Raw genomic sequence first — 57,671 nt, forward strand, 5'->3', positions numbered from 1 at the left:
AAATCCCCACTAACTTTGTTAGTGGGGATTATCATACGTCCCGAGGATCATTCAAGTCTCTAAACCGATCGGCATTAATGCCTTGACATGGGGTTTTTGTTAGGATTCTTGAGACTCTTCTAAATCTGAACTTTCAGCCGCTGATTCTATATCTATGCGCGTCACTCGCTGCAAGCCTCTTGGCAACAGACCGCCACGACGGCCACGCTCGCCACGGAAGTTCTCTAGATCGGACGCTTTCAGCCCTAACTTACGCTTACCAGCATACAAGGTCACCGAACTTCCCTGCGGCAAAGAGATTAAGTGAGAGACATACTCTTCACGCTCTTTCGCCTTCGCAGCCGGAATGTTGATGATCTTATTACCCTTACCTTTACCAAGCTGAGGCAAATCCTTAATTGGGAACAGCAGCATTCGGCCTTGGTTAGTAATCGTCAGGATTTCATCGGTATCTAAATTACTGATGGTTTGCGGAGAAATCACTTCAGAATTAGCAGGCAGTGTCACCAATGCCTTACCACTCTTGTTCTTAGACAGTAAGTCACTGCCCTTACAAACAAAGCCATAACCTGCATCAGAACCGATCAACCATAGCTGCTCTTCTTCACCCATCACAACATGGCGAATGCTGGTGCCTGCATTGATGTTAAGACGACCCGTAATTGGCTCACCTTGGCTACGTGCAGATGGCAAAGAATGAGATTCTAGCGAGTAGCTTCGGCCATCATTGCCAAGGAATACCGCTTGCTGGCTACTCTTACCGCGCGCATGAGCAAGGTAGTTATCACCAGACTTGTAGTTTAACCCTTCAGCATCAACATCATGCCCTTTCGCGTGGCGAATCCAGCCTTTCTCTGATAGAACAACTGTGATTGGTTCACTTGGAACTAGATCGCGTTCAGTCAGTGCCTTCGCTTCAGCACGCTCAACCAGAGGAGAACGACGATCATCACCGTACTTATCTGCGTCAGCTTGAATCTCTTTCTTCAGTAAGGTATTCATCCGACGCTCAGAGCCAAGTAGTTTCTCTAGCTTCTCACGCTCTTTTTCAAGCTCATCTTGCTCGCCACGGATTTTCATCTCTTCTAGCTTAGCTAGGTGACGAAGTTTGGTATCTAGAATCGCGTCCGCTTGAATTTCGGTAATGCCAAAGCGTGCCATTAATACCGCTTTAGGATCATCTTCAGTGCGGATGATCTCGATCACTTCATCAAGGTTTAGATACGCAATCAACAAACCTTCAAGGATGTGCAAACGCGCCATCACTTTATCAAGACGGTACTGTAAACGACGACGAACGGTAGTGCGACGGAACTCAATCCACTCAGAAAGAATCTGTACTAGACCTTTCACCTGTGGACGGTTGTCGAGACCAATCATGTTCAGGTTTACACGGAAATTTTTCTCTAAATCCGTTGACGCAAACAGGTGGTTCATCAACTGGTCACAGTCGATTCGGTTTGAACGAGGCACAACAACAATACGCGTTGGGTTCTCATGATCCGATTCATCACGCAGATCATCCACCATTGGCAGCTTTTTCGCGCGCATTTGGTTAGCAATCTGTTCAAGCAGCTTCGCGCCCGATACCTGGTGTGGCAAAGCAGTGATAACAATATCAGAGCCTTCTTTATGCCAGACCGCACGCATCTTGATACTGCCGCGACCAGTGCGGTAGATCTTCTCAAGATCCGCTCTAGGTGAAATGATCTCTGCTTCGGTCGGGTAATCAGGACCTTGAACAAAGTTCATCACGTCCGGCAGTTCTGCTTTAGGATGATCGATCAAGTGAATCGCTGCATCAGCCACTTCACGCACATTGTGAGGCGGAATATCAGTAGCCATACCTACGGCGATACCGGTCACACCATTCAATAGAATGTGCGGTAGACGCGCAGGTAGCATTTGCGGCTCTTTCATCGTGCCGTCAAAGTTAGGCTGCCACTCGACCGTACCTTGGCCAAGTTCACCTAGCAGTACTTCAGCAAACTTAGACAGTTTCGCTTCGGTATAACGCATCGCGGCGAACGACTTAGGGTCGTCTGGAGCACCCCAGTTACCTTGACCGTCGACTAGTGGGTAACGGTAAGAGAATGGTTGTGCCATTAATACCATCGCTTCATAACACGCAGAGTCGCCGTGTGGATGGTATTTACCTAACACGTCACCAACGGTACGTGCTGATTTTTTATATTTTGCTGCTGCCGAGAGACCAAGCTCCGACATTGCATAAATAATACGTCGTTGAACCGGTTTCAAACCATCGCCAATGTATGGCAATGCGCGGTCCATAATTACGTACATTGAGTAATTCAGATAAGCGTCTTCGGTGAACTTGCGCATCGGCAACTGTTCAACGCCATCGTATGTAATCTCACTAGACATTCATTAAACCTCTGCCATATCACCGTTAGATTGCAGCCAGTGTCGACGGTCATCCGCACGCTTCTTACCTAGCAACATATCCATCATTTCCATGGTCTGCTCATTGTCATCAATGGTTAACTGAACCAGACGGCGAGTATTTGGATCCATGGTTGTTTCACGCAGCTGAAGTGGGTTCATCTCACCCAGACCTTTGAATCGCTGCACGTTGATTTTGGCTTTTTTCTTCGATAGGCGCTCTAAGATGCCCTCTTTCTCATCATCATCTAGGGCATAGAACACTTCTTTGCCGCAGTCGATACGATACAGAGGAGGCATCGCAACATAGATATGACCCGCTTCCACTAGCGCGCGGAAGTGACGAGTAAACAGAGCACATAATAACGTCGCGATGTGTAGACCATCCGAGTCCGCATCGGCAAGGATACAGACTTTGCCGTAACGTAGGCCATCGAGATTATCGTTATCAGGGTCGATGCCCAGCGCCACCGAAATGTCATGCACTTCTTGAGACGCGAGTACCTGGTCTGCAGAGACTTCCCATGTATTCAAGATCTTACCACGCAGTGGCATCACAGCTTGGAACTCACGATCACGGGCTTGTTTCGCTGAGCCGCCTGCCGAGTCACCCTCGACAAAGAAGATTTCAGTGCGATTTAAATCTTGCACAGAACAGTCTGTCAGCTTGCCTGGCAGTGCAGGGCCTGATGCCACCTTCTTACGCACAACTTTCTTGCTTGCGCGCATACGGCGGTGAGCATTAGCAATACACACTTCTGCCAGTTGTTCAGCAAGTTGCGGTTTTTCGTTTAACCACAAGCTGAAGGCATCTTTTACGACGCCAGAAACAAACGCTGCTGTTTGACGCGATGAGAGACGCTCTTTAGTTTGACCGGCAAACTGAGGATCTTGCATCTTCACCGATAAAACGTAAGAACAGCGGTCAAAGATATCGTCACCAGTTAGCTTAACCCCGCGAGGAAGCAAGTTACGGAACTCACAGAACTCACGCATCGCATCAAGTAGACCTTGGCGTAGACCGTTAACGTGCGTACCACCTTGCTTGGTTGGGACCAAGTTAACGTAACTTTCTGTGATCATCTCGCCGCCTTCTGGCTGCCAGATCACCGCCCACGTGGCCATCTCCGTATCAGCAGTAAACTCGCCGATATACGGTTCCGCAGGAAGAACTTCATAGCCTTTAACACCTTCAGAAAGGTAGTCTTTTAGGCCATCTTCATAGAACCACTTATGTTCTTCGTTGTTCACTTTGTCGCTGAAAGTAATCTCTAATCCAGGGCAAAGAACCGCTTTCGCACGCAGGTTGTTCACCAAGCGTAACGCGGAGAATTTGTAGCTATCGAAGTATTTTGCGTCTGGCCAGAAATGTACTGAAGTACCGGTATTACGGTGACCACAAGTGCCTGTCACAGTAAGTTCAGTGACTGCGTTACCGCCTTCAAAAGCAATTTCATGTATTTCACCACCACGTCGCACAGTCACTTCAACGCGCTTAGAGAGCGCATTTACTACTGAGATACCAACGCCGTGTAGACCGCCAGAAAACTTATAGTTGTCGTTAGAGAACTTACCACCAGCATGTAGCTTGGTCATAATAAGTTCGACACCTGAGATACCTTTCTCAGGGTGAATATCAACCGGCATGCCTCGACCATCATCGATCACTTCTAGTGATTGGTCAGCATGGAGAATGACTTTGATCTTTTTTGCATGCCCAGCAAGTGCTTCATCGACCGAGTTATCAATAACCTCTTGTGCAAGATGGTTTGGACGCTCTGTCTCGGTATACATGCCAGGACGATGTCGTACTGGGTCAAGACCTTCAAGAACCGAAAGGTCTTTCGCATTATATTGTTCAGTCATAATACGGAATATCTTTATAAAGAATAAATGGAGTAGCTAAACAGGCAGGTAAATATATGCTCAATGATTTTTACTCATTGAGAGTGCGAACAAATTCGAATCGCTTTAAATCCTGCTTAGCACAGGAGAAACATAGTCTGGAACAGACCTAATTATGTCAAGAGAGATAAGTAAGTAACAAGTAAAATTATGACTCTTCCCTCAATGAGAGTCAGAGTTGTAAGAATTCGATGATTTGTGCAGGGTAACGTTCGAAGTCAACAAAGCTATGATCCCCCCCTTCTTCTACCGTTTGTCTAGCACCGGAAAAATGTGTCACGGCTTGGCGATAATCAAGAACTTCATCTTCCACTTGCTGCAATAGCCAAAAGTCAGACGGGGATGCAATCGATGGTGTATCTAACGCTTTGAGCTCATCAATATGCACAGCTTCCAGAAAGTACTTTTCGTTGGTATATGGGTTTTCTTGCTCACCAAGAAAGTCGACCAGTAACTCGTAAGGTTTTACCGCAGGGTTGACCACCACCGCCTTAAAGCCAAACTGAGCATTAAGCCACATTGACATATAGCCACCAAGAGAGCTGCCCACCAATCCGATACGATAATCGTCTTTATATTGATTAACGATATCCAACAGCAGTGCAGAAGCCGACTGCGGGAAGCACGGTAAACGCGGGATGACTACTTTGATATCTGGCCTCTGCTCTTCGCAGTACGCTTTCATTACGTTCGCTTTGTGCGATAAAGGTGAGCTGTTAAAGCCATGGATATAAAGTAGCAATGACGGTTTCATTAGTAGCCTGCAGAATTAAAATCGGGTTGGAAGCTGCCTGGTTTTAAACGTTTCACTTCAGTAGAGACTGAGCCATCGTTGTGCAGCTCTAGTTCACGCCAGCCTGGTGATAAAGTATCGAGAGAAAAGTCATCACAGTTAGGTTTAAACTGCACGCAGGTTGATGGAGTCGACATTACTTGGACGCCTTTATGCATCACGTTCATATCTTGATGAACATGGCCACACACTACCGCCTTAACGTTGTTATGCTTTTCTACCACATTCCAAAAGCTGTCCGCTTCTTTAAGCGTATGCTGATCGAGCCAGCGACTCCCGACCAAGATCGGATGATGGTGCAGCAACACCAACGTATTACGCTCAGGGTACTCAGTCAGCTTTTCATCGAGCATGGTTAACTGCTGCTCAGTTAAGAAGCCGTGTGGTACACCCACTACCTGTGAGTCAAGCAGCACCATTTGCCAGTGTTCACCAAGCAACACGTGTTCAACTTGCTGAATCTGGCTAGAAGGCAGCACCGAGTTCATGCTCGGCTTAAAATCGTGGTTCCCCGGCAACCAGAAACATGGCAGTTCAAGCTTTTCGATGCCTTGTTCAAAGTGCTGATAAGAGACCGCACTATGGTCTTGGGAGATATCACCAGTTGAGAGCATCGCATCGAAGCTTGCTCCACAATCAACAATTGCATCGACAACTGCATGAAAGCTGTCGAGAGTTTTGACACTTAACAAGCTACCGTCCAACGGCTCAAACAGATGAGTGTCGGTGACTTGTAGCAGCTTGATGCTGTTTTGATCTGATGAAATAGACGTAACTTTCAAAACAAACCCTAAATATTCAATGGGGTGCGACTAATACCCTGTCTTAAACAAAATGAAAGCCAATCACCCAAAAAACGGTTGAGCTGAACCTTTTCATCTTGTTGGAGCATTTTCTCATTTGGATAATCGTATCGGGCATTCACACGTTTCAGATGGTCACAAGCGCATACTTCTGCTACGCGAGCATCGTGGTAGAGCCTGACAGACATCGTAGGTAATGGAAATACTGGAACGTCATCACTTTGACAAATATCGACCAAAGTTGTGTACTTTGTGACTTCTACCACTTGAATTTGGTAGGTCATATTGGCCGCTTGGTAGCAACGTACGTCATCGACACTCGGCTGATTAGGCAGCAAAGCATTCAATTTGGCGTAGTTTGTTTCATATGTCCGCATCAAATCAGATAAATCAACATGATACGGTTTCTTAATTGCTACTTGTTCCATTCTTCTTTCAAACGTTGATGATTGAGCTCTAGCCACTGCAAAGCAATGATAGAGGCGCCATTTTCAAATTTCCCATCGATAACCCACTGGTAAGCTTGTTGACGAGACATAACGTGAACACGAATATCCTCCCCTTCATAGTCTAAACCATGAACGCCATACGCTGTGCTCGCATCGACTTGGCCAACAAACACATCCAGCATCTCAGAACAGCCGCCTGAAGAAGGGTAGTAAGAGGTCACTTTTTCCAATAACCCGACTTCAATTCCTGCTTCTTCAACTGCTTCGCGGCGCACGACGTCTTCCGCAACTTCACCTTGGTCAATCATCCCGGCGACAATCTCAAGCTGCCAAGGGCTTTGGTGTTCCATTGCTCCGACGCGAATTTGTTCAATAATCACGACCTGATCACGAATAGGATCATAAGGAAGCATTGCAGCAGCATGACCACGTTCAAACATTTCGCGCTCGATCGGCTCACTCCAGCCACCTTCAAACAATCTATGTTTGAAGCGATATTTCACCATTCTAAAAAAACCCTGAAACAGTGTTTCTTTTGAGATTATTTCCACATCTTGGCGAGTAAACTGTTCATCTTGATTGTCAGACTGTTGCATTTGGCACCTCTCTGAGTGAATCTTATAGTTTACTCAGACAAAAGCTTAACTTCCAAGGGCATGGTTCAACTTTTTATACAATTTTTATAGATTCAGTTAAATTGATGAATTAAATTTATTGTACAAGTGGATAGTTAAGTGTAAAACTTTGCAAAGTATAGAGTGATTTACCATCAATTGAGTTAAACTCCCGATGAGACACCTTTTTCATATTTTGGCAGGAATAGGACTAATGAAGAAACTGCTTCCACTATTTATCAGTGCAGCACTAGGCGGACTAAGCACTAACGCTTTCGCTGACACACTGGCAGACATTTATAATCAAGCGAAAGAAAACGACCCTACGCTACTTAGCGCAGCTGCTCAGCGTGATGCCGCATTTGAGTCAGTGACTTCTAGTCGTTCATCTTTGCTACCGCAGATTAACTTAACTGCGGGTTACAACATCAACCGAAGTGATGTTGATCAAAGAGAAAGTGATAAGCTCACAGCAGGAATTAACTTCTCTCAAGAACTTTACCAACGTTCAAGCTGGCTGACTTTGGATATCTCTGAAAAGAGTGCTCGCCAAGCAGACGCTTCTTACGCTGCAAGCCAACAAGCATTGATTCTACGAGTTTCAACGGCATACTTCGATGTACTGCGTGCTCAAGACAACCTTGAATTTGTTCAAGCAGAAAAAGCGGCAGTTGGCCGTCAGCTAGAACAAACTAAGCAACGTTTTGAAGTGGGTCTATCGGCAATCACCGACGTACATGATGCGCAAGCACAATACGATGCAGTACTCGCTGATGAAGTATTAGCGCAAAATGACCTAGTGAACAGCTATGAAGGTCTACGTGAGATTACTGGTCAAGAACACTCGAACTTAGATGTGCTTGATACTAAACGTTTCTCTGCAAGCAAAACTTCGACAGCAATCGACGCGCTAGTCGATGAAGCTCAGCAGAAAAACCTAAGCCTACTGTCTGCGCGTATCGCTCAAGACGTAGCGAAAGATAACATTTCACTGGCAAGTTCAGGCCACTTACCATCTCTAACCTTAGATGGTGGCTACAATTACGGCGATGAAAGCAATGATAACGCAGGCTTTGTTGGTGACTACAACGACTTCAACGTTGGCGTGAACCTAGTGGTTCCACTATACACTGGTGGTAACATTAGCTCACAAACCAAACAAGCTGAATTCAGCTATGTTGCAGCAAGCCAAGATCTAGAAGCAACATACCGCAGTGTAGTTAAAGATGTTCGTGCATTTAATAACAACATCAACGCCTCAATCGGTGCACTACGTGCGTATGAGCAAACGGTAGTTTCAGCTCAATCAGCACTAGAAGCGACAGAAGCAGGCTTCGATGTAGGTACACGTACTATCGTTGACGTACTGGATTCGACTCGTCGCCTTTACGATGCGAACAAGAGCCTATCAAACGCGCGTTACGACTACATCCTAAGTGTCCTTCAGCTACGTCAAGCAGTAGGTACACTAAGCGAGCAAGATATCCTAGATATCAACGCTGGTCTTAAGAAAAGCTAATCAGTAATTCTATTGGCTTTACGTGAAAAAGGCTGACTCCGTATGGGGTCAGCCTTTTTTAACATCGAAGAGTTTTATCAACGATCAGTAAACAGTATCAATCTGAACGTTGTTCTCAACTAGCCACTCAACTTTGTCATTGTTATTAAGCAGCAAAGCAACGTTAACAGGTTGATTAGGGTCGACTGGGAATTGCCAAACAAACACCACTTCCCACTGGTTCGGGCTATGGGTGCGCATCTCAAGCAAATCGCCATCAATTACCCAAGTCTCATCACCTTGCTGAATCGAAATATTCTCGACATCTAACTCAGCAGGTAACGTTGCGTCTGACTCTAAATAGAGTGCGCCATGCAAGGTACTATCTTGCACTTCACCGATGGTCGGCATTTTGTTCAACCAAAGGTTACTCTTAAGCGTTACTGTTGACTCCGCAATCACTGCTTGATTATCTTGCTCCCAGCCCACTTGCTGAGTCGCACAACCGGCCAACAAAGCGACACCGAGCGAAACTAATGCTACTTTTTTCATTTTATTTACCTGTGTTGTTATTGAGCCATTCTTTGAGTATTTGAATATCATTTTCATACTCATTCTTCATTTCTTCAACCCAATCATCGATATTTTCCCACCAAGCAGGTAAATCCGGCGATTGCGCTTTCTGGGCCACTCTTTGAATATGTTTCAAACCAATAGAACCCGCTGCACCTTTAATTTTATGCGCTTCAGAGACAATCCCTTCTTGGTGTCTTGCGACCATATTAGAATCAAGCACTTGTAGATAGTCAGGCATCATATCTTCAAACATTTGAATACTATCTAGCACTGGTTGCGAACCAACAATACTGACGTAAGATTCAAGCATTTCTAGATCGAGTAATTGAGCGTATATCGAGCCGCCTTCAGGGACAGTTTCAGCCACCTCAGCCTGCGCTATGACCGCTTCTGTTTCACCCTGAGTAAACTTGGCTAATACATCCTGCACTGCTGTCACTGAGAGCGGCTTACTGATGGCGTCATCCATACCTCTTTCAAGATATTCTTGCTTATTCTTCAATACATTTGCCGTCAGTGCCACCAGCGGCGGAAGATCTGAGTAAGTGCGGCGGAAGTACTCGGCAATATCAAAACCCGTCATATCAGGCAATTGGATATCAAGGAACACCAAATCGTAGATTTCAGGATCAAACATCTCCATTGCTTCAGCGCCATTCATCGCGACTGACACTTCATGACCCATGCTCTCCAGTAACGAACGAGCCACAGTGATGTTGAGTTCAATATCTTCAACCATAAAGATGTTCAGTTCTTGCGACTGCAGTGAAGCCACCGATTGAGGCAATTCAACTTCAGCCAATGGCACACAAATAGTCACGGTAAAGGTACTACCAAAACCTTCTTCGCTCGAAACGGTAATATCACCATCCATCATGTTGATCAGTTGCTTAGATACCGCTAAGCCAATGCCGGTACCCACTGCATGCAAGTTGTCTTTGCCAGATTTCACTTGGTAGTACATTGCGAAGATCTTATCCAGCTCAGATTCTGGAATACCAATACCGCTGTCTTCGATTTCCATAATGATATGAGCATGTTCATCGATCACTTCAGAGCTCACGGTCATTACCACCCCGCCCTCTTTGGTGAACTTCATCGCATTGCTGATAAGGTTCCAAAGCACCTGACGTAGGCGTGTCGCATCGACCTCAATTCCGCTTGGCAGTTCGCTCAACCTTTCGAGATCAAAACGCAATCCCTTCTGTGACGCCATCAGTGCCGAAATGCTCTCCATCTCCGCGACAAACTCTTCAAAGTTGAGCGCTGACGGGAAAAGCTCCAGTTTACGGCGGTCAAATTTATCCATATCGATGATATCGTTAAAGATATTGCCAAGCGTAATCGCACTGACGTTGATGGTTTGCATGTGGCTACGCTGCTCTTGGGTCATTTGCGTATCCAGCAGCATACGACTTAAACCAACGATACCATTTAGCGGTGTTCGCAGTTCATGGCTAATGGTCGAAATGAAGGTGGTTTTATCGCGACTGGCTTTTTCTAGTGACTCTTCATGGCGCTTACGCTCGGTAATATCACGACCAAAGCCGACTAAGCCCAGGTGGCGGCCATCTTTGCTGTAGAAAGGCACCTTACGCAGTTCAAAGTAATTGCGGCGTCCATCAGGGTACTCCAACCATTGCTCATAAGTTAACGCTTGGTTGTCTGAGAATACTTTTTGGTCAGTATCAACAATTTGCTGAGCGACTTCTTTGCTATAGACATCCCAAGGCGTTAGACCAACCAATTGGCTTTCTTTCTTACCCGTCAGTTCTTCCATCGCTCTGTTACAGCCAGAGAAGACACCTTCTGCATTGCGGTAATAGATCAAATCCGGTGAAGCATCGATAAAAGAACGCAGCAAGGCGGTGCGCTCCGCGAGTTCTACCTGGGTTTTTTCGCGCTGATAGACCTCATTTTCCAAATCTTTCATCGCTTCTTCGCGCGCTTCTTCAGCCTTGATACGCTCTTCAATCTCTTGATTGAGCTTGGCAATGTTCTGCTGCAATTGGTTATTCAGTTCTTGGTCGCGAGAACGCATATCCTTGAGTTTTGAAACCAATTTAGAAAGACGCTGACGGGACTCTTCCAACTGATCGACAACCACCGAAAGAAAATAGACCGCCCAAGGAGTGATAAGTAGGCCAAAGAAGACAGAGCGGACAATATCGATATCATCCACATGACCATTGAGAACAAGCGTGATACCCACTTGAACAACGACCGCAAGCGCAACCAAAGCTAAAGCAAGTAAGATGGAGAAACGCAGAATACCCAATTTAACCAGAAGGTCGACATAATACTGGGCGAGATTTTTTATCGGTTTCATTGAAAGCTCCGCGAAAAAACGATAGATAAATTCTACCTGTTTTACCTAGCGACAGCTAAAAGAATCCTTAACGAACAAAACGTTAATTCTCTGATGTGTGATGCACACAGGTTTGGTTACGCCCATTCGCTTTGGCCTGATAGAGGGCACTGTCTGCCAAGGCAACGATGGACTCACTATTATCGAGAGGCTGTGGAACAATAGAAACAAGACCAATACTGGCCGTGACGATGTCGGAGACTTTAGAAGTATTATGTGCCAACGCTAACTCAGCGACACCTTGATGAATACGCTCAGCCACTTTCTTCGCCCCTTCAGAGGTAGTGTTAGGCAAAATAAAAGCAAACTCCTCACCACCATAACGAGCAACACTGTCGCTTGAGCGAGGTAGTACTTTTTTGAACACCTCAGCGACTTTGATCAACGCTTCATCACCGCGTTGGTGACCATAATAGTCATTGAAACCTTTGAAGTAATCGATATCGCACAGCATCACCGTCATCGGTTTCTGCTCGCGAATATGGATATGCCACAGTGTATCGAGCTGCTCATCAAAACGGCGGCGATTGGCAATTTGTGTCAGGCTATCGATGAAACTGAGTCTTTCTAGCTCTTGGTTGGCTTCTTCAAGTTTCTGCTCCGCTAGGTATCGCTCCGATACATCACGGGCCATCACCAGCACCCCATTTGTCCCCGATGCAGGATCTCTGAACGGAGATTTAACTACATCGTACCAAATGAACTGACCATTGCTGTTCACTACACGGTCGATATAACGCAACGACTTGCCTTCATGCAGGACCTTGTTATCGGTTTCGGATAAGCGACTGTATGACTCATTAGGAATCACGTCTTGCAAACGCTTACCAATAAGATCATCCACTTCAGCAATACCAAGCGCTTTAACAAACGGCAGATTACACGCTTGATAAACCATGTTCTCATTAAAAATACCAATAGAATCAGGGCTAGATTCTAATATGTTCTGCAAAATGGTATCGCGCTGCGCCAATGCGACTTCGGTATCTTTACGCTTTTCCATCTCATCACGCAGACTCTTTTGCATATCATGCCAATCCGTCACATCATGGCTAATACCCAGCGTACCGATTTTCTCACCGCTCTCCGAAATCAGTGCGCTTTGGTAACTCTCAAGCAGACAACTTCGGCCATCTGGCGTGACAGTCCAACGTCTTTTACTGGCACGCCCCTTAATCACCCCTTCAATATCGGCAACGCCCTCATCCTCTCGGTTGTGCCAAAAGCGTTGGAAGGCTCGATTACTTGAAATAATCTGACCATCTTTATCTTTAATAAAAATCAGTTCAGATAAATTGTCGAACGCACTCTTTACTATCGATAAAGAGTTCACTTGATTCTTTAACTCTGCATCCGTTTTTTGGTGGGTAGAAAAGTAGAGCAACCAAGCACTTCGACGGCGGAAAATGGTCTTACGCCCAACCACATCTAACTCAATTTTACGACTTTTTGATAGCGGCCAACTGATGGTGTGAGCTGAGAAAAACCGTCCAGTGAACGGTGATACAGAAGTCAGTAAAAACTGCGGGGTAACAAGATCAGGTAACATGAAATTATTGCCAACCCGACGAACGCCGAGTACTTGGCTCGCAACCGAATTGGCCAGCAGCAATTCACCGCTCTTGCTATCGATAAGAAGTAAAGCATTGGGAGTGGTGACCAAAAGCTCAACTAAATGAGCTTGGTTACGAGCGTAGATCGCTGCGGTAGTAATAATAGCGAGTAAGATGATAACAAGATCAAAACCATGCCCGTGGGTCGTATCCCACAACCAAACTAATACTTGCTCCATCCCAATACTCAAACTCTATGACATACCCATTGTAAGGGTACAAAAGATATCAGCTTATTGCTTACTATTCAGCCTTTAATATTGGTTTTGTATATATAAACGCTTGATTGATTAGTGTCCCCTGAGCCCCATCACGGTTCAAAGCGCGGCCAATCTCCGTCATAGCTAGCCAGCGATTTTCACACCATAATGGCGCAAGTAACGTTGGCCTTCTCGCCGCTGAGGAGACACGGTGATAAACCACCTCTGGTGGCGTCATGCGGATCATTTCACTGGCAATAGATACATACTCGTCAAACTCAGGAGCTTCCAGTCGTCCTGCTTTCCAAGCCTTGGCCATGGTACTGCCTTCAACAATATGTAAGCCATGCAACTTAATACCGTCGGTCCCTACCGCCAGTACTTGCTCCATCGTAGCGACGTTATCTTCTCGCGTCTCTTTGGGTAAACCAACTATTAAATGTGTACAAACCTTGATCCCTAACGCACGAGCTCGCTTGGTAATCTCGGCATAGCATTCAAAGTCATGGCCACGGTTAATACGTTTAAGCGTCTGATTATTTGCAGTCTGCAGCCCTAACTCCAACCAAATCTCGTATCCCTGCTCGACATAGCCAGATAATAGATCCAGCACCGCATCAGGCACGCAATCGGGACGAGTACCGACACATAAACCAACGATGTCGGCCGCTTTTAATGCTTCCTCATACATGTTCTTCAGAACTTGAACTTCTGCATATGTGCTGGTGTAGGCTTGAAAGTAAGCGAGATATTTCTTCGCTCGATCAATCTCACCTGCGCGATCAATCAACTGATCATGAATGCTTTTTACTTGAGCCTCTTCGTCCGCAAATGACGCTACATTGCAAAACGTACAACCGCCGCGACCTATGGTGCCATCGCGATTGGGACAGCTAAAACCGCCGTGCAAAGTCAGCTTGTGGACCTTTTCTCCGTAACGACGTTGTAAGTCTTGCCCAATAGTGTTGACCAGCTCATGAAGTTGCATATTAACTCTTACCTGTAGATCGAAATGAATATCATTAAGATTAGTGTAATTTAATTACAGTTTTGAAAAATAATCGAGCGTAGAATGTAACGATTTCAAACAGGCGATAAGTTAAGCAAAGTCAATAAACATGCAGAAATAACGTGCCTCAGGCTAATTGTTACGCAAAAGTTAAACATATTATTCATTTAAACGACGAAAAAGTGGGCAACAGAGTCGAGTTTTGATTGCATTTCCGCCTAACTAAATTGTAGGATACTTACAGATTTTGCTGTTTTATGTATTTTAAATTACATAGAAAGTCGGCGAAACATCGGTGTTTTCCAACTCCTACCTATATAAATCACTAGATTGTGATACAAAAAAAATGGATTACACCAAGGATTGTTTTTCTCGCAATATTTTTCCTGCGAGATACGGAATGGAATCAAAGTCACCAACCTAGGCGACTTCGAATCATAAAAATAAAGGACAGGACGTAGAACTAGTTTCGACTAGCCCAATTGCGCCTATTTGAACTGGAAGGATGTATCCATGGTAGATAGAGAGCAAAGTTCACAAGGTCTATATACTCCAGAACTGGAGCATGACGCTTGTGGTATCGGTTTTGTTGCTCACCTTAAAAACCGCAAATCGCACGAAGTAGTGACGCAAGCATTGGATATGCTTGCACGTATGGAACACCGTGGCGGTCAAGGGTGTGACCCTTGCTCTGGTGACGGTGCCGGTATCTTGCTACAAAAACCTCACGAATTTCTTTTAGAAGAAGCCGTTAAGCTTGGTATTAAGCTGCCTTCATTTGAGAAATACGGTGTAGGTGTCGTACTTTTCCCTAAAGACGAACACAAACGCGCACAATGTCGCGACATTCTAGAGCGTAATGCTAAACGCCTTGAACTAGACGTTATTGGTTACCGTGTTCTACCAACTGACAACTCAATGATTGGTGCTGACCCACTAAGCACTGAGCCTCAGTTTGAGCATGTGTTTATCTCTGGTGGTCCTAGCATCACTCCTGAAGAGTTAGAACGTAAACTATACGTACTACGTAACTACACTGTACGTGTATGTTTAGAAAGCGTGTCGAACATTGGTGACGACTTCTACATCAACTCAATGTCTTACAAGACAGTGGTGTACAAAGGTCAGCTAACCACAGAACAAGTACCTCAGTACTTCTTAGATCTACAGAATCCAACGATGGTGAGTGCACTAGCACTGGTTCACTCTCGTTTTTCTACCAATACATTCCCACGCTGGCGTCTTGCTCAGCCTTTCCGTTACATTGCTCACAATGGTGAAATCAACACAGTTCGCGGTAACCTGAACTGGATGAAAGCCCGTGAAGCAATCATCGAATCTGACTTGTTTACTCAAGCAGAGATCGACATGCTACTGCCTATCTGTCAGGAAGGCAGCTCAGATTCATCAAACTTCGATATGGCGCTAGAGCTCCTAGTTCTATCTGGTCGTAGCCTGCCACATGCGCTAATGATGATGATCCCTGAAGCATGGCAAGAAAACAAAAACATGGATCCAACTCGCCGTGCGTTCTACCAGTACCACGCGAATGTTATGGAACCATGGGATGGCCCAGCATCGGTGTGTTTCACTGACGGTGTTCAAGTAGGTGCAACCCTTGACCGTAACGGTCTACGCCCTTCTCGCTACACAGTGACGAAAGATGACTTCCTAGTGATGGCTTCTGAGTCTGGCGTTGTTGAAATTGAACCAGAGAACGTTGAGTTCCGCGGTCGTCTACAACCAGGTCGTATTTTCGTTGCTGACCTAGAGCAAGGTCGCATCATTTCTGACGAAGAAGTGAAAGATGACATTGCCTCAGCGCAACCATACGAAAAGTGGGTTGAAGAAAACCTACTCAGCCTGAAGAAACTGCCAGATGCGAGCAACGAATTCAGCCAGCCTTCACCTGAGAAGCTACTGCACAAGCAGCAAGCGTTCGGTGTCAGCTCTGAAGAAGTGAACGAAATCATCGTACCTATGGCGAAAGATGGCAAAGAGCCGCTTTCTGCAATGGGTGCCGACTGGCCACTCGCGATTCTTTCGCACCAGTCACAACATCTATCAAACTACTTTAAACAGCTGTTTGCTCAGGTAACTAACCCGCCAATCGACCCGATTCGTGAGCGCATGGTTATGTCTCTGAACACTTACCTAGGTAAAGATCAGAACCTACTTGCAGAGTCTCCGGAACACTGTCAAAAAGTAGAGCTTGAGTCGCCAGTTCTGTCTAACTCTGAGCTAGAGAAGCTACGTGCTATCGATAACGAACACCTTCAAGCGAAGACACTAGACATCGTATTCCAAGCAAGTGAAGACGAAGGCAAATTAGAGCGTGCGCTGAAGCGTATCTGTCAGTATGCCGAAGACGCAGTCATCGATGGTTACTCCATCATCCTACTGACTGACCGCGCTGTTAACTCTAACCACGCAGCTATCCCAGCAATGCTGGCGGTTGGCGCGGTTCACCACCACCTAATCCGCAAGGGTCTGCGTGCTAAGTGTGACATCGTGGTTGAGACAGGTGATGCGCGTGAAACGCACCACTTTGCAACCCTAATCGGCTACGGTGCAAACGCAGTGAACCCATACCTAGTTATCGAAACTATGGTTGAACTGCAGCGCACTAAGAAGCTTGACCCTGAAACCAATATTCGTGACCTATTTGAGAACTACCGTAAGTCAATCAACGGCGGTCTGCTGAAGATTTTCTCGAAGATGGGTATCTCTACGCTACAGTCTTACCACGGTGCACAGATCTTTGAAGCGCTTGGTATCAGCAAGTCTGTCGTTGATAAATACTTCACTGGTACCGTTTCACGTATCCAAGGTCTAACGATTGATGACATCGCCAAGGAAGTCCTAGTACGTCACCGTATCGGTTACCCAACTCGTGAAATTCCAGTACAAGTTCTTGATGTTGGTGGTGTTTACCAGTGGAAACAGCGTGGTGAAAAGCACCTGTTTAACCCTGAAACTATCTCTCTGCTCCAAGAGTCAACTCGTAACAAAGACTATGCTCAGTTCAAGAAATACGCGAAAGCGGTAGATGACCAAGGCGATAACGCAGCAACGCTACGTAGCCAGCTAGACTTTGTTAAGAACCCAGCAGGTTCAATCCCGCTAGAAGAAGTAGAACCAATCGAAAACATCCTTAAGCGTTTCGCGACAGGTGCAATGTCATTCGGTTCTATCTCTTACGAAGCGCACTCAACACTGGCTGTTGCGATGAACCGCATCGGTGCGAAGTCTAACTCTGGTGAAGGTGGTGAAGACCCAACGCGTTTCGAACGTAAAGAAAACGGGGATTGGGAACGCTCTGCTATCAAACAGGTTGCTTCAGGCCGCTTTGGTGTGACTTCTTACTACCTAACTAACGCCGATGAGCTACAGATCAAGATGGCTCAAGGCGCGAAGCCGGGGGAAGGTGGTCAGCTACCAGGTGATAAGGTTGATGATTGGATCGGTGCAACACGTCACTCGACTCCAGGCGTAGGTCTAATCTCACCACCGCCACACCACGATATATACTCAATCGAAGATTTGGCTCAGCTAATCTACGACTTGAAAAACGCTAACCGCGCAGGCCGTGTCAACGTGAAGCTAGTATCGGAAGCCGGTGTAGGTACTATCGCATCAGGTGTAGCGAAAGCGAAAGCTGACGTTGTTCTTATCGCAGGTTTTGATGGCGGTACAGGTGCATCACCTATGTCATCTATCCGTCATACAGGTCTACCTTGGGAACTTGGTCTAGCGGAAACGCACCAGACTCTACTGAAGAACGGCCTACGTAACCGTATCGTCGTACAGTCTGATGGTCAGATGAAAACACCTCGTGATCTAGCAGTAGCAACGCTACTTGGCGCTGAAGAATGGGGCGTGGCAACAGCCGCATTGGTTGTTGAAGGTTGTATCATGATGCGTAAGTGTCATAAGAACACCTGTCCTGTTGGTATCGCAACGCAGAACAAGACACTACGTGAACGCTTCGATGGCCGCGTAGAAGACGTTGTTACCTTCTTCCAATACATGGCTGAAGGCCTGCGTGAAGTAATGGCTGAGCTTGGCTACCGCACTATCGATGAGATGGTGGGTCAATCACACAAACTGAAAGTTCGTGATGATATCGGCCACTGGAAGTACAAAAACCTAGATCTAACGCCTGTTCTACATATCGAGCAAGCGCGTGAAGACGATGGCGTTTACAACCAAACGCAGCAAAACCACAACCTAGAAGAAGTTCTCGACCGTAAGTTGATTCAAGCGGCTATCCCTGCGCTTGAGAAAGGTGAAGCAGTCAATGCTGAATTCCCTATCATCAACACGGACCGCTCTGCAGGTACCATGCTGTCGAACGAAATCTCTAAGGTGTACAAGGACCAAGGTCTACCTCAACCAATGAACGTTAAGTTCAATGGCTCTGCTGGTCAGTCATTCGGTGCTTTCCTTGCTAAGGGCGTTAAGTTCGAAGTTGAAGGCGATGCAAATGACTACTGGGGTAAAGGTCTATCTGGCGGTACGCTAGTGCTTTACCCAGACGCGAAATCAACCATTGTCGCTGAAGACAACATCGTCGTTGGTAACGTATGTTTCTACGGCGCAACTTCGGGGGAATCTTACATTCGCGGTATGGCTGGTGAGCGTTTCTGTGTTCGTAACTCAGGTGCGAAAGTCGTTGTTGAAGGCATCGGTGACCATGGTTGTGAATACATGACTGGCGGTGTTGCTGTAATCCTTGGCTCAACAGGCCGCAACTTTGCGGCAGGTATGAGTGGCGGTGTGGCTTATGTTTGGGACAAGTCTGGTGACTTTGAAACTAAGCTAAACTCTGAACTGGTCGACCTAGACCCAATCGAAGCAGAAGACCGCGAACTACTGAAAGAGATGCTAACCAAGCAAGTTCAATTCACAGGAAGTGAAGTTGCTCAGTCTTTCCTTGATAACTTTGAAGCTAGCCTAGCCTCTATGGTTAAGGTTATGCCGCGTGACTACAAAGCGGTACTTCAAAAGCGTAAGGCTGAAGCAGAGCAAGCACAAACGGAACAAGTGGAGGCAGTATAATGGGTAAGCCTACTGGATTTTTAGAACATGGTCGTGAGCTTCCTCAGAAGATTGACCCATCGGTTCGTATTGAAGACAACAAGGAATTCGTTCTGAACGAAGAGTTTGGTGACAAGATCAATACTCAGGCTTCTCGTTGTATGGACTGTGGCGTTCCTTTCTGTCACAACGGTTGTCCGATTGGTAACATCATCCCTGAGTTCAACGATGCGGTTTACCGTGATAGCTGGGAAGAAGCGTGGAACATTCTAAGTTCAACCAACAACTTCCCTGAGTTCACTGGTCGAGTATGTCCTGCTCCGTGTGAAAGTGCTTGTGTATTAGGTATCAACCAAGATCCAATCACTATCTGTAATATCGAGAAAACCATTGTAGAAACTGCGTACCGTGAAGGGTACGCAAAACCTAAAACACCTCGATCACGCACAGGTAAAACGATCGCAATCATCGGTTCAGGCCCAGCGGGCCTTGCCGCAGCTGAGCAGCTAAACAGTGCTGGTCATTCAGTCACTGTGTTTGAGCGCGATGAAAAAGTCGGTGGTCTACTGCGTTTCGGCATTCCAGACTTCAAACTAGGCATGGATGTGATCGATCGCAAGGTCAATCTTATGGCTGAAGCTGGCGTTGAGTTCAAAGTCAATCAGCACATTGGCGTTGATGTGAATGCACAGCAACTACGCCAAGAGTTTGATGTGGTACTGCTAACGGGGGGGTCAACGGTTCCTCGTAACCTTCCAGTACCAGGACGTGAACTTAAAGGTGTTCACTTTGCGATGGAATTCCTAGGCCAGAACAACCGCCGTGCAAACGGCATGGATCTGAAAACTGAAGAAATTCACGCCAAAGGTAAGCATGTTGTTGTTATCGGTGGTGGTGATACCGGCTCTGACTGTGTTGGTACGTCTAACCGTCATAAAGCAGCAAGCGTCACTCAAGTTGAAATCATGCCGATTCCACCAGAGAAGCGCCCAGCGAATATGCCTTGGCCTCAGTACCCAATGATTCTTCGCACATCCACTTCACATGAAGAAGGTGTCGATCGTCATTGGAACATTCTGACTAAAGAGTTTGTCGGAAACGATAAAGGTGAAGTAACCGGTCTACGCCTTGCTGACATCGTATGGCAAGATGCAAAACCAGGTGAGCGTCCAAGCTTCAAAGAAGTAGAAGGTAGTGAACGTGTGATTCCGTGTGATATGGCGTTCCTAGCAATGGGCTTTTTGCACCCAGAACCAACTGGTGTGTTAGCGCAGCTAGACATCAAGCTTGATGAGCGCGGTAACGTCGCTACTGAAGGTTTTGCGACTAACCAAAAAGGTGTCTTTGCCGCAGGTGATATGCGTACTGGCCAGTCTCTGGTTGTACGTTGTATCAACGAAGGCCGTGAATGTGCTATCGCCGTTGATGATTACCTAATGGGTAACTCAAACCTAGAGGCAAAAGCAGACTCATTGATGCTATCTGCATAATCTCTAGCCACCCAAGCTACTTCCTTTAGTAGATTCTGGGTGGCGAAGATTAAATAAACAATCCTTCCAAACTTTATGATTTGACCAGTACATTGTGCTGGTCTTTTTTCTTTTCCCGAAACGGATAATGTTGCAAAATTGTAACATTAAAAACCTTAAGCGTCTGAATTATATAGACTATTACAGCGTATTAAGTGGTAAATCGCACATTGGCATGATTTTCCACCAAGAACTTGACCTTTTTCATAATAACCTATACGTTGTGAAGTCGATGAAAATTATTTCCTCAATATTTGTTAATAGTTCTAACGGAATTTAGTGCATATTTATACGAATAATAACAATTAGAACGAATAGTTAGTCATATATACCAACCCTTTTAATGTTGGTAGTTCTGTCGGGAGACAGGTGAAGCAAAGGGAGAATTGCAATGGCTCTATATGATCCTAATCTTGAAAAAGATAACTGTGGATTTGGCTTGATTGCACACATGGAAGGTGAACCAAGCCATAAATTGGTACGTACCGCTATTTCAGCACTTGATCGCATGACTCACCGCGGCGGTATCGCAGCAGATGGAAAAACCGGTGATGGTTGTGGCCTATTGCTACAAAAACCGGACTCTTACCTACGTTTAATCGCTGAAGAAAATGGTTTTAATCTTGGCAAGCAATATGCTGTCGGTATGATTTTCTTCAACCAAGACCCAGCCAAAGCACAGTCAGCTAAAGACGTTATAAACCAAGAGCTTGCGCAAGAGACCTTGACCGTTTCGGGTTGGCGTGAAGTCCCTACTAACTCAGCTGTGCTTGGCCCAATTGCAGCAGATTCGCTGCCAAATATTCAGCAAGTTTTCATTTCTGCACCGGCTGGATGGCGCGAACGTGACATCGAACGCCGCCTGTATATCGCTCGCCGACGTATTGAAAAACAGATCACTGATGATAGTGACTTCTATATCTGTAGTTTGTCGACTCAAGTTATGGTCTACAAAGGGCTATGTATGCCTGCGGATCTGCCACGCTTCTACTTAGATCTTGCTGATCTTCGTATGGAGTCAGCGATCTGTCTGTTCCACCAACGCTTCTCAACCAACACTCAACCACGCTGGCCACTTGCTCAGCCATTCCGCTACTTAGCGCACAATGGCGAAATCAATACTATTGAAGGCAACCGCCAGTGGGCGCGTGCTCGTGCCTACAAATTTTCGTCGCCACTACTGCCGGATCTCAAGACCGCTGCGCCATTCGTGAATGAAACCGGTTCAGACTCTTCAAGTCTCGATAACATGCTGGATCTATTCTTAGCTGGCGGTATGGATATCTTCCGTGCGATGCGAATGCTGGTTCCGCCAGCATGGCAAAATCACCCAGACATGGACCCTGATCTGCGCGCCTTCTACGACTTTAACTCCAAACATATGGAACCATGGGATGGTCCTGCCGGTATCGTTCTATCTGATGGCCGCTACGCTGCGTGTAACTTAGACCGTAACGGCCTGCGCCCTGCTCGCTATGTGATTACTAAAGACAAGCTCATCACACTCGCCTCTGAAGTCGGCATTTGGGATTACGCGCCAGATGAAGTTGCAGAGAAAGGCCGTGTCGGGCCGGGTGAACTTCTGGTCGTCGATACTCGCCGCGGCAAACTATGGCAATCGAGCGAAATTGATAATGACCTTAAAGGTCGCCACCCTTATCGCGAATGGATGGACAACAACGTCCATAAACTGACTCCTTTCTCCGCATTGCCGGATGATAAAGTAGGTGAACGCAGCTTCGCTGATGACCAGCTTAAGACTTACCAGAAACAGTTTGCGATGAGTAACGAGGAAGTCGATCAAGTATTGCGAGTACTTGGTGATATGGGCCAGGAAGCTGTCGGTTCAATGGGTGATGATACCCCTATGGCGGTGCTTTCTTCTAAAGAACGTTTAGTCACTGACTATTTCCGCCAGAAGTTTGCTCAGGTCACTAACCCGCCAATCGACCCGCTACGTGAAAAGCATGTTATGTCTCTGGCAACCAGTATTGGCCAAGAGATGAATGTCTTCTGTGAAACGGATGGGCACGCCCACCGCGTGACATTTGGTTCGCCTGTTCTGCTTTACTCAGATATGCAGCAACTGCTCGAACTTAATGACGAGTATTACCGCAGTACAATCATAGATATTAATTACGATCCTGAAGAGAAGGATCTAGAGAAAGCGATTCAGGACTTGTGTGACCAAGCGGTCGAAGTGGTCCAAGATGGCACCGTTTTAGTTGTGTTATCAGACCGAAACCTGAAAAAAGGCTTACTACCTATCCCGGCAGCAATGGCGGTCGGTGCTGTGCAAAGCCGCCTTATCGATGCCAACCTCCGCTGTGATGCCAACATAATTGCAGAAACAGGTACAGTCCGTGATCCTCACCAATTTGCCGTTCTACTTGGCTTTGGTGCCACAGCGGTCTATCCATACCTAGCCTACGAGGCGCTGGGTAAAGTGATCGACGACGGCGGTATTGATAAGAGCTACCGTGAAGTGATGCAGAACTACCAATACGGTATCAACAAAGGTCTGTATAAAATCATGTCGAAGATGGGTATCTCGACTGTTGCTTCTTACCGCTGCTCACAACTGTTTGAAGCGGTTGGTCTAAGCCAAGATGTGGTTAACTTGTGCTTTAAAGGTGTTACGACTCGTATTCAAGGTGCCAACTTCGAAGATTTCGAGCAAGACATTTACAACTTGTCTCGCAAGGCATGGGCAAAACGTAAACCGATTGAACATGGCGGGTTGCTCAAATATGTTCACGGCGGCGAGTACCACGCATACAACCCAGATGTGGTTGGCACACTGCAACAAGCGGTCAAATCCGGCGAGTCATCAGACTATAAGAGCTTTGCTAAGCAAGTAAATGAACGCCCTACTGCGATGTTGCGTGACTTAATGAAGCTGAAAAAGTCAGACGCCCCTCTTCCACTAGAGAAGATTGAACCGAGTACTGACCTATTTAAACGCTTTGACTCCGCAGCCATGTCGATTGGTGCATTAAGCCCTGAAGCCCACGAAGCACTCGCGACTGCAATGAACCGTTTAGGTGGCTACTCTAACTCAGGTGAAGGTGGCGAAGACCCACGTCGTTTCGGCACTGAACGTAACTCGCGCATTAAGCAAATTGCTTCTGGCCGCTTTGGTGTTACACCGCACTACCTAACCAATGCCGATGTGCTGCAAATTAAAGTGGCGCAAGGTGCAAAACCTGGTGAAGGTGGTCAGCTACCGGGTCATAAAGTGACAGCTGAGATCGCCAAACTTCGTTACTCAGTACAGGGCGTGACACTAATTTCACCGCCACCACACCACGACATTTACTCAATTGAAGATTTGGCCCAGTTGATCTTCGATCTTAAGCAAGTCAACCCGAAAGCTCTGGTTTCAGTAAAACTGGTCTCTGAGCCGGGTGTTGGCACTATCGCCACTGGTGTAGCCAAGGCTTATGCCGACCTTATCACCATCTCCGGCTATGATGGAGGTACAGCTGCTAGCCCACTGACCTCGGTAAAATACGCGGGTAGCCCGTGGGAACTAGGCCTAGCAGAAACCCAACAAGCCCTAGTCGCAAATGGTCTACGCCATAAGATTCGCCTGCAAGTCGATGGTGGTCTTAAAACAGGTCTTGATGTCGTAAAAGCCGCTATTTTAGGCGCTGAAAGCTTTGGCTTTGGTACGGCTCCTATGGTGGCAATGGGCTGTAAGTTCTTACGTATCTGTCACCTAAATAACTGTGCAACTGGTGTTGCTACCCAAGATGACACCCTACGTAGAGAATATTTCAAAGGCCTGCCTGAAATGGTAATGAACTACTTTGTCGGCCTAGCTGATGAAGTACGTGAACTGCTGGCTGAACTTGGTGTTGAGAAACTGACTGACTTAATTGGTCGTACCGACCTACTGGAAGCAGTAGAAGGGATGACAGCGAAGCAGAGCAAACTCGACCTTTCAAATATCTTGGAAGCGCCAGTGTCACCGCAAGGACACCCCGTTTACTGGACGGAGCCTAATGCGCCGTTCGATAAAGCAGAGCTCAACCAACAGATTATTGAAGATGCTTTAGCGGCTGTAGAAGCAAAACAATCCGCAGACTTCTTCTATAGCGTCATCAATACCGACCGTTCCATTGGTGCTCGCCTATCCGGTGAAATCGCCAAGCGTTATGGCAACCAAGGTATGGCGGCTAAGCCAATTAAGCTCCACCTTGATGGCACTGCCGGACAGTCTTTCGGTGTATGGAATGCTGGCGGCGTAGAGCTTTATCTAACCGGTGATGCCAACGACTACGTTGGTAAAGGTATGGCAGGCGGCAAGATAGTCATCAAACCACACCAAGGTACGGCGTTTAAGTGTAATGAAGCGACCATCATTGGTAATACCTGCCTATACGGTGCAACCGGAGGCAAGTTATTTGCCGCTGGTACCGCTGGTGAACGTTTCGGCGTACGTAACTCAGGCACGATTGCTGTGATTGAGGGTGCTGGCGACAACGCGTGTGAATACATGACAGGTGGTATTGTCGCGATACTTGGCGCTACAGGTGTTAACTTCGGCGCAGGTATGACAGGTGGTTTTGCTTACGTCTTGGATAAGAATGAGGATTTCCAAGGTCGCGTAAATGAAGAGTCCGTTGAGGCAGTTGCCCTATCTGACTTACACATTCACCAAGAACATCTACGTGGTCTAATCGCGGAGCACCTAGAAGAAACCGGCTCAGTGCATGCTGAAGATATTTTGGCGAACTTTGATGAATGGATTCCAAAGTTCTACTTGGTGAAACCAAAAGCGGCAGATCTCAGCACACTGCTTGGTCACCAAAGTCGCAGCGCTGCAGAACTGCGCGTTCAAGCCCAGTAAGTCATGGAGGATGTATAGAACATGAGCCAGAACGTATACCAATTTATCGACGTACAACGTGTAGATCCTGCGAAAAAGCCAATTAAAATTCGTAAGATTGAATTCGTCGAAATCTACGAACCTTTTACTAAGCAGCAAGCGACAGCTCAAGCCGATCGCTGTTTAGATTGTGGTAACCCTTACTGTGAATGGAAATGTCCGGTTCACAACTATATCCCTCAGTGGCTAAAGCTGGCCAATGAGGGACGTATTATCGAAGCTGTCGAATTGTCTCACCAAACCAATAGCCTACCTGAGGTGTGTGGCCGAGTATGTCCACAAGACCGACTGTGTGAAGGTTCTTGTACGCTTAATGATGATTTTGGTGCCGTCACGATCGGTAATATTGAAAAGTACATTACTGATAAAGCTTTTGAGATGGGTTGGAAACCAGACATGTCGAAAGTCGAATGGACTGATAAGAAAGTCGCAATTATTGGCGCCGGCCCTGCTGGTCTCGCTGCGGCTGACATTCTAGTTCGTAATGGTGTTAAGCCTATCGTGTTTGACCGTTACCCAGAGGTTGGCGGGCTACTCACTTTCGGTATCCCATCATTTAAGCTCGAAAAAGGGGTGATGGAAAATCGTCGTAAAGTCTTTAGCGAAATGGGCGTTGAGTTCCGCCTTAATACTGAAGTGGGTCAAGACATCCAAATGCAGCAGCTGATTGATGACTACGATGCAGTCTTCCTTGGCGTGGGTACTTACAAGAATATGCGTGCAGGTCTGGAGAACGAAGATGCACCCGGCGTTTACGACGCTCTGCCTTTCCTGATTTCTAATACCTATAAAGTAATGGATTTAGAGGACGACAAGCCATTCATTGATATGAAAGGTAAGAAAGTCGTGGTGCTTGGTGGTGGTGATACCGCTATGGACTGTGTTCGTACTTCTATTCGCCAAAATGCAGACCATGTCATCTGTGCTTACCGCCGAGATGAAGCCAATATGCCAGGCTCACGCCGTGAGGTGAAAAATGCCAAGGAAGAGGGGGTTAACTTTATGTTCAACCTGCAACCTCTTGGCCTTGAGCTAGACAGCTCAGGTAAAGTCTCTGGTGTTAAGGTGGTAAAAACTGCACTTGGTGAGCCAGATGAAGCTGGACGTCGTCGTCCAGAGCCCGTTGAAGGCAGTGAACATATACTTGAAGCCGATGCAGTCATTATGGCATTCGGTTTCCAGCCACATCAAATGGCTTGGCTTGAACCTTATGGCGTTGAACTCGATCAATGGGGACGAATCCAAGCTCCAGCGGAACAAGAGTTTATGTTCCAAACCAGCAACAAAAAGATCTTTGCTGGTGGCGACGCCGTTCGCGGCTCGGATCTGGTCGTAACCGCAATTGATGAAGGGCGAAAAGCAGCCGAAGGTATTCTCGACTACCTAGATGTCTAATTCCATTTTTAGCTCTATCAACATCACAAAAGGATCCTACAATTGGATCCTTTTTTCTTGCGCTACATATAATTAAGCCCAAAATAACCAACAGGAATTCAACATGAAGAAAGCAGCTCTCCTTTCCATCGCTATGTTGGGTTTAACCGCTTGCAGCCAAGGAGTTCAAACCATGACGGATCGTACTGCTTCACCATGTGGTGACAAACCTAACTGTGTCTCGACCCAAGACAATCGCGAGAAATATCAGCTCGCTCCCTTTACCCTGACAGCCAATGCGAGTCTCGACAACATCGAGGAAGTAGCCCTTAAACTACCTGGGGCGAAAACCGCGGTCAAAGAAGGGGGGTACTTACGTATCGAGTGCACCTCAAAGATCATGCGCTTTGTTGATGACCTAGAATTAAAAATAGACGGTGACACACTGGTGGTACGCTCAGAATCACGCGTTGGCTATTCGGATTTTGGCGTAAATCGTAAACGCGCCGAGCAGCTGCGCGATCAACTAAAACAAAACGGCCTTATCGAGTAGATACCTAGCGCCTAGATACAAAAAACCGAAGCATTAAGCTTCGGTTTTTTATTCGCAGGAAAGCAAATTACTGCTCAGCTTCATCACGAAAAACAACAAGGCGCTTAGGCGCAACCTTACCTTCACCATTGACTTCTGCCACACCAATAAACAGTTTCTCTTCACCAGAAGTCATACGCAGAGGCGTTCCTTCTGGCGCGCCTAATACTTGCACTGGCATACCATGTTGCACTAGGTTGGTTAACTCAGCATTCAAATTCACCTCTGGCAAATCTTCTACTGCGGTATCCATTGGCAATAGCAGCGGATCAAGCAGCTCTTTTGGCGCGACTTCATCACGGTGTGCTTGCTCAAGCAGTTCATTGAGCTGCTCAAGCGTTACCATCTTCTCATACGGGTATTTAGCAACTCCAGTACGACGAAGCATAGTCACATGAGCGCCACAACCAAGCATTTCACCTAGGTCATCAACGATAGTACGGATGTAAGTGCCTTTCGAGCAGTGAACTTCCATCTCGACTTCATCACCTTCAAAGCGATGCAGTACAATTTCATAAACCGTAATCTTGCGAGATTCGCGCGGAACTTCAATGCCTTTACGAGCATATTCGTACAGTGGCTTACCTTGATACTTCAATGCCGAAAACATTGAAGGTACTTGGTCAGACTCACCACGGAACTTATCGATGCATGCTTCTAGCTTTTCTAGAGACACATCGATTGGACGAGTCTCGACAATCTCACCATCAGAGTCTGAGGTATCAGTGCGCTCACCTAGCTTAGCAATCACTCGGTAACGCTTATCTGAATCGAGCAAGAATTGAGAAAACTTGGTTGCTTCACCAAGGCAAATTGGCAGCATACCTGTCGCTAGGGGATCCAGAGCACCGGTATGACCTGCTTTTTCTGCAAAGTAAACACGCTTTACTTTTTGCAGTGCATCATTAGATGAAATGCCTGTGGGTTTATCCAGAAGGATAACGCCATTAATTGGACGACCTTTACGACGACGAGCCATTACTCTTCACCTGCCTGATCTTCTTCACGACCTGAATCTTTCTGCTTGCGCTTATCTTCGCTTACCACTTCAGACACAAGGTTCGACATACGCATACCCTCAACAAGAGTATTGTCGTAGTAGAAACGAACTTCAGGTGTTAGACGTAGGCGAATGCGCTTACCTAGCATCATACGAATGTGCACTTCGTGCTCGCGCAGTGCTTCTAGACAAGATTCTGGCGTTTGCTCGCCAACGCATAGGAAAGTAACGAATACTTTTGCGTAAGCTAGGTCACGTGACACTTCTACATCAGAGATGGTCACCATACCTAGGCGAGAATCACGAACTTCGCGCTGAAGGATCATCGCAAGTTCTTTTTGCAGCTGCTGTGCAACACGCTGCGTGCGGCTAAATTCTTTTGACATATCTTTTCTCTTATTAGAAAGAATGGGGGGATGGATAAATTCCAGCCCCCCATGGCGTATTCAACAACCAATTACTGCTTATTCATCAAAGAGTAAGCCAGTAATTATAGTCAATTAGTCTAGAGTACGTTTAACTTCAACGATTTCGAATACTTCGATTTGGTCGCCAACGCGAACATCGTTGTAGTTCTTAACGCCGATACCACATTCGTAGCCGTTCTTAACTTCTTGAACGTCGTCTTTGAAGCGGCGTAGTGACTCTAGTTCACCTTCGTAGATAACAACGTTTTCACGTAGTACACGGATTGGGTTGCTACGCTTGATGGTGCCTTCTGTAACCATACAACCAGCGATTGCGCCCAGCTTAGGTGACTTAAATACGTCACGAACTTCAGCAAGACCAATGATCTCTTGCTTGAATTCTGGAGCTAGCATACCGCCCATTGCTTGTTTAACTTCATCAATCAATTGATAAATGATTGAGTAGTAACGTAGATCAACGTTAGCTGATTCGATTGCACGACGCGCTGAAGCATCTGCACGAACGTTAAAGCCAAGGATGATAGCGTTTGAAGCTTCAGCAAGAACTGCATCAGTTTCAGTAATACCACCAACACCAGAACCTACGATGTTCACTTTAACTTCATCAGTTGACAGTTTCAGTAGCGAGTCTGCGATTGCTTCAACAGAACCTTGAACGTCAGCTTTAAGAACAACGTTCAGCTCAGCAACTTCACCAGCGGTCATGTTAGAGAACATGTTCTCTAGTTTAGATTTCTGCTGACGAGCAAGTTTCACGTCACGGAATTTACCTTGACGGTAGTTTGCAACTTCACGAGCTTTACGCTCATCACGAACTACAGTTGCTTCGTCACCTGAAGATGGCACACCAGATAGACCGATGATTTCGACAGGGATAGAAGGACCAGCTGAAGTGATTTCTTTACCATTTTCATCGCGCATTGCACGAACACGGCCATATTCTTGACCACAAAGTAAGATATCACCTTTGTTTAGAGTACCAGACTGGACAAGTACAGTTGCAACTGGACCACGACCTTTATCTAGGCGAGATTCAACAACAACACCAGATGCCATGCCTTCTTCAACCGCTGTCAGTTCAAGAACTTCAGATTGTAGAAGGATAGTTTCTAGAAGACCTTCGATGTTTGTACCCTGTTTCGCAGAGATGTGAACGAACATGTTCTCACCGCCCCACTCTTCAGGAATAACGTCGTATTGAGCTAGCTCGTTCTTAACGTTATCTGGATTCGCGTCTTCTTTATCGATCTTGTTCACAGCAACAATCAGAGGAACACCTGCCGCTTTCGCGTGCTGGATTGCTTCGATTGTTTGTGGCATTACGCCATCATCGGCTGCTACTACTAGAACAACGATATCTGTCGCTTGAGCACCACGAGCACGCATTGCTGTAAACGCAGCGTGTCCAGGAGTATCAAGGAAAGTAATCATTCCGTTATCAGTTTCAACGTGGTATGCACCGATGTGCTGTGTGATACCGCCCGCTTCACCTGAAGCAACGTGTGCTTTACGGATATAGTCAAGTGTAGAAGTCTTACCATGGTCTACGTGACCCATGATAGTTACTACTGGAGCACGAGGCACTGATTCTGCGCTGTTATCACGATCTGATAGTACCGCTTCTTCTAGCTCGTTCTCTTTACGTAGGATTACCTTGTGACCCATTTCCTCAGCAACAAGCGCTGCAGTTTCTTGGTCGATCACTTGGTTGATAGTCGCCATTGCGCCCATCTTCATCATTACTTTGATAACTTCTGTGCCTTTAACAGACATCTTGTTAGCAAGTTCTGAAACAACGATCGTTTCGCCGATAGCAACGTCAGCTTTCGCTACTGTTGCGGTCTTATCGAAGCCTTGTTGCATTGAAGTTGGTTTAGCTAGCTTACCTTTGTTGCGGTTTCTGCCGCCACGCTGGTTACGGCCACCACGACCTTGGTCATCGTTGTTAGAAGCTTTTTTCTTCTTCTTACGACGGCCGCCTTCTTCTTTACGGTCAGCTGCATCTTCAGCTTCACGAGCGTAAGTAGAAGTCGTTACGTGGTAGTCAGAGTTCTCTAACTCTTTCTTCTTCTTCTCTTCTTCAGTCCAGCGCGCTTCGTTTTCTTCAGCTAGCTTACGAGCTTCTTCAACAAGCTTCGCAGCTTCTTGCTCTGCTTTGCGCTGTGCTTCTTCTTCCTGACGACGCTTAAGTTCGTCAGCTTCTTTCTTCGCTTGAGTATTCACTTCTGCATTTTTTGCATTCATGTCTTTCTTAGCCTTATCAGCTTGTACGCGTTGTGCCTTCTCTTCAGCGTCACGTTTTGCATCCGCTTCTCGTTTCGCTTTCTCTTCGGCTTCGCGTTGTGCTTTCTCTGCAGCGTCACGTTTTGCAAGCTCTTCAGCTTCACGTTTCGCAAGCTCTTCGGCTTCACGCTTCGCTGCATCCTCAGCTTCACGTTTTGCTTCGTCTTCGATAGTGCTGCGCTTCACGTAAGTGCGCTTCTTACGTACTTCTACTTGAACATCCTTACTCTTGCCGCCACCTGCATTTACGCTCAGTGTGCTGCGAGTTTTACGCTGTAGAGTTAAGCGAGTAGGCTCAGTTTCACCTGAAGTGTCACCGTGCTCTTTCTTAAGGTGAGTCAAAAGCTTCTGCTTCTCGTCGTCAGAAACTTGATCACTACTCGCTTTCTTCATACCAGCGTCAGCAAGTTGTTCTAATAAGCGGTCCACTGGAGTTCCAATTTCTTCACTCAGTGCTTTAACAGTAATTTGTGTCATGCCGCTTCCTCCTTGCTGAAAATTATGCGTCTTCGCCGAACCAACAAATGTTACGAGCTGCCATGATTAGCTCACCCGCACGTTCTTCGGTTAGACCTTCGATACCTTCAATATCGTCGATACCCTGATCAGCAAGGTCTTCTAGTGTTGCTACACCTTTTGCTGCCAGTTTGAATGCCATCTCACGCTCTAGACCTTCTAGGCCTAGTAGGTCTTCTGCAGGTTCAACACCTTCGAAAGACTCTTCTTGTGCAAGCGCAAGAGTTGTTAGTGCATTCTTAGCACGACTACGTAGTTCTTCTACTAGGTCTTCATCTAGACCATCAACTTCAAGAAGCTCGTTTACAGGAACGTAAGCAACTTCTTCTAGCGTTGAGAAACCTTCTTCAACAAGTAGCTGAGCGAAGTCTTCTTCGATGTCTAAGTGCTTCATGAAGTTTTCGATTGCAGCTTGAGATTCTTCAGCGTGTTTCTTGTGAAGATCTTCAACTGTCATTACGTTTAGTTCCCAACCAGTTAGTTGAGACGCTAGGCGTACGTTTTGACCGTTACGGCCGATAGCTTGCGCTAGGTTGTCCGCTTCAACAGCGATGTCCATTGCGTTTGCATCTTCATCAACAATGATAGAAGCAACGTCAGCAGGAGCCATTGCGTTGATAACAAACTGAGCTGGGTTATCGTCCCAAAGTACGATATCGATACGCTCACCACCAAGCTCACCAGATACTGCTTGTACACGTGCACCACGCATACCAACACACGCACCTACAGGGTCGATACGTTTGTCATTTGTTTTAACTGCGATTTTAGCGCGAGAACCTGGATCACGAGCTGCACCTTTCAGTTCGATGATCTCTTCAGCGATTTCTGGCACTTCAACACGGAATAGCTCAGCTAGCATTTCTGACTTAGAGCGTGTGATGAATAGCTGGAAGCCACGCGCTTCTGGAGCAACTTTGTACAGAAGACCACGAACACGGTCGCCTGGACGGAAGTTTTCACGAGGAAGTTGGTCATCACGTAGGATAACCGCTTCAGCGTTGTTACCTAGATCAAGAACAACCGTTTCACGGTTTACTTTCTTAACAACACCTGTAACTAGCTCACCTTCGTTGTCGATGAACTGCTCTACGATTTGTGCACGCTCAGCTTCACGTACTTTCTGTACGATAACTTGCTTAGCCGTTTGCGTTGTGATGCGGTCAAACGTTACTGACTCAATATCATCTTCAACAAAGTCACCAACGTTTAGTTCTGGGTCTTCGTATTGAGCCGCTTCTAAAGAGATCTCTTTAGTTGGGCTTTCTACGACTTCTACTACTTCCCAGCGACGGAAAGTTTCGAATTCACCAGTTTTACGATCGATCTCAACACGAACGTCAATTTCCATTTCGTGTTTTTTCTTAGTTGATGTTGCTAGAGCAATTTCAAGGGCTTCAAAGATGCGTTCACGAGGTACCGCTTTTTCGTTCGATACCGCTTCTACTACCGCTAAAATTTCTTTACTCATTTTAAATAGCCTCTAAGACTCAAATTAAAATTTAGGGATCAGGTTAGCTTTTGAGATGTTGCTTAGAGCAAACTCTTCTTCGTTACCTTCAACAGTAACAGAGATTGTCTCACCATCGACGGCGTGGATTACACCTTTCCACTTACGACGGTTACCAACAGCCATCTTCAAAACGATGCTTACCTCGTGACCAATAAATTGTTCATAGTGTGCAGCTTTGAAAAGTGGTCTTTCTAAACCTGGTGAAGACACTTCAAGGTTGTAAGCCACAGTGATTGGATCTTCAACGTCCATAACCGCACTTACTTGGCGGCTAACTTCTGCACAATCTTCGACATTAATGCCGTTCTCGTGATCGATGAAAATACGTAACGTTGAATGCTCGCCTGCGCGAATAAATTCTAATCCAACTAACTCGTAACCTGATGCCGCTACAGGAGCTTCAAGCATTTCAGTAAGTTGTCTTTCTAAACCAGTCATTTTAACCACTCCAGAAACAAAAAAAGGGCTCAGAGCCCAATTTAAATTCCAAGCAAAGCTCCAAACATCCAATTAAGGAAATTTAGATAACAAAAAACCCCGAAAAGTCGGGGTTTTTGTTGCTGGACCCTGATACGTTAAACGATATCTATGCCGTTTAACTCGTAGTATTGCTACTACGCAAACTTGTCCTAATCCACTATCTATAAAAGAAAAAGGATTTGGTTGCGGGGGCCGGATTTGAACCGACGACCTTCGGGTTATGAGCCCGACGAGCTACCAAACTGCTCCACCCCGCGTCCGACTTGTCGAGCATTATACGCTCTCCAAGGTGTTTTACAAGTTTGTAAATCAATGGTGCCGAGAGAGGGACTCGAACCCTCACACCTAAGGCACCAGCACCTCATGCTGGCGTGTCTACCAATTTCACCATCTCGGCAGCTAAATCTATCTAAAAGCTAGAATAGCTTATTGAGGAATTTCGTCGCCTTGAGGGGCTGGAATTTCACTCGCATCATCAGCTTGTTGGATAACCTGACCTTGAGTCGGGTCTACCCACTGTGACTCAGTCTTATGTGTAGACATATTACCAAGTACTAAGCTAAGGATAAAAAATACTGTTGCAAAAATTGCAGTCATTCGGGTTAGGAAGTTACCTGAGCCGCTTGCGCCAAACACTGTGTTTGATGCGCCTGCACCGAATGAGGCTCCCATATCTGCGCCTTTACCTTGTTGAATCAACACTAGGCCGATTACACCAACCGCTGCCAACAGGTAAATCACAAGTAGAACTGTAAACATGATTTCCACCTATGTTCCAAATTGTTGAGCCAGCGCCGCTCGAAAACGCTTTTTATCGTGTTTTTGAACAAGGCTAGCGACCTCCTTATCGAAGGCCGAGCAATACTAGCGAAACACGATTACGCTGACAAGTAGATTTTTTCAAAAAAGTACGCACTTAGACTTAAGCGGTCAAAAAAAGGACAAAAGTATAACTTTTCCTTCATCCCTCTTTTATTGCGTTCTAAATTTCTGAAAATTCAGGGCTGTACTCGATTAGTCCAGAATGGCCATCCAGTTCACCATCAGCTAATGCCACAACTTGGAAAGCACCTTCCGGCACATCCCATTGGCAACGCATATTGAACTTAGCGCTATTTTCAAAACCAAAACGGCCGTAATAAGCAGGATCGCCAAGTACAACACAAGCTGGGTAACCAAACTCTAGTAAAGAAGAGAAACCCTCTGTTACAAGTTCGGCAGCAATGCCTTGGTTACGATAATCTTGATGTACCGCCAAAGGTGCTAACCCTTGCCAATTAAGATCAGTGCCATCAATTGTTACTGGGCTAAACAGCACATAACCAACAACTTCGCCTTCATCGTTACAAGCAACAAGGGAAAGTGTACGGCGACCGTTTTCTCTTAGCTTCATCACTAAGTTGGCTTCGGCCTCTGTCTCAAACGTAGACTTTAGTAATCTATCGATAGCCAGTATGTCTGCTGGCGCTTCAGTTCGAATAAGCATTTACAACCTCTTTTTGTGTTGTTGGCGATTGTAAGCCTTTTTGCACAAAATCGGCTAGTTGATTTAGAAGAGTTTGTAATGCTTTTGGTAAAGATTCGAGGTCAACACTGTCCATGAGGTTTTTAACTTCAAGCCCTAGCTCAGTGTCACCTTCAATTTTTAAGCGGCGTTGGAAGAACAAAGTATCTGGGTCTTCTTTACGTCCGGCAATCAAAACAAGGTCATTGAGGTTGCCGCTAAAAAGCACATCTTCTTTGACTTCGTGATCTGCCACGATAATTTGTTCATTTTCATAGCTAATCAACCAACTTAGCTGCATATCTTTTACTTCGACTTTTAGCCACTTACCTTCAAGAAACTCAAAGTCACCATCTTCTAACGCTTCTTTAAACACAGTTTTAAGCCCTTCAAGCAAGGCTTTTTTTTGTACAGTTTGAGGCAATAAGTGGACTGGAGATCGCAAAATTGATGCGGCATTTTGAACTAGTTGGGTGCGAATCTTGTTAATCACGCGAATTATCCGTTACTTTGTTAGCTAAGTCCCCCATCATAGAGTATGTTTTACTGCCAATTCCTGTTATTTATCAAAAAATAGGTGCTCTGGTTTAACTCTTTAAACTAGGCGCTAGGACAGTTATAGTAATTACATCACTCAGATTCACTTATACTGTGAATATATAGCTCGTCGGAGAGTCGGAACAAACTTGATGCTATCGCAACAATTACAGCACTGGTTTACAAAAATAACGGCCAATAGTCCGTTTTTTTTCGCCATTCTGGATAACCAGCATAATTATGCCATGGTTAACGGGCGCTATTGTGATATTGCAGGTTTAACCTCAACCGAATTAGTCGGTATGAATGACAGACAGATCATGGGGCAGCAGTTCTATGATCACCTCAAGCCTTACTACGCGAGAGCCTTCAAAGGCGAATCTATTGAAGCAGAAATGACCATTGGCGATCTCGGCCTTGAGACTAGCCTTCATTTCAACCTTTCTCCAATCGATAATGATGGCAAAATTGAGCATGTCATTTTTCACGCGCTCGATACTTCAGAAAAGCAAATTTTAGTTCGCTCGCTCGAAGAGTCGGAAGGTAAGTTTTCTACCCTAACCTCCTTATTGCCTGAAGGTATTTTTCTTCTCGAAGATGATTGCATTATTTCTGCCAACCCAGCGGCTCTGCGCTTACTCGGCTTTGAATCAATGCAAGACATCCTTGGCGAGAACCTCTCACGCTTGTTTGTCGATGAGAAAACGAAAACGGTCTTTTCAGACACTTTCGTCGATCAGTTAAGTGAAACACCGCTAACGTGTTTAACAGGACCTCGCTGCGGTTTTGAGCGTAAAGTACAATTGCTTGCTGACTCAACCATGGTCTTGGGCAGTGACTCGCAACTGGTGCTGATTCAAGACGCGGAGTCCGGCCAAGTTTCTTTCTCAAGCACACAACATGAAGATGCCCACTTAGACTCTCTAACCGGGCTATACAATCGTTTCGGCTTTACTAAACGACTTGAGCAGCTGATTCATAATGAAACGCCGCTGATCATGCTCTATCTCGATATCGATAACTTCAAAAACATTAATGATTCTTTGGGCCACCATATTGGTGACAAAGTGATTAAAGAAGTCTCTTCTCGTCTTAAGCGTCTTTTACCGCAACACGCGGTATTAGGGCATTTAGGAGGGGATGAGTTTGGCATCATTCTGCCTGAGCCTGACAATAACCGCATGGTTGAAATGTTGTCAGAACGCATTATCTCACTGATTAATCAGCCTTTTGATCTGCACCACTTCAGTAAGCGACTGGCTTGTTCAATTGGTAGTGTCGCCTACCCTGGCGATGGCAACGACGCGCGAATTCTGCTGCAAAATGCTGACACTGCGATGTATGAAGCAAAAGATCGCGGCCGTAACCGTCTAATTAAGTTCAATGATCAAATGAACAAAGAAGCGCGTATGCGTCTTTGGCTTGAGATTGAACTGCAAAAAGCGCTACAGCAAAACGGCTTAGAAGTTTGGTATCAACCTAAAGTAAACGCGCGTGACTTTAGTATTAACGGCGCCGAAGCGTTGATCCGCTGGAAACACCCTGTTGAAGGCTATATCAGTCCGGGCGCGTTCATTCCTGTCGCGGAGCGTGCAGGTCTTATCGAGCACCTAGGTCGCGTAGTGATGCGCGATGTATTTTCAACGGTTAAACGCTGGAAACTGCAAGGTATCTTACCTGGCCGCGTGGCGATCAACTTGTCACCAGAACAGTTTGGTAACCCTAAGCTAATTGATTATATGGAGAAGCTGCTGCGCACGACGGAACTTGATCCTAGCTGCATCACCTTTGAGCTTACTGAAAGTGCCGTGATGAGCGACAGTGAACACACTCTGCAAATGCTCAATGCGATTAAGAGACTTGGGTTTGCGCTATCAATTGACGACTTTGGTACTGGTTACTCGTCGTTATCATACTTAGCACGCTTCCCGATTGATGAGCTTAAAATTGACCGCGCCTTTATCTCAGATATCGATACCCTACCGAAGCAAATCACCGTGATTGAAAACATCATCAACCTCGGTAAATCACTCAACTTAACGGTGGTAGCGGAAGGGGTTGAAACCCAGCAACAGGCAACCCTATTGTCTAACCTCAACTGTAACTCTATTCAGGGCTTCCACTTCTATCGCCCGCAGCCACGACAAGAGGTTGAAGAGCTGTTTGCGCAAAATCGTCGCCACAAAAACTAACTCCAAGTGAGTATTTAACTTAGAAACTCACTCAAACCTGCCTTACATCAAATTTGCCATTCACAATTCTTCATAAAATGCTCAGCAATTTCAGAAGAACACAGTCTTGGTAGAGCAATGGAACTCCTATGCCCAGCAGGTAACCTACCTGCATTAAAAACTGCAATTGATTGTGGCGCAGATGCGGTCTATATCGGTTTTAAAGATGACACCAATGCGCGACATTTTGCGGGTTTGAATTTCACCGGTAAAAAACTCGAAAAAGCGGTGCAGTATGTTCATGACAACAACAAAAAGATTCATGTTGCGTTGAACACCTTTGCTCACCCGAATGGATTTGAGCGTTGGACAGAAGCGGTTGACCGCGCAGCCCATAGTGGGGTTGATGCGCTAATTGTCGCAGACATTGCCGTTCTGGAGTATGCCGCGCGTAAATACCCTGAACTTGAACTTCACCTCTCTGTTCAAGCATCAGCGACCAACGTTGCTGCTATCGATTTTTATAAGAACAACTTCAATGTTAAGCGTGTTGTCTTACCGCGCGTATTGTCTATCCATCAGGTCAAACAGCTGTCACGCAATATCACCAGTGATGTTGAGCTCGAAGTGTTTGCCTTTGGCAGCCTATGTATTATGTCAGAAGGTCGCTGCTACCTTTCTTCATACATGACTGGGGAATCACCAAATACGGTCGGCGCTTGCTCACCAGCAAAATATGTTCGTTGGCAAGAGACAGATAACGGTTTGGAGTCACGCCTCAATGATATTCTTATCGACCGTTACAGTGATGGCGAAAATGCTGGCTACCCAACGTTATGTAAGGGTCGCTTCACCGCGGATCTTGAAAATCAAACTAAGGCTTACCACGCATTGGAAGAGCCAACCAGTTTGAATACCTTATCTATGCTACCGGACTTGTTTGCTGCCAACGTTGCTTCCGTTAAGATTGAAGGTCGTCAGCGTAGTCCGGCTTATGTTGAGCAAGTGACTCGTACATGGCGTGCGGCTATCGACCGTTACCTAGCGAATCCAGATAGCTACCATGTTGAACCAGCTTGGGATGCCGCACTGGCTAATGTATCGGAAGGTACCCAGACCACGCTTGGTGCTTATCATCGTAAATGGCAGTAAAGCTTTACTTGTAGAGAGAACAATGGAAAACAACATGAAATATGCATTAGGCCCATTGCTTTACTTCTGGCCAAAGCAAGACGTCGAAGACTTTTACAATCAGGCGAAAAGTAGTTCTGCGGATATTATTTATCTGGGCGAAAGCGTTTGTTCTAAGCGTCGAGAGATGAAGCCTGCCCACTGGTTCGATATTGCCAAAGAGCTCAGCAGCGCTGGTAAACAAGTTGTACTGTCTACCATGGCATTGCTTGAGGCTCCAAGTGAAGTCAACGTGATGAAGAAATACATCAACAATGGTGACTTCGCAATTGAAGCCAATGATGTATCAGCAATTCAGTTGGCTCACGAACACAAGGTTCCTTTCGTCGTTGGCCCTGCCGTCAATACTTACAACGCACACACCTTGAACCTGTTTTTGAAACAAGGTATGACGCGCTGGTGTATGCCGGTTGAACTGTCACGTGAATGGCTAGGCAATGTGCTGACTCAATGTGATGAATTAGGCATCAAAGGCAAGTTTGAAGTCGAAGTGTTTAGCCATGGTTATCTACCACTGGCGTACTCTGCTCGCTGCTTTACTGCTCGCGCTGAAAATAAGGCTAAAGATGACTGTGAGACGTGCTGTATTAAATACCCTACTGGTATCCAAGTAAGCAGTCAGGAAGGCCAAGAAGTGTTTAATCTGAACGGCATTCAGACTCAGTCAGGTTATTGCTATAACCTTATCAATGATCTGCCAAGCATGAATGGTTTGGTTGATGTAGTCCGACTTAGCCCGCTTGGTATCGATACTTTTTCACAAGTGGATAAGTTCCGCGCCAATGAAGATGGCAACAGTCCTTCGACCATCGAAAGTCGCCAGTGCAATGGCTATTGGCATCAACTTGCAGGCCTAGAAGTGAAAAATATCTAATCTCATTTCAGCGAGACAACACCAAAAAAAGGGGCTCTATGAGCCCCTTTGTTCTATGCAATAGCCTGCTCTGTTTGCGGCGTTTGGTAACGACGAATATCTTTGAGTAGCATAAAGATCACAACCACACTCAAGGCAATGTTCGACAGCGGATACGCAATCCAGATCCCTGCGACACCAAATAGCTTGGGCATAATGTACAAGAAAGGTAACTGAACCAGCATATTACCCACAGTAACAAACATCGCTTTGCTGCCTTTATTGATAGCCTGATAATACGCACCTGCGACCACTAAGAAGCCGTCTAAGAACAATGCAAACAAATGTAGGCGAATACCAAGCACAGTGTTTTCAATCAACTGGTTATCTGACGAGTTAAATACTGAGACAAATTCACGTGGGAACAAGTTGAGTAGTACAACGAAACCGACTCCAATCAAGATCGATGTCGTCATCGCCACTTTTAATAGTTTACGGATATTGTCTTGATTACGAGCACCATGGTTGAAGCTCACTAGTGGCTGCATACCATTGGCGACACCTTCAACGGTCAGGTAGTAAACCGTGACGATATAGCCCAAAATCGCATACGCGCCAATAATCAACACATCGCCGTATTGCGTAAATAGGCTGTTGTGTAGTGCGACCATCATTGAACCATAGGCATACATAAAGAAGCTTGAAGTACCAATAGCAAAGATCTGCGGCACAGCAGCAAGCTTCAGTTTGAACTCGCTGATCTTAAGTCGTAAGTTAGCCCTCGAGGAGAAGAAATACGCTAAACCTAACGCAGTCACCACTGCCTGCGCTATCGCGGTTGCAATCGCCGCACCGGTAAGCTCCCAGCCCCATAGTGCAATCATGATGTAATCCATCACAATATTCACCACAGCACCAACTACCATCAGCATAGTCGCTAGATTCGGACTATCATCATTACGCAGTAAGAACGGCATCGCGATGGAACCAAGAGTAAAGACACAAGCACCGATCAAGATATGCAGATACTGTAGCCCCAGCTCGTAGACACGCCCTTCAGCACCTTGCCAACGTAAAAAGTCATCGGCAAATAGGAACAATCCACCAGCCACAATCGGCATCAATACGAGTAGTAGTAACAGACCGGTAGTGAGGATTTGTTTCGCGCCTGCATTATCCCCCTCCCCCTGACGGATAGAGACAAGCGCTCCGGTGCCGACACCGACCAACATACCTATGCCTAAGATCGAACCAATCACTGGCCAAGCGACATTAATTCCCGCTAGACCATCGGCGCCGACATAGCGGCCAATAAAGATTCCATCAACAACTTGGTATAAACCATTGACCAACATCGCTGCGACGGTGGGGATGGTGTATTTCCAGAACTGTTTATAGATTGAAGTTTGCATTCTCATCACCATTAGTTAGCGAGGCTAACTAAATAATTAAATTTAAGCTTTTAATGATTTCTCTAACAGCGATACCAATTGTTCGGCTTCTTTAGCCGATAGTTTGGCATTCATCGCTTGGGCAATTTCCTTATAAACAACTTGCTCTAGTGATAAATCCTGAATCACTTTTTCCGTCAAAGTTACTCGCTTAGAACGTGCGTCTTCATTACAGGCGACTCTACGTACTAAGCCTTTCTTTTCTAGGCGCGCCACCATATTTGATGTCGATGGTTTGGTCACCTTCATCTCTTCCGCTAAGTCAGTAATCCTCATCCCTTCAGATGAAGTTTGGATCACTCTAAGGTAATCAAACTCATTAAAACTCAGCAGTGATAACGGATCTTCTTTGGCATAGACTCGCCAAGCTTTAGAACAGAATCGTTCTAACTCAATCAAGTTCTTTTCTAAAGTCATGGATGTTACTTTTAGTTAGCAAGGCTAACTATTTTAGCCATAATCAAATTTTAGGCAATAAAAAAAACCGCTGAGAGCAGCGGTTTTCTTTTCGTTCGTTTTAGTTACTGAGTGTTGTTAGCTTGCGCTTGTTTTGCTTTAGCTAAGTGCTCCGCTTTAACTTGATTGTAGATACGGCTCAATTCAAGGAAGGAATAACGGTGCTCAACATATTCGAATACGTTAAATGAGATCGCCAATTTATACAAAGAGATCGCGCTAGCGAAGTCTCCTTCAGCTTGGTAACGCTTACCTAAGTAGAAATACGCTTCTGTTAGGCGTTGAGCTAAAACCGTGTTGTCTCTTGTACCAGCAAGAATCGCTTTGAAGGCTTGCTCTTCAGTCACGTCACCTAAAGTAATCGCCACTAATACCCACCCCCATTGCTCATCGCGGTTCTGGTAGCTTTGCTCCAACTCTTGGCGTGCCAACTCAGGGGATTTTTCATGCTTAACGATATACAGCCACAGTGCTCTAAATGGATCGCTTGGATCTTGATCGTAATGTTTTTGGATATCTTCTAACGCAAGATCGATGCGATCGCCGTAATACAAAGCAATGGCTCGATTACGAGCAGCATAAGTATTACCTGGGGCTAATTCGAGAGTTGAATCAAATGCGTCATACGCAGCATCAAACTCACCCACTTGGGTAAAGTAGACACCAAGTAAATTGAACAGATCCGGCTGTGCAGGATTCAATGCCAGTGACTGGTTGTAGTCCAATCGAGCCAAATCACGCAAACCAACGCTGTCATAATAGTTACCGCGCTCATAAAGCATTTTTGCTCTAACATCATTCGATAAATCAGGGCGCGTTAGCAGCTGAGATAAACGAGCAATCTGAACTTCTTGCTGCACACTAGCCTGCAAAGGAACAGCCATTGGTGGGTATAGCCATTGAGCATTGTCATTGGAGGTTGAAGCACAACCGGCGGTGACTAATAGTGCAAGACTAATCGATGCTGTTCGAAACCATTTCACGTATAGGTACTCCTGTCACTGAGCAAAGTCTCAGTCTATCCACATTAAAAAAGGGAGCGTAATGCTCCCTTTATAACATGCTTTTAGCAAAATAGGCTAATTCACTCATTAGCCTAAAATGGCTAAATTATGCGTCAGTTGCTGGCTTTTCTTCAGCAGCTGCTTCTTCTGTCTTTTCTACCGCTTCTTTCATGCTTAGACGAACGCGGCCCTGACGGTCGATTTCAAGTACTTTAACTTGAACTTCTTGACCTTCAGCAAGGTAGTCAGACACTTTCTCAACGCGCTTGTCAGCGATTTGAGAGATGTGTACTAGACCATCTTTACCAGGAAGAATAGTAACGAACGCACCGAAGTCAGCTAGACGAGCAACTTTACCTGTGTAGATACGGCCCACTTCAACTTCTGCAGTGATCTCTTCGATACGACGGATTGCTTCTTTCGCAGCTGTACCTTCAGTTGCAGCAATCTTGATTGTACCGTCGTCTTCGATTTCGATAGTTGTACCTGTCTCTTCAGTTAGAGCACGGATAACTGCACCACCTTTACCGATTACGTCTTTGATCTTCTCAGCGCTGATCTTCATTGTGTGAATACGCGGGGCGAACTCAGAGATATCGTCACGAGCACCAGAAATCGCTTCATCCATTACAGATAGGATGTGCTTACGTGCACCTTGCGCTTGGTTAAGAGCAATTTGCATGATCTCTTTAGTGATACCTTCGATCTTGATATCCATCTGAAGTGCAGTGATACCGTCGTTAGTACCTGCTACTTTAAAGTCCATGTCACCTAGGTGGTCTTCATCACCAAGGATGTCAGAAAGAACAACGAAGTCGTCGCCTTCTTTAACTAGACCCATTGCGATACCCGCAACAGAAGCTTTGATTGGAACACCAGCATCCATAAGCGCTAGAGAAGTACCACATACAGAAGCCATTGAAGAAGAACCGTTAGATTCAGTGATTTCTGATACTACACGTACTGTGTATGGGAACTCATCTACAGATGGCATTACCGCAGCAATACCACGCTTAGCCAGTTTACCGTGGCCGATTTCACGACGCTTAGGAGAACCTACAAAACCAGTTTCGCCTACACAGTATGGAGGGAAGTTGTAGTGTAGTAGGAAGTGATCTTTACGCTCACCTGTTAGCTCGTCGATGATCTGAGCGTCGCGCTGCGTACCTAGAGTCGCAGTTACGATTGCCTGAGTTTCACCACGAGTGAATAGTGAAGAACCGTGAGTACGTGGAAGAACGCCAGTACGTACGTCAAGCGCACGAACCATGTCTTTTTCACGGCCATCGATACGTGGGTTACCCGCGATGATGCTACGACGAACAACTGTCTTCTCTAGATCGTGGAAGATAGTGTGGATTTCTTTCGTGTTTGCTTCTGGATCTTCAGCAAGTAGCACTTCGTTTACTTCTGCAGCAATCGTGTGAATACGGTCGTAACGAGCCATCTTCTCAGTGATTTGGTAAGCTTCTACAAGCTTAGCTTCTGCTAGTTCAGCAATCTTAGTTACAAGTGGAGTGTTCTCTTCAGGAGCAACCCAATTCCAAGCTGGAGTTGCTACTTCAGCTGCAAATTCGTTGATTGCAGAGATAACCGCTTGCTGTTGATCGTGACCGAATACAACTGCAGAAAGCATTTCTTCTTCTGTTAGGTTGTCTGCTTCAGACTCAACCATAAGAACAGCGCCTTCAGTACCAGCAACAACTAGGTCAAGCTTAGACGTTGCTAGCTCAGTGTTGCTTGGGTTCAGTACTAGTTGACCATCAACGTGACCAACACGTGCTGCACCGATAGGACCGTTGAACGGGATACCAGAGATAGCAAGAGCAGCAGAAGTACCGATCATTGTTACGATGTCTGGTTGAACGTCAGGGTTTACAGACATTACTGTCGCGATAACCTGAACTTCGTTTTTAAATGCATCCGGGAATAGTGGGCGAATTGGACGGTCGATTAGACGAGCAGTCAGTGTTTCACCTTCAGAAGGACGACCTTCACGCTTGAAGAAGCCACCAGGGATTTTACCTGCAGCGTAAGTACGCTCTTGGTAGTTAACTGTTAGAGGGAAGAAGTCTTGACCTTCTACCGCTTCTTTCTTACCAACTACAGATACGAATACTGATGTATCGTCCATAGTAACCATAACTGCTGCAGTAGCTTGACGTGCAATAACGCCAGTTTCTAGAGTAACTGTGTGGTTACCGTACTGGAACGTTTTAACAACTGGTTTTTCGAACATGGAAATTCCTTGTTTCTCAGCCATCTATCATTCGATAGTGCTCAGATGATATTGATTGAAGCTCAAGGCATTACAAATCGCGACTAGTGAAAATGAACTGTTACTTGAGGAGTTCACTTTGAATAGTCGCGACCTTTTGGTCGACGTGGTTGACTGTAATGCTATGAGTAATTACGTAGAAAATCCCAATTAGGGATTTTTACCGTGCGTAGTATAACGGTATAAAAGTGATTTGGCTAAGCTATAGCAATGAAAATAAGTAACGGGCAACAAAAAAGGGGCTTAAAGCCCCTTTCTAACAAACTGCTATGCAGTCGCTAATTAGCGACGTAGACCTAGACGTTTGATTAGCTCTTGGTAACGACCAAGATCTTTACCTTTAAGGTAGTCTAGAAGCTTACGACGGCTAGAAACCATACGTAGAAGACCACGACGGCTGTGGTGATCGCCTTTGTGTGCTTTGAAGTGACCTTGTAGGTGGTTGATAGAAGCTGTAAGTAGAGCTACTTGAACTTCTGGTGAACCAGTATCGCCTTCAGCACGTGCGTATTCTGCAACGATTGCTGCTTTAGTTTCTGCGTTCAGAGACATAATTCTCTCCTAAATAAGAGTAAGTTAAACATTGTGCCAGCCAATCTCTGATTCAGCCGACACGAGGAGCGCGAATTATATGGGATGTATAAAGGTTAAGCAATAGCTATTTTCACGCTTCGCGCGGGAGGATATGGATGTGGAATGCGAGAACGGACTTCGCCAGTCTAGGGAATGACAAAGGTAGGCTCGAAGGGCGCTGCCCGTTCCTATCTTTGCCTTTTCTGTTACACTTAGGCCAACAAAACCTACCTATTTGAATAAACAGGATTCTCTATGAAAATCGGCATCATTGGTGCAATGGAGCAAGAAGTTTCAATTCTTAAACAAGCAATTGAAAACCGTACAGAAGTTAGCAAAGCAGGTTGTACTTACTTCTCAGGTCAGATCAACGGTGTTGAGGTTGTTTTGCTTCAATCAGGTATTGGTAAAGTCGCAGCAGCTGTTGGTACAACAATCCTACTTGATGAATACCAGCCAGACGTAGTCATCAACACGGGTTCAGCAGGCGGCTTTGATTCAAGTCTAAACGTTGGTGATGTGGTTATCTCAACCGAAGTTCGTCACCACGATGCTGACGTAACCGCTTTTGGTTATGAGATTGGTCAGATGGCACAGCAGCCAGCCGCGTTCATTGCTGACGAGAAACTAATGGATGTCGCTGAAAAAGCCCTAGCGAAAATGGAAGATACTCATGCAGTGCGTGGCCTAATTTGTACAGGCGATGCCTTCATTGCAAGCGCAGAACGCCAAGCATTCATTCGCCAGAACTTCCCTTCTGTCGTTGCTGTCGAGATGGAAGCCTCAGCCATTGCTCAAACATGTCATCAATTCAAAGTCCCATTTGTCGTTGTACGCGCTATCTCAGACGTTGCTGACAAAGAAGCAAGCATGACCTTCGATGAATTCCTACCGCTAGCGGCTAAGAGCTCATCAGAAATGGTGATTAAAATGGTTGAGCTGCTGAAATAAGCCTTTGTAAGGAAAACAAGCGATATCATGGAAGATATATTCAATCACTTTTACGCAAATGGAGCGCTCCTAGTATTATGGGGCGCCCTGTTGTTTCATCTCATTCTTCCTTTCCCACGCGAAGCTCACCCCGCGATTCTTTGGCATAAATTTGCCGAGCAGTTGGCAGATAAAGTTAATAACAATAGCAATTACTCGCAAAGCATCATTTCAGGCACTTTAGCTTGGCTATTGATGCTACTGCCGATGCTAATAGTGTTGATCGCACTCAAGCCACTGGTGTGGCAACCTCAACTGTTCGAGCTGGCTTTTTTATTACTCGCAATTGACTGGCGTAATACCGATAAATTCACTGCACAATTTGTCTCGGCATTGGCTCGTGAAGATAAAGAGCACGCCAAAATGTTGATCAAGCCCATCGTCAATCGCTCAACCTGCTCTCTTTCATTATTAGGACTGGGTAAAGCGGGCTCAGAAACGCTGATCATGTCTTACGGTCGTAATGTGGTTGGAGTGCTGTTTTGGTACGCCATTGGTGGCGGCATCGGCGCTTTCCTATATCGAATGAGTGTTGAACTGGCACGAGCTTGGTCCCCATCAAGACAACAGTTTTCCCCATTTGGTATTCCTGCCGTTCGCGCAGTAGCTGTATTAGATTTTATCCCGATGCGTCTGTTTGCCATCATGATTACCTTTGGCCACCGAGCGAAACAAACCGCGCAGCTTATCTCACAACAAGCGAAATCTTGGCCATTACCAGGTCCAGCATGGCTACTGGTTTCCGTTGGCGCGAAGTTGGAACTCTCTTTAGGTGGCCCTGCTATCTATAACAAGCACAAAGCGGTCAGAGCAAAACTGGGCGGACGCATTGCGCCATCTGCCATTCATGTTGCCCAAGTGCAGAAATTGCTCGCCTGGCGTATGTTCGCTTGGATTGTAATTCAAAGCCTTATTATGGGCCTCATCTACCAAGGATTTTAAATGCGACGCTACCTTTTCGCCCTAACGACCATCGCTATTTCAACCGCCCATGCAACCACGGTTGAAAAGGTAGTGAGTCTTGCGCCACACGCAACAGAAATCGCCTTTGCCGCAGGGCTAGGCGATAAGCTGGTCGCGGTCAGCGAGCGTAGTGATTATCCTGAACAAGCCAAAAGCATTGAGAAGGTATCTAACTATCAAGGTATCAAGATTGAGCGCATCATTGCTCTGCAACCTGACTTAATCATTGCTTGGCCAGCGGGTAATCCAATCGGCGAACTCAAGAAACTCGAGCAGTTCAGCATTGAGATCTATTACTCGCAGACCAACTCACTTGCAGATATCGCGAATAATATTGAACAGCTCAGCCAATACTCTGACGACCCTAATGTTGGTAAACAAGCTGCAAACGACTTCAGACAGAGCTTAAAAGAGTTAAAAGCTAAGTATCAAACTGATATCCCGGTACGCTACTTCTATCAACTTAGCGAGCAGCCGATTATCACCCTAGCCAAAGGAAAGTGGCCAAGCGAAGTGTTTAGCTTCTGTGGCGGCGAAAACATTTTTGAGCATAGTGCAGCGCCTTACCCGCAAGTCGGCATGGAGCAAGTAATCATCCAAAACCCTGATGTTATCTTCACCTCTGAGCATGCCATCGAAAATGGCAATATGTGGCAAAAATGGCATGAACAGCTATCAGCAGTGCAGAATAACCATATCTGGTCACTCAATTCAGACTGGATTAACCGCCCTACTCCGCGAACACTTAACGCGATTGAGCAAGTTTGTGAGCATTTCGAGACCACAAGGGAAAAACGCTAACGTTTAACTACAAGATCTCGTACAATTCCTCCTCACTTCTTGTTCCCATATTTAGTAAGAGATTTTAGTAACATGGATTCCATGCTGCTTTACGTTATCGACTTGTTCGGTACAGCAATTTTTGCCATTTCAGGTGTCCTGCTTGCAGGCCGATTAAAAATGGACCCGTTTGGAGTTGCCGTACTGGGCAGTGTGACTGCCATTGGTGGCGGCACCATTCGCGATATGGCGTTAGGGGCCACCCCCGTCTTTTGGATCACCGACACCAATTACCTGTGGACGATTCTCATCACTTGCCTGCTGACAATGATTATTGTTAGACGACCAAAGCGTCTCGCTTGGTGGATCCTGCCTGTCTGCGATGCGATTGGCTTAGCGGTATTTGTTGGTATCGGTGTAGAGAAAACCATGGCTTACCAAGACTCTGCTTTAGTCGCAATCATTATGGGTGTGATTACTGGCTGTGGTGGCGGCATTATTCGTGATGTTCTCGCTCGAGAAGTGCCGATGGTGCTGAGAAGTGAAGTCTACGCGACCGCCTGTATCATTGGTGGTGTCTTTCATACCACAGCCCTGGCGATGGGCTGCAACAGTGATACCGCCTTCTTAGCTGGCGTATTTTCGACTCTGTTGATTCGCTTGGGTGCGATACGTTGGCACTTATCACTGCCTACTTTTGCACTCAATCGTTAAACAAAAATTGTTGGAGGGTTGGCACAATGCCAACCCTTTATTTTTAGCGTCATCCTCAAGAGTGAGGTACGAACGAATTGGGGATCTCTTAAAGCAAGTCGAATGCATTTGGAGATTCCCTACTCGCTCCTTCGTCACTCTATGGAATGACAATTAGGTAACTAGCCGCAGAAACAAAAAAGGTCACCGAAGTGACCTTTTTAATATTCAGTCTACACAGATTATTTCTGCACTCGACGTAAAACTTCTTTTAGTAAGTCAAAGTCATTAGCTAGCTCTTCAGAAAGAAGCTCCATCGCGGCATGCTTAGCAAGCGGTGCTGGTAAATCGATATCTGAGCCTAGAATCTCATCAACCACTTCTTTGAACTTCGCTGGGTGCGCGGTACATAAGAACAGACCTGTTTCACCTTCTTGAAGCTGCTCATCAAGCAAGCGGTATGCAATCGCACCATGCGGCTCACATAGGTAACCTTGCGCTTTTAGGTCACGTACCGACTCAGCACTTTGCTCGTCAGACACTTTACCTTTACCTAGCGTATCTAAGCCCCAACCTTTCAACTGGCATAGTTCTTCAATACGCGGCCAGTTATTTGGCTGACTGACATCCATCGCATTCGATGTTGTTGCAACCGTTGGTTTTGGATCCCACTTACCTGTTTCTAGGTAGCGAGGTACCGTGTCATTTTCATTAGTCGCGGCAATAAAGCGTTTAATTGGTAAACCTAGTGCTTTTGCTAGCAAGCCTGCTGTTAGGTTACCGAAGTTACCACTTGGTACTGATACAACTAGGTTTTCACGCTCTTCTTTGCTTAGCTGAGACGCAGCCTCAAAGTAGTAACAGATCTGCGCCATGAGACGTGAAATATTGATTGAGTTTGCTGAGTTCAGACCGATTTCTTCACGTAGCGCGGCATCATCAAATGCTTGCTTCACTAGCGCCTGACACGCGTCAAAGTCGCCATCAATCGCAACCGTGTGGATGTTATTGCCTAGGGTACAGAATAGCTTTTCTTGCAACGGGCTGATTTTGCCTTTCGGGTAGAGGATAACAACATTGATATCTTCCATACCGTAGAAAGCATGCGCAACTGCTGCACCCGTATCACCTGAGGTTGCCGTCAGAATAGTGATTTTTCCGCCATTAGAAACCGCCGCTAAAGACTGAGCCATAAAACGGCCACCAAAGTCTTTAAACGCCAACGTAGGACCATGGAATAGCTCTAACGCGTAAACGCCATCTTTAACCTTGTTAATTGGTGCAGGGAATTGGAACGCTGCATCAACCATTGAATTTACTTTCTCTTCCGCCAACTCATCGCCGATCAGTGCTGATAAGATTTTGGTACTACGTGAAACAAAATCTTCTGCAAGTAGTGTATCAATATCATCAAACTTAGGCAGTTCTTGCGGGAAAAATAGACCTTGATTGCGGCCTAGACCTTGGCGCACGGCTTGGCCAAAGGAAACTTGTTCGTCATTTTCTTTTATGTTGTACAGCTTCATAGCTCACTTCCTGTTACGTTCGAACCTTGTTTGTTCAGGCGACAAACATGGACGAATCCTTCTTCATTTTGTACGTAGTTTTGTTCGAGCCAACGAGCGACACGCTCAGCGACATCTTTATCTTTACAAATACTAAATAGTGTTGGGCCACTACCAGAAATGCCGGTAGCTAAAGCGCCTGCGGTCGCCGCATACTGACGAGCACCGGCGAACCCAGGTAGCAGTTTCGCACGATATGGTTCAGCGATCACGTCTTTGATCATTTTTGCTGCTAGCTCTGGCTGATTCGAATGACACGCATGAATAAAGCCCGCTAAATGACGACCATGAGCAATAATATCCTGACGGCGGTACTGAGATGGTAAGATCTCTCTTGCTTCAGCCGTCGAGACTTTGATGCCTGGATAAGCCATTACCCAATACCAATCATCAAAGCACGGCACTTCTTGGCTAATGATGCCTAGCTCTTCCAACATCAATTGCACGCCACCTAAGTAACACGGTGCAACGTTGTCGTAATGCACACCACCTGATATCTGCCCTTCCATTTCACCCATAAGGGCCAAAAGCTCAGTCTCATCCAGTGGTTCACCGTGGAAGCGGTTTAACGCATCTAATGCTGCCACTATCGAGCAAGCACTTGAACCTAGACCAGAGCCGATAGGCATGTTTTTCTCAAGCGTCATTTCCAGAGGAAGCAGTGCTTCCCCTTTCTTTTCTAATTCACGAGCAAAAACACGCCAACAGTCATAAACAATGTTCTCTTTTGGGTTTTCTGGCAGCTTTGTAACAAAACTACCAGCAGTCTTTAGCGAAAAAGGCTCATTGCCTGCTTTCACTTGAACTCGGTCACCGAGTAAGGTGCCATCAACTGGAGACACTGCCGCCCCCAGCACATCAAAACCCACACTGACATTTCCGATTGATGCTGGAGCGTAAACCACTACATCCATACCACGACTCATATGTTTATACTCCTAGCTTCCAACCTAATGTACGCATCACGTCTGAGAAGACACCTGCTGCTGTTACCTCCGTACCCGCGCCGTAACCACGCAGAACGAGCGGGATTGGCTGGTAGTAACGACTAAAGAATGCCAGCGCGTTCTCGCCGTCTTTAATCTTGAACATAGGGTCATTTTCATCGACTGCAGCAACGCTTACGCGACATTGACCGTCAGCGATTTCACCAACATAACGCAGCACTTTGCCTTCTTCTGCCGCTTTTGCAGACTGCTCTTTAAAGTAAGCATCGGCTTCAGGTAGGCGAGCCATAAACTCTTCGATAGAGCCTGAATCATCAAAACCTGGTGGTAGCGCTTGGTCAACGATCACATCTTCAAGCTCTAAGTTCATGCCTGCTTCACGCGCAAGGATCAGCAGCTTACGCGCCACGTCCATACCCGATAGATCATCACGCGGATCTGGCTCAGTAAAGCCGTTATCTTTAGCGATGTTTGTCGCTTGGCTAAGCGTCATACCTTCATCAAGCTTACCGAAGATGTAAGATAGCGAGCCCGATAAGATACCGGTAAAGCGCTCTAATTCATCACCAGCAGCAATAAGGTTCTGTAGGTTTTCAATAACAGGAAGACCTGCACCTACCGTCGTTTCATACATAAGTTTACGGCGAGAGCTACGCGCAACATCACGCAGTTGGTGGTAGTAGGCCATGCTAGCAGTATTGGCTTTCTTGTTTGGTGTAACAACGTGGAAGCCTGCCGCTAAGAAGTCCGCGTATTGGTTAGCGATCACTTCGCTTGATGTACAGTCAACCAATACAGGGTTAATGATATGGTTACGTTGAACCAGCGAGATAAGACGCGCTAGGCTGAACTCTTCCGATGCATCGTTCATGCGGTCACGCCAATGGTCTAATGGAAGACCTTCGCTATCAAGCAACAGACCTTTGCTGTTCGCTAGACCACAAACACGCAGCACAATGCCTTTCTCTGCCAGTTTCGCTTGCTGACGCTGGATCTGATCGACCAACTCACCACCAACACCGCCAACACCAACAACGAACACATCTAGGAAGTGTTTAGAGTTAAATAGGTTCTCGTGACACGCTTTGATCGCTTCAGAAATCTTATCTTCTGGGATAACCGCTGAAATAGCACGCTCTGATGAGCCCTGTGCAATCGCAACAATGTTCACGTTCACTTCAGCAAGAGATGAGAAAAACTGCGAAGCCACACCGCGAGACGTACGCATGCCGTCACCAACAAGAGTGACAATAGCCACATCGCTAATAAACTCTACAGGTTCAAGTAGCCCATCTTTCAATTCCAGTTCGAATGTATCTGTTAGCGCTTGCTCTGCTAGAGCCTTATCTTGCGCTTCAATACAGAAGCTGATGCTGTATTCAGATGATGATTGAGTGATCAGTACAATGGATACACCCGCTGATGACATCGCGCCGAATACGCGGCTCGCCATACCCACCATGCCTTTCATACCTGGACCAGAGACATTGACCATAGTCAGGTCACTTAGGGTAGTAATACCTTTGATAGCCAGCTTATCTTCACCTGTATCTTGGCCAATCAGCGTACCTGCACCTTGAGGGTTGAAACTGTTCTTGATCAGACAAGGAATGTGGAACTGGGCAATAGGAGCGATGGTTTTAGGGTGAAGAACTGACGCACCAAAGTAAGAGAGCTCCATTGCTTCTTGGTAACTCAGTGATTTTAATAGACGTGCGTCATCGACTAGGCGTGGGTCACAGTTATAGACACCATCAACGTCCGTCCAAATTTCACAGCAATCAGCGCGTAGACAGGCTGCTAGTACTGCTGCAGAGTAATCGGAACCATTACGACCAAGCGTAACTAACTCGCCAGCTTCATTACCCGCGGTAAAGCCCTGCATGATATTAACATGACCTTGAGGAAGAGGATTTTGACGGAAGTTCTGAGTCGACACTTCAACATCGACCATCGCCTCTAAATGCTCTCCACGAGCAAACAGATATTGAACAGGGTCGATTAAGCTTGCCGCTTGACCTTTCGCTTCTAGAACCGCTTTCATTAGCTGGATAGAAACGCGTTCACCTTTACTAATAATACGCGCGTTAACATTGTCTGGGCACATACCAAGTAGGTTGATACCATGAACAAACTGACGCAATTGAGTTAGCGAAGTCTTAACTTGGTTGTCATAACCACTGCCATCTAAGTTAGGCAGCACTTGCTTGATATCTTGGAATAGATCGCGGAAAGAATCTTCTAGCTCAGCTATTTGCAGCTCAGCTTCACCATTTTTCAGCGCACCTTCGATCACTGAAACTAACTTATTTGTGGTTTTCCCCGGTGCTGAAAGCACGACTGCCACTTCTTCTTGCTGTGCATTATTAGCAATGATATCTGCTGCTCGTAAAAAACGGTCAGCATCAGCTAATGATGAACCTCCAAACTTTAAAACTCGCATCCCTTCCTCCAAAATGTTTTAAATCGGCATAAAAAAAGGCCTGTATCTTGTTGGATACAGGCCTTTTTTTGAATTTCTTTCGCTTAGCAGCCTGCCCCAACAATTGCGATGTCGGTAATAATAATGGTTGTGGTCATTACTAGGCTTTGGTGCTGCATACTTTATTTATCTTCACGATGTGTTTGCTTACCCATACGTTTAACCTATTTTTCATCCTTGCGTCAATGAAAAGTTACTATTTTTTGTTCACACTCCGTTCTACTCGCATTCACAAACAAAACTTAAGTAACAAATTTATTTAACCGACCAATGAAACCATAAGCACATATCATAATAACTTTTTGCTATATAAAAGTTACTACTAGTTCATTCGTTTTATGCTTTAATTACAAACGCAGTGGACAAAAAACAAGCAAGGAGCGGCCAATGAAAATAATATTAAGCCTGTCAGCGCTTGCTTTCGCCTGTCCATTACTTGCCACGGAGCTTCCTCCATTACCTTCTCAACAAAATACCTCACCGCATAAGATCTTTATTTCCAGTGAAAGTGATCAACGAGATTTCGATTCTTGGAAGGTGGATGGTGGTTATTCCTACAATGTATTCGATAGCATTGACCTTTATGTTGGTGCGCGTCTAAACAATAGCGATAAGATCAACGAAACGGGCTTCTTGAGTGGCGTGAGCTACCAAGTGACACCAAGAGTATCGGTTCAAAGTATGTTGCACTCTTCGAGCGAAGAAAGTGTTGAGGACGGCAAAGAGAAAAGCCTTTCAGCTGAAGTTTCAAGCCGCTTAAAGCTAACCGAAAACTTAGATATTCATGCCACTCTCGATTATCAAGAGTGGCAAAAAGGGGTTGAGGTAGGTTTAGGCTTTCGCTTTTAGCTCCAGTCCAGTAACTCAGTTGACATTAGTACACCATTCCAATCAGCGTAAATGTAATCCCCAGGTTGAATCATTTGATTATGAATCGTGAGAGTCACATTCACCTCTCCCACTCCACGCTTCTCTGTCTTAAATGGGTTGGTTCCAAGCGCTTTGATGCCGAGTTCCATTTCTGACATGGCTGCCACGTCTCTCACCGCACCATTTACGATGACACCTTCCCAATTATTATCGATCGCTAGAATGGCAAGTTGATCACCCAATAACGCCTTTTGACACGAGCCATGGCCATCTACAACCAACACTTTCCCTTTGCCGTCTTGGCTGAGTATCTCGCGTACTTTGGAATTATCGTGATAGCAACGTACCGTAACAATTTCGCCGTAAAAGGCGAGCTTGCGTCCAAAACTATGCAGAGGCAGCGCTAGCAGCGTCACTTTGTCTTCATGCTTGTCACAAATATCAGGTGTAATATCTTTCATTTTTCCTCCATGAGCTTCTTAAATCCATCATCTACATCGATCTCGCCATCTCCCAAGCAAGACCTTGTTTTGTTCTTCTAAGCAGGAGATCAAATACAACCACTCTCCTTCTACGTAATAAATCGCATTTTGGTGGTACTTTTGGCCTAAAATTAGCGCTTGCTCTAGGCTGATATTGACGGCAAAACTGGCCTCACTCCAAGTAAAGTTCTGGTTGCCAGCTCGCACATTAGTATAACAAGTATGGTCTATTTCTTGTGCTAAGTGTTGATTTTTTAGGTCATTATCATTTTCAGACAAGCAAACACTTCTCGGGTTCCAAGCGGTAATAATGGCAAAATTGGCACTTTTAGGCGGCGCCGAAAAACTGAAGTAAGGGTCGCAATAGGCTTGCCATAGCTCAGCATCGATCATGGTGCCTCCAAATGATTTACATTTAGTAGATACTATTAATATTTGTTACATTCCAACTCTTGATATAAATCAACAAAGTGATTGGAATTAGGACTTCTACGTTGTTAGCATGCTGTTAACATTATAAAATCCGCCTCAAAGACTAATGGGATACTGAGGAATTGGACCTCAAGTGTAGAAAGTAAGCACCATGGATGGCGGGCGATCAAAGAGAGTGTAATTTTACAGGCTTTGGTTTATTATCAACATCACATTACCTGTATGTTATGTTTTTGCCTAGAATTTATTCTATTAGCACAAATTTTTCACAAGTTTAGGTACCGCCAATGCAAACCCCGCACATTCTTATTGTTGAAGATGAGCAAGTAACTCGTAACACTCTAAAGAGTATTTTTGAAGCAGAGGGATACGCTGTTTTCGAAGCCAGTGACGGTGAAGAGATGCACCAGGTGCTGTCTGACAACCAAGTTAACTTGGTTATTATGGACATCAACCTACCGGGCAAGAATGGTCTACTGCTAGCTCGCGAACTGCGTGAGCAAGCGAATGTTGCGCTAATGTTCTTAACAGGCCGTGATAACGAAGTTGATAAGATTCTTGGTCTAGAAATCGGTGCAGATGATTACATCACTAAGCCATTCAACCCACGTGAATTAACTATCCGTGCTCGTAACCTACTTAACCGCTCAATGAATTCAAGCGTAGTAAGTGAAGAGAAACGCAGCGTTGAGAAGTACGTATTTAACGGTTGGGTACTAGATATCAACAGCCGCTCTCTAGTAAGCCCAAGCGGTGATGGTTACAAACTGCCACGTTCTGAGTTCCGTGCCCTACTTCACTTCTGTGAAAACCCAGGCAAGATCCAGACTCGTGCAGATCTACTGAAAAAAATGACTGGTCGTGAGCTTAAGCCACACGATCGTACAGTAGACGTAACAATCCGTCGTATTCGTAAACACTTTGAATCAGTTTCTGGTACACCAGAAATCATTGCAACGATTCACGGTGAAGGTTACCGCTTCTGTGGTGATCTAGAAGAATAAGTGACCTAGAAGTAATCTTCTACTCATAAAAAAATGGAGCCACTTGGCTCCATTTTTTATATCTAGATTATAGATACAAAAATGGCCGCTAATCAGCGACCATTAATATCGATTAACTCGGGTTAGCCTCGGCCACCTTTAATCGCATCGATGATTTCAGTGGTTGAACAACCATCTTCGAAGTTAAGTACTTCAACTTTTCCGCCATTGGCAATCACTTCTTTACCACCAGCAATCTCTTCCGGTTTGTAATCGCCACCTTTAACGAGTAAGTCTGGCAATACTTCAGAAATTAGGCGTTGCGGCGTATCTTCACCAAATGGTACAACCCAATCAACCGCACCTAATCCAGCCAGAACTGCCATGCGGCGATCTGTTGGGTTAACTGGACGCCCCGGTCCTTTAAGACGCTTAACCGACTCATCAGTGTTAACCGCTACAATTAGGCGATCACCAAGCTGAGCAGCATGGTTAAGGTAAGAAACATGACCAGCATGCAGGATATCGAAACAGCCATTAGTCATGACCACTTTCTCACCTTTTGCTTGAGCCTTTTTCACAGCTT

General features: G+C 45.8%; 44 protein-coding genes, 2 tRNA genes and 1 other annotated feature (1 of these 47 running past the window's edge). Of the genes, 15 read left to right on the plus strand and 31 right to left on the minus strand.

Features of this window, described 5'->3' with window-relative positions; genetic code table 11:
- Nucleotides 1-99 precede the first annotated feature (99 nt).
- The 6 genes from parC to nudF all read right to left on the minus strand — a co-directional run bounded on the left by parC (nt 100) and on the right by nudF (nt 6,949).
- The gene (gene parC / locus ACHUFZ_RS16815) at nt 100-2,385 is read right to left on the minus strand and encodes a DNA topoisomerase IV subunit A (RefSeq protein WP_394128041.1); all 2,286 of its coding nucleotides are present in this window, start codon (nt 2,383-2,385) and stop codon (nt 100-102) included.
- Nucleotides 2,386-2,388: 3 nt separating this feature from the next.
- Entirely contained in the window at nt 2,389-4,269 is a 1,881-nt protein-coding gene (gene parE / locus ACHUFZ_RS16820; protein WP_394128042.1) for a DNA topoisomerase IV subunit B, read from the minus strand.
- 211 nt (nt 4,270-4,480) lie between these two features.
- On the minus strand, nt 4,481-5,062 hold the full coding sequence (yqiA, locus tag ACHUFZ_RS16825) for an esterase YqiA (protein ID WP_394128043.1): 582 nt from the start codon (nt 5,060-5,062) through the stop codon (nt 4,481-4,483).
- The gene (gene cpdA, locus ACHUFZ_RS16830; protein WP_394128044.1) at nt 5,062-5,883 is read right to left on the minus strand and encodes a 3',5'-cyclic-AMP phosphodiesterase; all 822 of its coding nucleotides are present in this window, start codon (nt 5,881-5,883) and stop codon (nt 5,062-5,064) included. The genes yqiA and cpdA overlap by 1 nt, the downstream gene beginning before the upstream one ends.
- Nucleotides 5,884-5,891: 8 nt before the next feature.
- On the minus strand, nt 5,892-6,332 hold the full coding sequence (locus ACHUFZ_RS16835; protein WP_134835451.1) for a DUF1249 family protein: 441 nt from the start codon (nt 6,330-6,332) through the stop codon (nt 5,892-5,894).
- Nucleotides 6,320-6,949, minus strand: a complete 630-nt coding sequence (nudF, locus tag ACHUFZ_RS16840) for an ADP-ribose diphosphatase (RefSeq protein ID WP_394128045.1) — start codon at nt 6,947-6,949, stop codon at nt 6,320-6,322. The genes ACHUFZ_RS16835 and nudF overlap by 13 nt, the downstream gene beginning before the upstream one ends.
- A gap of 232 nt (nt 6,950-7,181) precedes the next feature.
- On the opposite strand from nudF, the gene tolC reads away from it, so the two are divergent.
- Nucleotides 7,182-8,486 carry an outer membrane channel protein TolC gene (tolC, locus tag ACHUFZ_RS16845; protein ID WP_394128046.1) on the plus strand — a complete coding sequence of 435 codons (1,305 nt, stop codon included), beginning with the start codon at nt 7,182-7,184 and terminating at the stop codon, nt 8,484-8,486.
- Nucleotides 8,487-8,570: 84 nt separating this feature from the next.
- On the opposite strand, the gene ACHUFZ_RS16850 is transcribed toward tolC, so the two are convergent.
- The 4 genes from ACHUFZ_RS16850 to mnmL all read right to left on the minus strand — a co-directional run bounded on the left by ACHUFZ_RS16850 (nt 8,571) and on the right by mnmL (nt 14,210).
- A complete protein-coding gene (locus ACHUFZ_RS16850) occupies nt 8,571-9,017 on the minus strand; it encodes a hypothetical protein (protein ID WP_394128047.1) in 447 nt (148 codons plus the stop codon).
- Nucleotide 9,018: 1 nt separating this feature from the next.
- Nucleotides 9,019-11,370 carry an aerobic respiration two-component sensor histidine kinase ArcB gene (gene arcB, locus ACHUFZ_RS16855; RefSeq protein ID WP_394128048.1) on the minus strand — a complete coding sequence of 784 codons (2,352 nt, stop codon included), beginning with the start codon at nt 11,368-11,370 and terminating at the stop codon, nt 9,019-9,021.
- A gap of 82 nt (nt 11,371-11,452) precedes the next feature.
- A complete protein-coding gene (locus tag ACHUFZ_RS16860) occupies nt 11,453-13,201 on the minus strand; it encodes a diguanylate cyclase domain-containing protein (RefSeq protein ID WP_394128049.1) in 1,749 nt (582 codons plus the stop codon).
- A 64-nt stretch (nt 13,202-13,265) separates the two neighbouring features.
- Nucleotides 13,266-14,210: a tRNA modification radical SAM protein MnmL/YtqA gene (mnmL, locus tag ACHUFZ_RS16865; RefSeq protein ID WP_394128050.1), complete on the minus strand. Its 945-nt coding sequence runs from the start codon at nt 14,208-14,210 to the stop codon at nt 13,266-13,268.
- A 534-nt stretch (nt 14,211-14,744) separates the two neighbouring features.
- On the opposite strand from mnmL, the gene gltB (ACHUFZ_RS16870) reads away from it, so the two are divergent.
- The 5 genes from gltB (ACHUFZ_RS16870) (at nt 14,745) to ACHUFZ_RS16890 (ending at nt 27,621) form a co-directional block, all read left to right on the plus strand.
- Nucleotides 14,745-19,292, plus strand: a complete 4,548-nt coding sequence (gene gltB / locus ACHUFZ_RS16870; protein ID WP_394128051.1) for a glutamate synthase large subunit — start codon at nt 14,745-14,747, stop codon at nt 19,290-19,292.
- On the plus strand, nt 19,292-20,761 hold the full coding sequence (locus tag ACHUFZ_RS16875) for a glutamate synthase subunit beta (protein ID WP_394128052.1): 1,470 nt from the start codon (nt 19,292-19,294) through the stop codon (nt 20,759-20,761). The genes gltB (ACHUFZ_RS16870) and ACHUFZ_RS16875 overlap by 1 nt, the downstream gene beginning before the upstream one ends.
- Before the next feature lie 430 nt (nt 20,762-21,191).
- A complete protein-coding gene (gene gltB, locus ACHUFZ_RS16880) occupies nt 21,192-25,655 on the plus strand; it encodes a glutamate synthase large subunit (RefSeq protein WP_394128053.1) in 4,464 nt (1,487 codons plus the stop codon).
- 21 nt (nt 25,656-25,676) lie between these two features.
- Entirely contained in the window at nt 25,677-27,089 is a 1,413-nt protein-coding gene (locus tag ACHUFZ_RS16885; protein ID WP_394128054.1) for an FAD-dependent oxidoreductase, read from the plus strand.
- Nucleotides 27,090-27,192: 103 nt separating this feature from the next.
- The gene (locus tag ACHUFZ_RS16890; RefSeq protein WP_394128055.1) at nt 27,193-27,621 is read left to right on the plus strand and encodes a DUF1499 domain-containing protein; all 429 of its coding nucleotides are present in this window, start codon (nt 27,193-27,195) and stop codon (nt 27,619-27,621) included.
- 67 nt (nt 27,622-27,688) lie between these two features.
- Here ACHUFZ_RS16890 and truB read toward each other — a convergent pair whose 3' ends face one another.
- From truB to ubiT, 10 genes are all read right to left on the minus strand, one after another.
- Complete coding sequence (gene truB / locus ACHUFZ_RS16895) at nt 27,689-28,639, minus strand: tRNA pseudouridine(55) synthase TruB (RefSeq protein ID WP_394128056.1); 951 nt, start codon at nt 28,637-28,639, stop codon at nt 27,689-27,691.
- Nucleotides 28,639-29,046 carry a 30S ribosome-binding factor RbfA gene (rbfA, locus tag ACHUFZ_RS16900; protein ID WP_394128057.1) on the minus strand — a complete coding sequence of 136 codons (408 nt, stop codon included), beginning with the start codon at nt 29,044-29,046 and terminating at the stop codon, nt 28,639-28,641. The genes truB and rbfA overlap by 1 nt, the downstream gene beginning before the upstream one ends.
- Nucleotides 29,047-29,160: 114 nt before the next feature.
- Nucleotides 29,161-31,848, minus strand: a complete 2,688-nt coding sequence (gene infB / locus ACHUFZ_RS16905) for a translation initiation factor IF-2 (protein WP_394128058.1) — start codon at nt 31,846-31,848, stop codon at nt 29,161-29,163.
- A 22-nt stretch (nt 31,849-31,870) separates the two neighbouring features.
- Entirely contained in the window at nt 31,871-33,358 is a 1,488-nt protein-coding gene (nusA, locus tag ACHUFZ_RS16910) for a transcription termination factor NusA (protein WP_134835437.1), read from the minus strand.
- Between the two features lie 24 nt (nt 33,359-33,382).
- Nucleotides 33,383-33,838: a ribosome maturation factor RimP gene (rimP, locus tag ACHUFZ_RS16915; RefSeq protein ID WP_134835436.1), complete on the minus strand. Its 456-nt coding sequence runs from the start codon at nt 33,836-33,838 to the stop codon at nt 33,383-33,385.
- A gap of 222 nt (nt 33,839-34,060) precedes the next feature.
- Nucleotides 34,061-34,137: transfer RNA gene (locus ACHUFZ_RS16920), tRNA-Met, on the minus strand.
- A gap of 56 nt (nt 34,138-34,193) precedes the next feature.
- Nucleotides 34,194-34,277: transfer RNA gene (locus ACHUFZ_RS16925), tRNA-Leu, on the minus strand.
- Nucleotides 34,278-34,306: 29 nt separating this feature from the next.
- A complete protein-coding gene (secG, locus tag ACHUFZ_RS16930; RefSeq protein WP_004415521.1) occupies nt 34,307-34,639 on the minus strand; it encodes a preprotein translocase subunit SecG in 333 nt (110 codons plus the stop codon).
- Between the two features lie 223 nt (nt 34,640-34,862).
- Nucleotides 34,863-35,366: a GNAT family N-acetyltransferase gene (locus ACHUFZ_RS16935; RefSeq protein ID WP_394128059.1), complete on the minus strand. Its 504-nt coding sequence runs from the start codon at nt 35,364-35,366 to the stop codon at nt 34,863-34,865.
- Nucleotides 35,350-35,877, minus strand: a complete 528-nt coding sequence (gene ubiT / locus ACHUFZ_RS16940) for a ubiquinone anaerobic biosynthesis accessory factor UbiT (protein ID WP_134835433.1) — start codon at nt 35,875-35,877, stop codon at nt 35,350-35,352. The genes ACHUFZ_RS16935 and ubiT overlap by 17 nt, the downstream gene beginning before the upstream one ends.
- Before the next feature lie 196 nt (nt 35,878-36,073).
- Here ubiT and ACHUFZ_RS16945 point away from each other — a divergent pair, with 196 nt between their 5' ends.
- The 3 genes from ACHUFZ_RS16945 to ACHUFZ_RS16955 all read left to right on the plus strand — a co-directional run bounded on the left by ACHUFZ_RS16945 (nt 36,074) and on the right by ACHUFZ_RS16955 (nt 40,157).
- Nucleotides 36,074-38,113: a sensor domain-containing protein gene (locus ACHUFZ_RS16945; RefSeq protein WP_394128060.1), complete on the plus strand. Its 2,040-nt coding sequence runs from the start codon at nt 36,074-36,076 to the stop codon at nt 38,111-38,113.
- A 117-nt stretch (nt 38,114-38,230) separates the two neighbouring features.
- On the plus strand, nt 38,231-39,244 hold the full coding sequence (gene ubiU / locus ACHUFZ_RS16950) for a ubiquinone anaerobic biosynthesis protein UbiU (protein ID WP_394128061.1): 1,014 nt from the start codon (nt 38,231-38,233) through the stop codon (nt 39,242-39,244).
- A 34-nt stretch (nt 39,245-39,278) separates the two neighbouring features.
- Nucleotides 39,279-40,157: a U32 family peptidase gene (locus ACHUFZ_RS16955; protein WP_167489294.1), complete on the plus strand. Its 879-nt coding sequence runs from the start codon at nt 39,279-39,281 to the stop codon at nt 40,155-40,157.
- A 53-nt stretch (nt 40,158-40,210) separates the two neighbouring features.
- On the opposite strand, the gene ACHUFZ_RS16960 is transcribed toward ACHUFZ_RS16955, so the two are convergent.
- The 5 genes from ACHUFZ_RS16960 to rpsO form a co-directional block, all read right to left on the minus strand.
- A complete protein-coding gene (locus ACHUFZ_RS16960; RefSeq protein ID WP_394128062.1) occupies nt 40,211-41,548 on the minus strand; it encodes an MATE family efflux transporter in 1,338 nt (445 codons plus the stop codon).
- A 42-nt stretch (nt 41,549-41,590) separates the two neighbouring features.
- The gene (locus ACHUFZ_RS16965) at nt 41,591-42,004 is read right to left on the minus strand and encodes a MarR family winged helix-turn-helix transcriptional regulator (protein ID WP_394128063.1); all 414 of its coding nucleotides are present in this window, start codon (nt 42,002-42,004) and stop codon (nt 41,591-41,593) included.
- Nucleotides 42,005-42,108: 104 nt separating this feature from the next.
- A complete protein-coding gene (gene nlpI, locus ACHUFZ_RS16970) occupies nt 42,109-43,026 on the minus strand; it encodes a lipoprotein NlpI (protein ID WP_134835427.1) in 918 nt (305 codons plus the stop codon).
- Between the two features lie 127 nt (nt 43,027-43,153).
- Nucleotides 43,154-45,286 (minus strand): polyribonucleotide nucleotidyltransferase, encoded by a 2,133-nt coding sequence (gene pnp, locus ACHUFZ_RS16975; protein WP_394128064.1) that lies wholly within the window; start codon nt 45,284-45,286, stop codon nt 43,154-43,156.
- Nucleotides 45,287-45,607: 321 nt separating this feature from the next.
- Nucleotides 45,608-45,877, minus strand: coding sequence for a 30S ribosomal protein S15 (gene rpsO, locus ACHUFZ_RS16980; RefSeq protein WP_134835425.1), 270 nt, complete (start codon nt 45,875-45,877; stop codon nt 45,608-45,610).
- A 276-nt stretch (nt 45,878-46,153) separates the two neighbouring features.
- Between rpsO and mtnN the strand changes: the two genes are divergently transcribed.
- The 4 genes from mtnN (at nt 46,154) to ACHUFZ_RS17000 (ending at nt 49,345) form a co-directional block, all read left to right on the plus strand.
- Nucleotides 46,154-46,849 carry a 5'-methylthioadenosine/S-adenosylhomocysteine nucleosidase gene (gene mtnN / locus ACHUFZ_RS16985; protein ID WP_394128065.1) on the plus strand — a complete coding sequence of 232 codons (696 nt, stop codon included), beginning with the start codon at nt 46,154-46,156 and terminating at the stop codon, nt 46,847-46,849.
- Between the two features lie 27 nt (nt 46,850-46,876).
- Nucleotides 46,877-47,830: a cobalamin biosynthesis family protein gene (locus tag ACHUFZ_RS16990; protein WP_394128066.1), complete on the plus strand. Its 954-nt coding sequence runs from the start codon at nt 46,877-46,879 to the stop codon at nt 47,828-47,830.
- The gene (gene btuF, locus ACHUFZ_RS16995; protein WP_394128067.1) at nt 47,831-48,652 is read left to right on the plus strand and encodes a vitamin B12 ABC transporter substrate-binding protein BtuF; all 822 of its coding nucleotides are present in this window, start codon (nt 47,831-47,833) and stop codon (nt 48,650-48,652) included. It abuts the gene before it with no gap.
- Nucleotides 48,653-48,724: 72 nt separating this feature from the next.
- Nucleotides 48,725-49,345 carry a TRIC cation channel family protein gene (locus ACHUFZ_RS17000; protein ID WP_394128068.1) on the plus strand — a complete coding sequence of 207 codons (621 nt, stop codon included), beginning with the start codon at nt 48,725-48,727 and terminating at the stop codon, nt 49,343-49,345.
- Nucleotides 49,346-49,566: 221 nt separating this feature from the next.
- Here ACHUFZ_RS17000 and thrC read toward each other — a convergent pair whose 3' ends face one another.
- The 3 genes from thrC to thrA are packed head-to-tail and all read right to left on the minus strand — an operon-like array spanning nt 49,567 to nt 54,279.
- Nucleotides 49,567-50,850, minus strand: a complete 1,284-nt coding sequence (gene thrC, locus ACHUFZ_RS17005) for a threonine synthase (protein WP_394128069.1) — start codon at nt 50,848-50,850, stop codon at nt 49,567-49,569.
- Nucleotides 50,847-51,803: a homoserine kinase gene (gene thrB / locus ACHUFZ_RS17010; protein WP_394128111.1), complete on the minus strand. Its 957-nt coding sequence runs from the start codon at nt 51,801-51,803 to the stop codon at nt 50,847-50,849. Before thrB ends, thrC begins: the two co-directional genes overlap by 4 nt.
- A gap of 16 nt (nt 51,804-51,819) precedes the next feature.
- The gene (thrA, locus tag ACHUFZ_RS17015) at nt 51,820-54,279 is read right to left on the minus strand and encodes a bifunctional aspartate kinase/homoserine dehydrogenase I (RefSeq protein ID WP_394128070.1); all 2,460 of its coding nucleotides are present in this window, start codon (nt 54,277-54,279) and stop codon (nt 51,820-51,822) included.
- Between the two features lie 29 nt (nt 54,280-54,308).
- Nucleotides 54,309-54,427 (minus strand) — a sequence feature (Thr leader region).
- 278 nt (nt 54,428-54,705) lie between these two features.
- Between thrA and ACHUFZ_RS17020 the strand changes: the two genes are divergently transcribed.
- The gene (locus ACHUFZ_RS17020) at nt 54,706-55,167 is read left to right on the plus strand and encodes a hypothetical protein (RefSeq protein WP_394128071.1); all 462 of its coding nucleotides are present in this window, start codon (nt 54,706-54,708) and stop codon (nt 55,165-55,167) included.
- Here the strand turns inward: ACHUFZ_RS17020 and ACHUFZ_RS17025 are convergent.
- Together ACHUFZ_RS17025 and ACHUFZ_RS17030 are read right to left on the minus strand one after the other, a co-directional pair.
- Nucleotides 55,164-55,649, minus strand: a complete 486-nt coding sequence (locus tag ACHUFZ_RS17025; protein WP_394128072.1) for a putative 4-hydroxy-4-methyl-2-oxoglutarate aldolase — start codon at nt 55,647-55,649, stop codon at nt 55,164-55,166. The two genes, ACHUFZ_RS17020 and ACHUFZ_RS17025, sit on opposite strands and share 4 nt — an antisense overlap.
- A gap of 27 nt (nt 55,650-55,676) precedes the next feature.
- On the minus strand, nt 55,677-56,063 hold the full coding sequence (locus ACHUFZ_RS17030) for a DUF3293 domain-containing protein (protein WP_394128073.1): 387 nt from the start codon (nt 56,061-56,063) through the stop codon (nt 55,677-55,679).
- 326 nt (nt 56,064-56,389) lie between these two features.
- On the opposite strand from ACHUFZ_RS17030, the gene arcA reads away from it, so the two are divergent.
- A complete protein-coding gene (arcA, locus tag ACHUFZ_RS17035) occupies nt 56,390-57,106 on the plus strand; it encodes a two-component system response regulator ArcA (RefSeq protein ID WP_004415571.1) in 717 nt (238 codons plus the stop codon).
- Nucleotides 57,107-57,228: 122 nt separating this feature from the next.
- Here the strand turns inward: arcA and hldE are convergent, their stop codons facing one another.
- Nucleotides 57,229-57,671 carry the end of a bifunctional D-glycero-beta-D-manno-heptose-7-phosphate kinase/D-glycero-beta-D-manno-heptose 1-phosphate adenylyltransferase HldE gene (gene hldE / locus ACHUFZ_RS17040; RefSeq protein WP_394128074.1) on the minus strand. 988 nt of this gene lie beyond the right edge of the window, so the window shows 443 of its 1,431 coding nt (coding positions 989-1,431); the start codon falls outside the window, past its right edge; its stop codon occupies nt 57,229-57,231.

Source organism: Vibrio hepatarius (genome assembly GCF_043642085.1).
Lineage (GTDB): Bacteria > Pseudomonadota > Gammaproteobacteria > Enterobacterales > Vibrionaceae > Vibrio > Vibrio hepatarius_C.

Excerpts from the sequence above, each read along its gene's own strand:
- truB (WP_394128056.1), bottom strand. The coding sequence starts at position 28,639 with ATGGCTCGTCGTCGTAAAGGTCGTCCAATTAATGGCGTTATCCTTCTG.
- thrA (WP_394128070.1), bottom strand. The coding sequence starts at position 54,279 with ATGCGAGTTTTAAAGTTTGGAGGTTCATCATTAGCTGATGCTGACCGT.
- mtnN (WP_394128065.1), top strand. The coding sequence starts at position 46,154 with ATGAAAATCGGCATCATTGGTGCAATGGAGCAAGAAGTTTCAATTCTT.
- pnp (WP_394128064.1), bottom strand. The coding sequence starts at position 45,286 with ATGTTCGAAAAACCAGTTGTTAAAACGTTCCAGTACGGTAACCACACA.
- btuF (WP_394128067.1), top strand. The coding sequence starts at position 47,831 with ATGCGACGCTACCTTTTCGCCCTAACGACCATCGCTATTTCAACCGCC.
- thrB (WP_394128111.1), bottom strand. The coding sequence starts at position 51,803 with ATGGATGTAGTGGTTTACGCTCCAGCATCAATCGGAAATGTCAGTGTG.
- ACHUFZ_RS16890 (WP_394128055.1), top strand. The coding sequence starts at position 27,193 with ATGAAGAAAGCAGCTCTCCTTTCCATCGCTATGTTGGGTTTAACCGCT.
- ubiU (WP_394128061.1), top strand. The coding sequence starts at position 38,231 with ATGGAACTCCTATGCCCAGCAGGTAACCTACCTGCATTAAAAACTGCA.
- ACHUFZ_RS16955 (WP_167489294.1), top strand. The coding sequence starts at position 39,279 with ATGAAATATGCATTAGGCCCATTGCTTTACTTCTGGCCAAAGCAAGAC.
- infB (WP_394128058.1), bottom strand. The coding sequence starts at position 31,848 with ATGACACAAATTACTGTTAAAGCACTGAGTGAAGAAATTGGAACTCCA.
- nudF (WP_394128045.1), bottom strand. The coding sequence starts at position 6,949 with ATGCAACAGTCTGACAATCAAGATGAACAGTTTACTCGCCAAGATGTG.
- ACHUFZ_RS16860 (WP_394128049.1), bottom strand. The coding sequence starts at position 13,201 with ATGGAGCAAGTATTAGTTTGGTTGTGGGATACGACCCACGGGCATGGT.
- secG (WP_004415521.1), bottom strand. The coding sequence starts at position 34,639 with ATGTTTACAGTTCTACTTGTGATTTACCTGTTGGCAGCGGTTGGTGTA.
- parC (WP_394128041.1), bottom strand. The coding sequence starts at position 2,385 with ATGTCTAGTGAGATTACATACGATGGCGTTGAACAGTTGCCGATGCGC.
- ACHUFZ_RS16965 (WP_394128063.1), bottom strand. The coding sequence starts at position 42,004 with ATGACTTTAGAAAAGAACTTGATTGAGTTAGAACGATTCTGTTCTAAA.
- ACHUFZ_RS16935 (WP_394128059.1), bottom strand. The coding sequence starts at position 35,366 with ATGCTTATTCGAACTGAAGCGCCAGCAGACATACTGGCTATCGATAGA.
- gltB (WP_394128051.1), top strand. The coding sequence starts at position 14,745 with ATGGTAGATAGAGAGCAAAGTTCACAAGGTCTATATACTCCAGAACTG.
- ACHUFZ_RS17000 (WP_394128068.1), top strand. The coding sequence starts at position 48,725 with ATGGATTCCATGCTGCTTTACGTTATCGACTTGTTCGGTACAGCAATT.
- nusA (WP_134835437.1), bottom strand. The coding sequence starts at position 33,358 with ATGAGTAAAGAAATTTTAGCGGTAGTAGAAGCGGTATCGAACGAAAAA.
- ACHUFZ_RS17020 (WP_394128071.1), top strand. The coding sequence starts at position 54,706 with ATGAAAATAATATTAAGCCTGTCAGCGCTTGCTTTCGCCTGTCCATTA.
- ACHUFZ_RS17030 (WP_394128073.1), bottom strand. The coding sequence starts at position 56,063 with ATGATCGATGCTGAGCTATGGCAAGCCTATTGCGACCCTTACTTCAGT.
- parE (WP_394128042.1), bottom strand. The coding sequence starts at position 4,269 with ATGACTGAACAATATAATGCGAAAGACCTTTCGGTTCTTGAAGGTCTT.
- ACHUFZ_RS17025 (WP_394128072.1), bottom strand. The coding sequence starts at position 55,649 with ATGAAAGATATTACACCTGATATTTGTGACAAGCATGAAGACAAAGTG.
- thrC (WP_394128069.1), bottom strand. The coding sequence starts at position 50,850 with ATGAAGCTGTACAACATAAAAGAAAATGACGAACAAGTTTCCTTTGGC.
- ACHUFZ_RS16850 (WP_394128047.1), bottom strand. The coding sequence starts at position 9,017 with ATGAAAAAAGTAGCATTAGTTTCGCTCGGTGTCGCTTTGTTGGCCGGT.
- ACHUFZ_RS16960 (WP_394128062.1), bottom strand. The coding sequence starts at position 41,548 with ATGCAAACTTCAATCTATAAACAGTTCTGGAAATACACCATCCCCACC.
- rpsO (WP_134835425.1), bottom strand. The coding sequence starts at position 45,877 with ATGTCTCTGAACGCAGAAACTAAAGCAGCAATCGTTGCAGAATACGCA.
- tolC (WP_394128046.1), top strand. The coding sequence starts at position 7,182 with ATGAAGAAACTGCTTCCACTATTTATCAGTGCAGCACTAGGCGGACTA.
- rbfA (WP_394128057.1), bottom strand. The coding sequence starts at position 29,046 with ATGTCAAAAGAATTTAGCCGCACGCAGCGTGTTGCACAGCAGCTGCAA.
- ACHUFZ_RS16885 (WP_394128054.1), top strand. The coding sequence starts at position 25,677 with ATGAGCCAGAACGTATACCAATTTATCGACGTACAACGTGTAGATCCT.
- arcB (WP_394128048.1), bottom strand. The coding sequence starts at position 11,370 with ATGAAACCGATAAAAAATCTCGCCCAGTATTATGTCGACCTTCTGGTT.
- ACHUFZ_RS16990 (WP_394128066.1), top strand. The coding sequence starts at position 46,877 with ATGGAAGATATATTCAATCACTTTTACGCAAATGGAGCGCTCCTAGTA.
- gltB (WP_394128053.1), top strand. The coding sequence starts at position 21,192 with ATGGCTCTATATGATCCTAATCTTGAAAAAGATAACTGTGGATTTGGC.
- yqiA (WP_394128043.1), bottom strand. The coding sequence starts at position 5,062 with ATGAAACCGTCATTGCTACTTTATATCCATGGCTTTAACAGCTCACCT.
- ACHUFZ_RS16835 (WP_134835451.1), bottom strand. The coding sequence starts at position 6,332 with ATGGAACAAGTAGCAATTAAGAAACCGTATCATGTTGATTTATCTGAT.
- rimP (WP_134835436.1), bottom strand. The coding sequence starts at position 33,838 with ATGACTGGTTTAGAAAGACAACTTACTGAAATGCTTGAAGCTCCTGTA.
- ACHUFZ_RS16945 (WP_394128060.1), top strand. The coding sequence starts at position 36,074 with ATGCTATCGCAACAATTACAGCACTGGTTTACAAAAATAACGGCCAAT.
- ACHUFZ_RS16875 (WP_394128052.1), top strand. The coding sequence starts at position 19,292 with ATGGGTAAGCCTACTGGATTTTTAGAACATGGTCGTGAGCTTCCTCAG.
- mnmL (WP_394128050.1), bottom strand. The coding sequence starts at position 14,210 with ATGCAACTTCATGAGCTGGTCAACACTATTGGGCAAGACTTACAACGT.
- arcA (WP_004415571.1), top strand. The coding sequence starts at position 56,390 with ATGCAAACCCCGCACATTCTTATTGTTGAAGATGAGCAAGTAACTCGT.